This window comes from Aquimarina agarilytica ZC1 (genome assembly GCF_000255455.1).
GTDB lineage: Bacteria > Bacteroidota > Bacteroidia > Flavobacteriales > Flavobacteriaceae > Aquimarina > Aquimarina agarilytica.
The window spans coordinates 6,767-64,437 of sequence record NZ_JH621265.1 but is presented as its reverse complement, the minus strand read 5'-3'; the positions used below and the strand labels follow the sequence as shown (position 1 = coordinate 64,437).

Annotated in this window: 40 protein-coding genes and 1 riboswitch; of the genes, 18 read left to right on the top strand and 22 right to left on the bottom strand. The window is 32.0% G+C overall.

Annotated elements, in window-relative coordinates:
• Positions 1-7 precede the first annotated feature (7 nt).
• The 4 genes from KQA_RS0211670 to KQA_RS0211655 form a co-directional block, all read right to left on the bottom strand.
• Positions 8-316: a hypothetical protein gene (locus KQA_RS0211670; RefSeq protein ID WP_010181336.1), complete on the bottom strand. Its 309-nt coding sequence runs from the start codon at positions 314-316 to the stop codon at positions 8-10.
• Positions 317-388: 72 nt separating this feature from the next.
• Positions 389-673, bottom strand: a complete 285-nt coding sequence (locus KQA_RS0211665; RefSeq protein WP_010181334.1) for a Sec-independent protein translocase subunit TatA/TatB — start codon at positions 671-673, stop codon at positions 389-391.
• 149 nt (positions 674-822) lie between these two features.
• Positions 823-3,078, bottom strand: a complete 2,256-nt coding sequence (locus KQA_RS0211660; protein ID WP_010181332.1) for a M1 family metallopeptidase — start codon at positions 3,076-3,078, stop codon at positions 823-825.
• A 12-nt stretch (positions 3,079-3,090) separates the two neighbouring features.
• Complete coding sequence (locus tag KQA_RS0211655) at positions 3,091-3,609, bottom strand: DUF6702 family protein (protein WP_010181330.1); 519 nt, start codon at positions 3,607-3,609, stop codon at positions 3,091-3,093.
• Between the two features lie 19 nt (positions 3,610-3,628).
• On the opposite strand from KQA_RS0211655, the gene KQA_RS0211650 reads away from it, so the two are divergent.
• The 6 genes from KQA_RS0211650 to KQA_RS0211625 all read left to right on the top strand — a co-directional run bounded on the left by KQA_RS0211650 (position 3,629) and on the right by KQA_RS0211625 (position 15,117).
• Positions 3,629-4,963 (top strand): sialidase family protein, encoded by a 1,335-nt coding sequence (locus tag KQA_RS0211650; RefSeq protein WP_010181329.1) that lies wholly within the window; start codon positions 3,629-3,631, stop codon positions 4,961-4,963.
• A gap of 192 nt (positions 4,964-5,155) precedes the next feature.
• The gene (locus KQA_RS0211645; RefSeq protein WP_010181328.1) at positions 5,156-6,247 is read left to right on the top strand and encodes a glycosyltransferase family 4 protein; all 1,092 of its coding nucleotides are present in this window, start codon (positions 5,156-5,158) and stop codon (positions 6,245-6,247) included.
• Between the two features lie 468 nt (positions 6,248-6,715).
• Positions 6,716-7,615: an AEC family transporter gene (locus KQA_RS0211640; protein ID WP_010181327.1), complete on the top strand. Its 900-nt coding sequence runs from the start codon at positions 6,716-6,718 to the stop codon at positions 7,613-7,615.
• Between the two features lie 816 nt (positions 7,616-8,431).
• Entirely contained in the window at positions 8,432-12,097 is a 3,666-nt protein-coding gene (locus tag KQA_RS0211635) for a T9SS C-terminal target domain-containing protein (protein WP_010181321.1), read from the top strand.
• A gap of 50 nt (positions 12,098-12,147) precedes the next feature.
• Complete coding sequence (locus tag KQA_RS0211630) at positions 12,148-13,119, top strand: PorP/SprF family type IX secretion system membrane protein (protein ID WP_010181320.1); 972 nt, start codon at positions 12,148-12,150, stop codon at positions 13,117-13,119.
• Between the two features lie 3 nt (positions 13,120-13,122).
• Complete coding sequence (locus KQA_RS0211625; RefSeq protein WP_010181318.1) at positions 13,123-15,117, top strand: OmpA family protein; 1,995 nt, start codon at positions 13,123-13,125, stop codon at positions 15,115-15,117.
• An 82-nt stretch (positions 15,118-15,199) separates the two neighbouring features.
• On the opposite strand, the gene KQA_RS0211620 is transcribed toward KQA_RS0211625, so the two are convergent.
• The 4 genes from KQA_RS0211620 to pta all read right to left on the bottom strand — a co-directional run bounded on the left by KQA_RS0211620 (position 15,200) and on the right by pta (position 21,077).
• The gene (locus KQA_RS0211620) at positions 15,200-16,027 is read right to left on the bottom strand and encodes a type IV pili methyl-accepting chemotaxis transducer N-terminal domain-containing protein (protein WP_157366670.1); all 828 of its coding nucleotides are present in this window, start codon (positions 16,025-16,027) and stop codon (positions 15,200-15,202) included.
• Between the two features lie 285 nt (positions 16,028-16,312).
• Complete coding sequence (locus tag KQA_RS0211615) at positions 16,313-17,137, bottom strand: hypothetical protein (RefSeq protein ID WP_010181314.1); 825 nt, start codon at positions 17,135-17,137, stop codon at positions 16,313-16,315.
• 575 nt (positions 17,138-17,712) lie between these two features.
• On the bottom strand, positions 17,713-18,900 hold the full coding sequence (locus KQA_RS0211610) for an acetate/propionate family kinase (RefSeq protein WP_010181311.1): 1,188 nt from the start codon (positions 18,898-18,900) through the stop codon (positions 17,713-17,715).
• Positions 18,901-18,983: 83 nt separating this feature from the next.
• Entirely contained in the window at positions 18,984-21,077 is a 2,094-nt protein-coding gene (pta, locus tag KQA_RS0211605) for a phosphate acetyltransferase (protein WP_010181310.1), read from the bottom strand.
• Positions 21,078-21,264: 187 nt separating this feature from the next.
• On the opposite strand from pta, the gene pheT reads away from it, so the two are divergent.
• The 3 genes from pheT (at position 21,265) to KQA_RS0211590 (ending at position 25,602) form a co-directional block, all read left to right on the top strand.
• On the top strand, positions 21,265-23,691 hold the full coding sequence (gene pheT / locus KQA_RS0211600; protein ID WP_010181308.1) for a phenylalanine--tRNA ligase subunit beta: 2,427 nt from the start codon (positions 21,265-21,267) through the stop codon (positions 23,689-23,691).
• Between the two features lie 163 nt (positions 23,692-23,854).
• Positions 23,855-24,574 carry a hypothetical protein gene (locus tag KQA_RS0211595; RefSeq protein ID WP_010181306.1) on the top strand — a complete coding sequence of 240 codons (720 nt, stop codon included), beginning with the start codon at positions 23,855-23,857 and terminating at the stop codon, positions 24,572-24,574.
• A 260-nt stretch (positions 24,575-24,834) separates the two neighbouring features.
• On the top strand, positions 24,835-25,602 hold the full coding sequence (locus KQA_RS0211590; protein ID WP_040396319.1) for a DUF547 domain-containing protein: 768 nt from the start codon (positions 24,835-24,837) through the stop codon (positions 25,600-25,602).
• Between the two features lie 100 nt (positions 25,603-25,702).
• Here the strand turns inward: KQA_RS0211590 and KQA_RS0211585 are convergent, their stop codons facing one another.
• The 3 genes from KQA_RS0211585 to KQA_RS0211575 form a co-directional block, all read right to left on the bottom strand.
• Positions 25,703-26,650, bottom strand: coding sequence for a fasciclin domain-containing protein (locus KQA_RS0211585; RefSeq protein WP_010181303.1), 948 nt, complete (start codon positions 26,648-26,650; stop codon positions 25,703-25,705).
• 298 nt (positions 26,651-26,948) lie between these two features.
• Positions 26,949-29,396, bottom strand: a complete 2,448-nt coding sequence (gene priA, locus KQA_RS0211580; RefSeq protein ID WP_010181301.1) for a replication restart helicase PriA — start codon at positions 29,394-29,396, stop codon at positions 26,949-26,951.
• A 126-nt stretch (positions 29,397-29,522) separates the two neighbouring features.
• On the bottom strand, positions 29,523-31,565 hold the full coding sequence (locus tag KQA_RS0211575) for a putative porin (RefSeq protein WP_010181299.1): 2,043 nt from the start codon (positions 31,563-31,565) through the stop codon (positions 29,523-29,525).
• A gap of 87 nt (positions 31,566-31,652) precedes the next feature.
• Here KQA_RS0211575 and KQA_RS0211570 point away from each other — a divergent pair, with 87 nt between their 5' ends.
• Positions 31,653-32,252, top strand: coding sequence for a ribonuclease HII (locus KQA_RS0211570; protein ID WP_010181297.1), 600 nt, complete (start codon positions 31,653-31,655; stop codon positions 32,250-32,252).
• Between the two features lie 136 nt (positions 32,253-32,388).
• Entirely contained in the window at positions 32,389-34,941 is a 2,553-nt protein-coding gene (locus KQA_RS0211565) for a hypothetical protein (RefSeq protein ID WP_010181295.1), read from the top strand.
• Between the two features lie 412 nt (positions 34,942-35,353).
• Here KQA_RS0211565 and KQA_RS0211560 read toward each other — a convergent pair whose 3' ends face one another.
• From KQA_RS0211560 to KQA_RS0211535, 6 genes are all read right to left on the bottom strand, one after another.
• Positions 35,354-37,621: an aconitate hydratase gene (locus KQA_RS0211560; RefSeq protein ID WP_010181293.1), complete on the bottom strand. Its 2,268-nt coding sequence runs from the start codon at positions 37,619-37,621 to the stop codon at positions 35,354-35,356.
• Positions 37,622-37,836: 215 nt separating this feature from the next.
• Positions 37,837-40,614, bottom strand: coding sequence for a bifunctional aconitate hydratase 2/2-methylisocitrate dehydratase (locus KQA_RS0211555; RefSeq protein ID WP_010181292.1), 2,778 nt, complete (start codon positions 40,612-40,614; stop codon positions 37,837-37,839).
• Between the two features lie 639 nt (positions 40,615-41,253).
• The gene (locus KQA_RS0211550; RefSeq protein ID WP_010181290.1) at positions 41,254-42,294 is read right to left on the bottom strand and encodes a hypothetical protein; all 1,041 of its coding nucleotides are present in this window, start codon (positions 42,292-42,294) and stop codon (positions 41,254-41,256) included.
• 129 nt (positions 42,295-42,423) lie between these two features.
• Positions 42,424-43,599, bottom strand: coding sequence for a trans-sulfuration enzyme family protein (locus KQA_RS0211545; RefSeq protein WP_010181289.1), 1,176 nt, complete (start codon positions 43,597-43,599; stop codon positions 42,424-42,426).
• On the bottom strand, positions 43,586-44,029 hold the full coding sequence (locus KQA_RS0211540) for an OsmC family protein (protein WP_010181288.1): 444 nt from the start codon (positions 44,027-44,029) through the stop codon (positions 43,586-43,588). Before KQA_RS0211540 ends, KQA_RS0211545 begins: the two co-directional genes overlap by 14 nt.
• Positions 44,030-44,101: 72 nt before the next feature.
• Positions 44,102-45,085, bottom strand: coding sequence for an alpha/beta fold hydrolase (locus tag KQA_RS0211535; protein ID WP_029209570.1), 984 nt, complete (start codon positions 45,083-45,085; stop codon positions 44,102-44,104).
• A 63-nt stretch (positions 45,086-45,148) separates the two neighbouring features.
• Positions 45,149-45,255, bottom strand: a riboswitch (SAM riboswitch).
• A gap of 247 nt (positions 45,256-45,502) precedes the next feature.
• Between KQA_RS0211535 and KQA_RS0211525 the strand changes: the two genes are divergently transcribed.
• Together KQA_RS0211525 and KQA_RS0211520 are read left to right on the top strand one after the other, a co-directional pair.
• Positions 45,503-46,189, top strand: coding sequence for a TlpA family protein disulfide reductase (locus KQA_RS0211525; protein ID WP_029209569.1), 687 nt, complete (start codon positions 45,503-45,505; stop codon positions 46,187-46,189).
• Between the two features lie 6 nt (positions 46,190-46,195).
• A complete protein-coding gene (locus KQA_RS0211520; RefSeq protein ID WP_010181281.1) occupies positions 46,196-46,804 on the top strand; it encodes a hypothetical protein in 609 nt (202 codons plus the stop codon).
• An 18-nt stretch (positions 46,805-46,822) separates the two neighbouring features.
• On the opposite strand, the gene KQA_RS0211515 is transcribed toward KQA_RS0211520, so the two are convergent.
• The gene (locus KQA_RS0211515) at positions 46,823-48,130 is read right to left on the bottom strand and encodes an NAD(P)/FAD-dependent oxidoreductase (RefSeq protein ID WP_010181279.1); all 1,308 of its coding nucleotides are present in this window, start codon (positions 48,128-48,130) and stop codon (positions 46,823-46,825) included.
• A gap of 509 nt (positions 48,131-48,639) precedes the next feature.
• On the opposite strand from KQA_RS0211515, the gene metK reads away from it, so the two are divergent.
• The 3 genes from metK (at position 48,640) to KQA_RS20285 (ending at position 50,830) form a co-directional block, all read left to right on the top strand.
• Positions 48,640-49,893: a methionine adenosyltransferase gene (metK, locus tag KQA_RS0211510; protein ID WP_010181277.1), complete on the top strand. Its 1,254-nt coding sequence runs from the start codon at positions 48,640-48,642 to the stop codon at positions 49,891-49,893.
• 292 nt (positions 49,894-50,185) lie between these two features.
• Positions 50,186-50,344 carry a hypothetical protein gene (locus KQA_RS20290; protein WP_157366669.1) on the top strand — a complete coding sequence of 53 codons (159 nt, stop codon included), beginning with the start codon at positions 50,186-50,188 and terminating at the stop codon, positions 50,342-50,344.
• A 315-nt stretch (positions 50,345-50,659) separates the two neighbouring features.
• Positions 50,660-50,830: a hypothetical protein gene (locus KQA_RS20285; protein ID WP_157366668.1), complete on the top strand. Its 171-nt coding sequence runs from the start codon at positions 50,660-50,662 to the stop codon at positions 50,828-50,830.
• A gap of 352 nt (positions 50,831-51,182) precedes the next feature.
• Here KQA_RS20285 and KQA_RS0211495 read toward each other — a convergent pair whose 3' ends face one another.
• From KQA_RS0211495 to trkA, 4 genes are all read right to left on the bottom strand, one after another.
• Positions 51,183-51,875, bottom strand: a complete 693-nt coding sequence (locus tag KQA_RS0211495; protein ID WP_010181275.1) for a hypothetical protein — start codon at positions 51,873-51,875, stop codon at positions 51,183-51,185.
• Between the two features lie 299 nt (positions 51,876-52,174).
• The gene (locus KQA_RS0211490) at positions 52,175-53,152 is read right to left on the bottom strand and encodes a YpdA family putative bacillithiol disulfide reductase (RefSeq protein WP_010181273.1); all 978 of its coding nucleotides are present in this window, start codon (positions 53,150-53,152) and stop codon (positions 52,175-52,177) included.
• Positions 53,153-53,158: 6 nt separating this feature from the next.
• Complete coding sequence (locus KQA_RS0211485) at positions 53,159-54,655, bottom strand: TrkH family potassium uptake protein (RefSeq protein WP_010181271.1); 1,497 nt, start codon at positions 54,653-54,655, stop codon at positions 53,159-53,161.
• A complete protein-coding gene (gene trkA, locus KQA_RS0211480) occupies positions 54,656-56,005 on the bottom strand; it encodes a Trk system potassium transporter TrkA (protein ID WP_010181268.1) in 1,350 nt (449 codons plus the stop codon). It abuts the gene before it with no gap.
• A 189-nt stretch (positions 56,006-56,194) separates the two neighbouring features.
• Here trkA and ubiE point away from each other — a divergent pair, with 189 nt between their 5' ends.
• Both ubiE and porT read left to right on the top strand, forming a co-directional pair.
• The gene (gene ubiE, locus KQA_RS0211470) at positions 56,195-56,923 is read left to right on the top strand and encodes a bifunctional demethylmenaquinone methyltransferase/2-methoxy-6-polyprenyl-1,4-benzoquinol methylase UbiE (RefSeq protein WP_010181266.1); all 729 of its coding nucleotides are present in this window, start codon (positions 56,195-56,197) and stop codon (positions 56,921-56,923) included.
• Positions 56,924-56,925: 2 nt separating this feature from the next.
• Positions 56,926-57,671 (top strand): type IX secretion/gliding motility protein PorT/SprT (gene porT, locus KQA_RS18915; RefSeq protein WP_010181264.1); only part of this gene is annotated, 746 nt, incomplete at its 3' end.

Sequence of the window (57,671 nt, the reverse complement as noted above, 5' to 3'; positions counted from 1 at the left end):
TTAGACACTAAAATAATTTTGATACAAATGGAATCCCTGGAACTGTAATTTGTGCCGGTGTAGCTCCAGTAATCTGAAATACACCTAAATAAGTGTTATTTGATGTTAAAATCTCTAACCAACCTGTAGCCGTGTATTCGAAAAGTCTATTGATATCAGTATCATAAACCATATTCCCTTCAGTAATTCCTGTAATGGCTAATCTTTCGGCTGTGGTAGCCATTGGTATTCCCATAAGTGAATTAGCATCTATTTGAGCTACCATTTCATGTAAAGAAAGTATAACTATTGAAAAGTGTAATAATATTTTAACCACTTAATATTTTTTGTATAATTCTCATATACAATATATTAAAAAATACCAATAAGGTGAAATTAAAACACTATTTTAAAATGTTCTTTTAATTGGTCCCGTTAAATCATCAATGTCTTTTTGTACATCTTTAACTGTTTCGGTTATATCCTTTGTAATAGGATTATTTTGAAGGTCAATATCTTGAGCACTATCGGTAATTTCACGTTTGATTTCGTTAGTCGCATCTTTTATCTGACGCATCCCTTTTCCTAAGCCTCGAGCTATTTCAGGAATTTTATCCGCACCAAAAACCATTACTAATATAAATACAATAAAAGCAATTTCGGCTCCACTAATAAATAAAGGAATATGCATCATACTGCAAATATACTATAGAGTTTTAAAAAACTTGCAATATAAAAGAGAATGTTCATCACAAATTATGGCGACTTTTTTGAATAACTCAAAAAAATCGCCAATAGGAAATACCTTCTAAAATTTATACGCTGTACCTTTAAAATAAAAAACTATTGCTTCTTTTTGAACTGGTCAAAAACACTAGTCGTTTCTTGCTTAGGCCAAGTATTATTCGAAGTATCAATATCAGCCGTTTCTGCTTTAGGATCCACTTCGATTTTAACTATTTTTTTAACAGCAGGAATAATTTTACTTATTTCATTATCATTTTTACGCCAAACCTGTGCTGGATAAGTTATAGTTTCACTTGTACCATCATCATAGGTATATTTTACAATTAAAGGCATTACTAAACCTCCCGGCTTATTGAAAATAACCTGATAAAAGAAATTAGGATTTTTCATCGCTTTTCTTTCTTCTGCAGTAAAATTATCAAATAAGAAATCTGATAATTTTTGAGAATTTTCAATTATAGATTTATTTGTGTCTACGTTTTTAAAATCCTCACTATCTTCTGCAACAGCGTATACCAAAGGAACTAAATCTTTTTCTTGCATATTCCTTTCCTTTAATATATCTCTCATTTTTTTGTTTGGCTTATTAGATATATAATATTTTTTTACTTCTTTGATTCCAATATCTGTAACATCTGTAGTGTAAAACCAACCTCGCCAAAACCAATCTAAGTCCATTGCAGAAGCCTCCTCCATAGTTCTGAAAAAGTCCTCGGGTGTTGGATGCTTAAACATCCAACGGTTTGCATATACTTTAAATGCATGATCAAACATTTCACGCCCCATAACTGTTTCTCGTAATATATTTAATGCCGTAGCTGGTTTACCGTAGGCATTATTTCCTAATTGAATTACATTATCTGCCTGAGTCATAATTGGTGATATTTCACTTTGATCACCGCTCATATAGGGTATAATATTTGTTACTGGCCCTCTCCTACTTGGATAGCCTTCTTCAAAATCTTGCTCAGTAATGTACTGTAAAAAAGTATTCAAACCTTCGTCCATCCAACCCCATTGACGCTCATCACTATTTACTATCATAGGAAAATAATTATGTCCCACCTCATGGATAATAACACTGATCATTCCATTACGAGTACGCTGACTATAGGTCCCATCTGGCTTTGGTCTTCCATAATTCCAGCAAATCATAGGATATTCCATTCCTTGGTTTTTTGAATGTACCGAAATAGCTTTATGGTAAGGATATTTAAATGTCATTCGACTGTAGGTCTGTAATGCTGCTTTAACTGATTTTGTACTGTATTCTTCCCACAAAGGATTCCCTTCTTTAGGATACATTGATACGGCCATTACCTTTTTTCCTTGAACATCAACAGCCATCATTTCGTAAATAAATTTACGTGAGGATGCAAAAGCAAAATCACGCACATTTTCTGCTTTAAATTTCCATGTTTTTGTCGCTGTCTCTTTTGTTTTTTCTGCTAGCTCTGCCTCTTCTTGACTAACTATTATTACTGGCTTCACATAATTCTCCAAAGCTTCATTATACCTCGTAAGCATTTTTTTAGTAAATACCTCTTTTCTGTTTTGAAGTACCCCTGTGGCATCTAATATATGATCCTTCGGCACGGTAATCTCTACTTCATAATCCCCAAAATTCAATGCAAACTCACCATCTCCCCAAAATTGTTCATTTTGCCAACCTTCTTTATCATTATACACACACATACGTGGATAAAACTGTGCTATTACATACAAACGATTATCATCTTCTTTAAAATACTCATAACCAGAACGCCCTCGCTTAGCGACATGATCATTAATTGTATACCACCAATTAATTTTAAAGCTTATTTTTTTACCCGAAGCTAAAGGCTTTGGTAAATCAATACGCATCATGGTTTGATTTATCGTGTATTTTAATGCTTTACCTTCGGCACTTTGTACAGATGTTATGTTAAATCCTCCGTCAAACGGCTCTGTTAAGTAAGTAGCTGCAAACCTTGCTGGTGGTAAATAAGGTTTCATTTTATCACCATCTCTTAAAAGTGTTTTGGAATCTTTGCTACGTTTATTTTGGTCTAACTGTACCCACAAAAAATCCAATTGATCTGGCGAATTGTTGGTATAGGTAATGGTCTCTTCACCTGTTAACTTTGTTTTTTCATCATCTAATACTACTTGTATTTTATAATCTGCTTGTTGTTGGTAATATTCATGACCTGGAGCACCTGAAGCATTTCTGTATACATTAGGTGTAGCAAATTCATCATACAATTGCCTAAATTTATTTTGATTGGTGTGTCCTTTGTGTGAATTAGAATCCTGTTGTGCTACACTACTAAATGTGATTAGTAAAATGCATAAATAACTTAATTGCTTCATATATAAGTTCTGTTAATAATAAACTGTCCCCGAAGGGTTTTCTGCATGTAAATGCATACTTTTTTTTCTGTTATTGTTGGTTATATCTATCGTATTCTGTTGTTCTGAAAATAAATCTTGTAACATCCTATTTTCAACATCAAATCGTTTTACTTTTTCCTTGATACTAGCTTCTACAAATAGATACAATAGTTCATTTTTTGCTTCACATCCTAAAAATCGAAGCTCCAATGGCTGCCGATTTACTTTCAGTTGGATTTTTTTTGTGACGTAATCTTTAATAAACTCCTCTTCTATTTTATTCAAGTTTTCAAAGTCAATACTACTTAATTGGTAGCGCGCTTCCAATACATCTTCAAAATCATCCACAAAAACTTGCGTATATACTTTTATCAATTGCTCCTGTTGACTAATTTCAATTTTTGTGATGCTCGCATAATATTTATGCGCCGAAAACGATAGAAATACTGTTAATCCTATTAAAAAAGTAATAGTAAAAAAACGTCCTGTAAAATTGCCTATTTTTAACATAAATTATGATTTCTATCCTATGAACCAAAAACTGCTTTACATTCTATTAACGAGTATTTGCTTAGGATGTGTCTCTAAAAAAAAATTAGAAAAAAATAAAAATACAATTTATACTAAGGTTACACCAAAAAATGTAAAAATATACGCACAGACTAATAAAAAATCTTTAGGACCATGCGAACCTAGTATTTGTATTGACCCTACAAACCCTAATAATATTGTTGCAGCAAGTGTATTGGATTATATACATACATCAAAGGATGGCGGACTTACTTGGACTACTAAAAAACAAAGTTCGTCACATGGCATCTGGGGAGATCCTGCAATTGTTGCTGATACAAAAGGTGATTTTTATTATTTCCACTTAAGTGATCCTGAAGGTACTAATTGGAAAAGTAAAAAAATATTAGATCGTATTGTGATACAAAAAAGCAATGATAAGGGAATTACCTGGACCTCTGGAAAAGGAATAGGATTAAACCCTCCCAAACAACAAGACAAACAATGGGCATGTGTTAATCCAAAGAACAATCATTTGTATACTACCTGGACTGAATTTGACAACTACAATAGTAAAGATCCTAATGACAAATCCCGTATCCTTTTTTCCAAATCAAATGATTATGGAAACACTTGGAGTTATCCAAAAAACATAAGTATACATGAAGGTGATTGTATGGATGATGATTATACTACCGAAGGAGCTGTCCCATCCACCGATGGTGAAAATATTTATATTGCTTGGGCTTTTGATCACCATATATGGTTTACTAAAAGCAGTGATGGTGGGAATACTTGGTTAACTAAACCTACAAAAATTGCTCCTCAAAAGTCGGGTTGGCGTTTTACTATTCCGGGAGTTAAAAGGAGTAATGGTTTCCCCGTTACAGGTGTTGATACTTCAAATTCCCAACACAAAGGAACTATTTATATAAATTGGTCCGACCAAACTGCCCCCAATAATACAGATATTGTTATAAGTAAATCCGAGGATCAAGGTAAAACTTGGAGCGCTCCACAAATAATACACAAAAACAACAACCCAAAACACCATTTTTTTAATTGGATGTCTATCGATCCTTCAACTGGATTTATTTATATTGTTTATTATGAAGAAGATGCTGTAAACAAAAGCCTAGTTAGTGTTCAGCTTGCGGTATCAAAAAATGGTGCAAAAAGCTTTAAAAATTATACCATTTCCGAACAATCATTTGACCCAAAAGGAGCAAACTTTTTTGGCGATTATAATAATATTGATGCCTTAAACGGTATGATTAGGCCGATTTGGACACAAGTTGAAAATGGTTTAGTAAGTGTTTGGACTGCTTTGGTTAAAGATAACGAGTTAAAATAAGATGGGCTCAGATTTTAATACTTTAATTCAAAATGTTAAAAAAACTAAACAACCTATAGCTTTTTAAGATATAAACAACTTAAACAAAATATAAATCATAAATTTAAAGTTATACTATAATAAAACTTTAATTAACAATTTTAAAACTGTAATTTCGCAATTCTCTATGAGAGGTACACCAATACTTTTTCGATGAAAAAAATATTTCTTGAAACTCACAATATCAACAATTTAAAGTCTGGATTTGGCCAATTTAATTTAAATTTAGTCAAAGCTTTAGCTGAAGAAACTGACTTCCTGAAAGATCATAAAATCATTTGTAATTACAATAAAAATAAAGTAAAAAAAGAACTTGGCGACTCTATTTTTTATAAAAAATATAGGCAGATTACTCGCTATCCTCTTTTTAGGGTGAAAACAAAATTTGATTTATGGCATTCTGTAAATCAAAACACTAAAATTGAACCTTTTTTAAAATCAACTCCATACCTACTGACAATACATGATGTTAATTTTATGGAAGAAGATTCGGGTGAACGATTAGATTTTAGAATAAAACAATTCAAAGGTAAAATTGCAAGAAGCAATGCTATTGTGTATATATCCGAATTTGCAAAAAGAAGTACACACCAACACTTTAAAATACCAAATATACCTGAATATGTGATATACAACGGTAATACTTTCAACAATGTTAATAATTCAAATAAAGATTTAAAAACATCGCCTTTTAGTCCTCCATCCAATAAACCTTTTATTTTTTCTATAGGACAAATGGTCGAAAAAAAGAACTTTCACACACTTATAGAAATGGTCAAATTTTTACCTGACCTTAATTTAATACTTGCTGGTGATATTAGAACAGAATATACCGAAAGACTAAAAAAAATAATCATTGATGAAAAATTAAGTAATAGAGTTCACATTGTGGGGCGTATTAATGATGACGAAAAAATTTATTACTACAAAAACTGCTTAGCTTTTACTTTCCCTTCCTTAAGAGAAGGTTTTGGATTACCTGTCTTAGAAGCTATGACTTTTGGGAAACCTGTTTTTTTAGCTAATAAATCATCGCTGCCTGAAATTGGAGGAAAACACTCCTTTTACTGGGATCATTTTGATCCAGAATATATGGCTGATATATTCACAAAAGGAATGCATGATTTTAACACAAATGAAAACTTCTATATAAATGAATACATTAAACATTCTAAAAAATTTACATGGGAAAATGCAGCTAAACAATATATTGAAGTTTACAAAAGTATTTTAGAAAATGCCTAAAAACCTTTAAATTATCATTCTAAAATTCAATTAATATAAAGACACCTTCAAAAAAAGATTAAAACTTTAAAAAATCTATTCCATATCCAAATCTCTGAAAAATCAAAACACTTCGCTGCGTTTTTTGTTCTAACCCTAAAGGACTATGTTGAAATCTAAAAAATACTTTACTTTATGGAGCTTTCAATACTCATAACGATCTGATAATGTGGAACACAGGTTTAAATCGTATAATTATATTATTTCATTTAAACCATAAATTTTATCGAAATAACAAATAAACTACAAAATAAAACTAGTTTCTGTATCATATAATGCTTTAATTGAATAATTCGGCAAATATAATTTTAACTCACTTACATGCACTACTTTTCTAATAATAAAAACACTTATTACTTATAAATATTCAAAATAGTACCATCTGTTTTAAATAGAATGTATTTTTGAGCAATTTATATGTTTATTTGAATGTCAAACTTTATCATTATTGCTATTTCAATACTTTCGGGTGTATTGTTGAATAGGTTCAAAGCACTTCCTAAGGATAGTTATAAAATAATAAATCTTTGGATTATATATGTAGCGCTTCCTGCAATTGCTTTGCGCTATATTCCAAAAATGAAATGGGATTCCGATCTATTGCTACCTATTTTAGTGCCCTTAGTCGTTTTTTTGGCTTCCTTTTTATTTATAGAAATCTTAGGAAAGTTTAGCCCTTTAAATAAAGAAACTAGAGGAGCGCTTGTACTTACAGTAGGATTTTCTAATTTATCATTTTTAGGTTTCCCTTTAACCGAGGCTTATTATGGTACAAAAGGCTTGCAATTAGCTATTTTATGTGACCAAGTCGGGTTTATTACTTTATCCAGTCTAGGACTTATTACCGCAACTTATGCTTCTACTGGAAATACTGCTAACTTTAGTTTTTCTTTACTTATAAAAAAGCTTTTAAGTTTTCCGCCAACATTAGCATTTATAGCTGCCTTTATACTTCCTAAATTTATAAACTTTAATCACATTGATGTCATTTTAGAAAACCTGGGAGCTACCATGGTACCCATGGCTTTATTTTCGGTTGGACTCCAACTACAATTTAAACATTGGAAAGCAGACAAGTTTTTACTCACTTCAGCTTTATGCTATAAACTCTTACTCGCTCCTTTATTGGTTTTAATAATTAGCTGGCTTTTTACTATTGATAAATTAGTAGCTCAAGTTAGTGTGTTAGAAGCTGCTATGGCGCCAATGGTTACTGGAGTAATTATTGCTACTGAGTTTGGCTTAAGACCCAAATTATGTAATATGATTCTTAGTTTTGGTATTCCGATTTCATTCTTCACTACCTACATATGGTATTATTTTTTATAATATTATGATTATCTCTTCTTTTTTATTTACTCATTATTTTTTTTAATAAAATCTGTAACCATCTATATTTTTATTGATGCACATATCATAGATATAACACTTTTTTATGCCCCCATTATTTCCAAATTGTTAATGTCGCTACAAAATCATTTTTTTAATTAACTAAATGATTTCTAATTTAATTTCCATTTTACGTTTTCATTTTTCAAAAAAATAAATAGAAATCAAACAAATTGACTCTTTTGGTCTTTACTACAGTGAATTTTGAACAACTTAAGCTTTAAAATCATTAAAATTAACAGTACTTTAACGACTTTTTTAAATCTGTTATCTATTTCTTTAAAATTATTCTTTTTTTTTAATACCTAATTTTAAGCGCAATACTTAAACAACAAATTATTACACTTAACATATCAATAGTAAATACAATAATGTTTTACCTTATGGTTTTTTTAAAATATTTTTAAAAAAACAAATCACTCAAAACCAATATATTAAATACAAAAAATCAAAGTATTAGTATACATTTTAAAAAAAAGAATACATAAATCATATTCAATATAATTCTTACAATAATCCTTATTACCTCCTACAAAACATCATTTTTCACTCTTTATTTTGTAGGAAAAAACCTTCATTTTAAATATCTAGATTGTGTAAAACATCATTTGTGTATACATTTGAATTTCGTATTTGTTCCTGTTTTGGTTTAATGAATCTTATTTCTAAGATCATTGCAAATAGAAATAATTAACGGTTACACAACATAAAATAAGGGGCTTACTTATAATAGTTGAATATCAAAAGTAACTAAGTATGAAGAAGTTTTTTTTTATATATCTTCAGTTCCAGTCCATTTTATTATTTTCAAATAATTTAATAACAAATAACTTTTGTTTTCAAGCTCCAAGAGATGCTGTTGAGGATACTGATAAAGTGTGTTTTGACAGTAAAAACAATGTTATTGAAATCCTTAGTAACGATGAATTTGGACCTGCTGGTCCAAATTTAATGAATCACATACAAATAACAGGAAGTACCAATCAAGGAGGAATAATTCAAATTTCGGACAATGGAACTCCTAGTAATCTGTTAGATGATGTTCTTTTATATGACACGCCTACAGGTTTTTCAGGTATTGATAACTTTTCATATACTATTATTGATGGTGATGGTAATACTGACACAGCAACAGTTGAAATAGAAGTTATTAATACTCCAGGCTGTACCACCATTAAAGCAAATAATGACGAACTTACCATAGATGAGGACTCCAATAACAGAACGATTATTGTGTTAAACAATGATACTTTTGGCGTACGTGGTCCTAGTGAGAGTCCTATAACCATTACTGCTCCTCCAACCAATGGAACCGCTTCTGTTAATGATAACGGAACACCCAATGATCCAACTGATGACACCCTAATATACAAACCTAACGCAGATTACTTTGGCTCAGATGAAATTACTTATCAAATTTGTGATTCAAAAAATAACTGTGACACAGCCATAGTAGAAATTGAGGTAACAAATCTCAATGACACTCCTAATGCTTTATTTGACACCTACGACACCATTAAAAAAAATGCAAATGAAGCTCCATTAAGCGTATTAACAAATGATACTTTTGGAGGTGATGGCCCCAGTAATTCGCCAATTACTATAAAAAACGCTCCTACCAATGGAATAGCAACTGTAAATGTAAACGGCACACCTAGTGACCCCACTGATGATCAAATTTTATATACTCCAAATATTGATTATGTTGGAAATGATACATTTACTTATGAAATTTGTGATGTAGACGGCGATTGCCGTAGTGCCAACGTGCTAATTATAATATCTAATAGTTTACCTAAAGCTTTTGACGATACCTTTACTGTTAATGAAGATGATATTGATATCAACTTCGATGTATTAATGCTTGGAGCTACTACTAATCCAGATACTTTTGGAGGAGATGGACCAGGCACTACACCTATTGCAATTACTATTGCTCCAACTAATGGAACAGCTAGTGTTGATGATAATGGCACTCCTAATGATCCTACAGATGATCAAATTGTATATACGCCAAACCCTGATTTCTTTGGGAATGATACCTTGACCTATCAAATTTGTGATCTTAATAATGACTGTACTACTGCTGAAGTTACTATTACCGTAAATAGTGATACTAGTGACACACCGACAGCAATTAATGACCCCGCTAGTGTTAATGAAGATTCTACTGATAACCCAATTGATGTATTAGACAATGATACTTTTGGGGGAGATGGACCAGGCACTACCGCAATTGCAATTACTATTGCTCCAACTAATGGAACAGCAAATGTTGACACTAATGGCACTCCTAATGATCCTACAGATGATCAAATTGTATATACACCAAATCCTGATTTCTTTGGGAATGATACCTTGACCTATCAAATTTGTGATCTTAATAATGACTGTACTACTGCTGAAGTTACTATTACCGTAAATAGTGATACTAGTGACACACCGACAGCAATTAATGACCCAGCTAATATTAATGAAGATTCTACTGATAACCCAATTGATGTATTAAACAATGATACTTTTGGGGGAGATGGACCAGGCACTACCGCCATTGCAATTACTATTGCTCCAACTAATGGAACAGCTAGTGTTGATGATAATGGCACTCCTAATGACCCTACCGATGATCAAATTGTATATACACCAAACCCTGATTTCTTTGGGAATGATACCTTGACCTATCAAATTTGTGATTTAAATGGGGATTGTGACACCGCTATAATCAATATTACTATTGACAACGACACATTTGACACTCCTGTAGCTGTTGATGACACAGCAACTTTTGACGAAGATACTTCTGACAATATCATTGATGTATTAGACAATGATACTTTTGGGGGAGATGGACCAAGCACAACCGCTATTGCAATTACTATTGCTCCAACTAACGGAACAGCAAATGTTGACACTAACGGTACTCCCAATGATCCTACCGATGATCAAATTGTATATACACCAAATCCTAATTTCTTTGGGAATGATATCTTGACGTATCAAATTTGTGATTTAAATGGAGATTGTGACACCGCAGTTGTTACTATTTCTGTTGCTAATAACACCTTCGACACTCCTGTAGCTGTTGACGACACAGCAACTTTTGACGAAGATACTTCTGACAACATCATTGATGTATTAGACAATGATACTTTTGGGGGAGACGGACCAAGTACAACCGTTATTGCAATTACTATTGCTCCAACTAACGGAACAGCAAATGTTGATACTAATGCTACTCCCAATGATCCTACAGATGATCAAATTGTATATACACCAAACCCTGATTTCTTTGGGAATGATACCTTGACGTATCAAATTTGTGATTTAAATGGAGATTGTGACACCGCTATTGTTACTATTTCTGTTGCTAATAACACCTTCGACACTCCTGCAGCTGTTGATGACACAGCAACTTTTGATGAAGATACTTCTAACAACATCATTGATGTATTAGACAATGATACTTTTGGGGGAGACGGACCAAGCACAACCGCTATCGCAATTACTATAGCTCCAACTAATGGAATAGCAAATGTTGATACTAATGCTACTCCCAATGATCCTACAGATGATCAAATTGTATATACACCAAACCCTGATTTCTTTGGGAATGATACCTTGACCTATCAAATTTGTGATTTAAATGGGGATTGTGATACCGCTGTAGTTTCAATTACTATTAATAACACAACCGATAGTACACCTAAAATAAGCTTATTAAAAACAGGTATTTACGTAGATGCCAATAATGATTCCTTTATGAATGCTGGTGATATTATAGAATACACTTTTAGCATTCGCAATGCAGGAAACGAAACCTTAACTGATATTACTGTTACCGATTTATTAGCTGGTGTTAATTTAACAGGAACTACTTTCTCATTAGCTCCTGGTGAAGAAAATGACACTAATTTTTCCGCTACCTATACAATAACAGCTACTGATATTTCTAATGGCCAGGTAACTAATCAGGCTATAGTTATTGCAACTACACCTACTGGTAATTCGATTTCTGATGATTCTGATGACCCTAACAATCCAAACGATATTGATCTAAATAATGATGGCGATCCCGATGACCCAACTATTATTGAATTAGAAGGTCAATCGGAAGCCGATATTATAGTTTATGAGACGTTTACTCCTAATGGAGATTCAGTTAACGATGAATTTGTTATAAAAAATATAGAAAATTACCCTATAAATACATTGAAAATTTTTAACAGGTGGGGATTGAAAGTTTTTGAAAAAAATGGATATGGCCAGCCTAATTCTCCTGGGTTTTCTGGACATAGTCAAGGTAGAGCTACTATTAAAAATAGTGATCAATTGCCTGCTGGAACTTATTTCTATACGCTAAACTATCAAAATTCAAACGGAGATCCTAAAACTAAAGCTGGTTCATTTTACTTAGTTAACTAAATTATAAATATATTATTTCTTAAAAGAAATTAATTGATAGGAAAAGGAATATGAAGCAACTTACAACTACAATAGTAACTTTAGTTATACTAACATTTTTTTCGGTTACTGCTCAACAAGATGCTCAGTATACTCAATACATGTATAACACAGCGGTTATAAACCCCGCTTACACCGGCAGTAGAGATAAAACAAGTGTTTCTGGTTTAACCCGAAAGCAATGGGTCGGCTTTGAAGGAAGTCCTGCTACTCATACCATAGCCTTTGAAACACCTTTTGATCGTTTTAGTAATTTTTCATACGGTTTTTCGGTTTTTAGTGATATCATTAGACCTACTACGGAGACTAATTTTAATATTGACTTTGCCTATAGAATACGAGTTAACAATAAAAACACCGCATTCTTACGTTTAGGATCAAAAATTGGAGGAAATTTATTAAACGTTAATTTGACACGTCTTTCCAGAGAAGAAGCGATGGACAATGCACTATTAAGTGATATAAATAATAAGTTTAGTCCTAATTTTGGATTAGGTGCCTATTACCATAACGAAAAGTTTTATGCAGGTTTAAGTATCCCTAACTTACTGCAAACAAGTTTTTTTGACGAACAAAGTGCTTTTTCTAGTTCGGGAACCACATCGCTTTTAGCAAAACAGAAAATTAACTATTATTTTATTACTGGCCATACTTTTGACCTAAGTTATAACGTTAAGTTTAAACCAGCATTACTTACTAAAATGGTTATTGGAGCTCCGTTACAGGTCGATATTTCTGCTAATTTTTTAATTTTTCAAAAAATTACACTAGGAACTGCATACCGTTGGAGTGCAGCTGTAAGTGGTCTATTTGGGTATCAATTATCAAAATCACTAATGCTTGGGCTATCATATGATGTTGAAACTACAGAATTAACTAGTACAGACACCAATTATGGTAGTTTTGAATTTGTTTTGAGATATGATTTAAAAAATAAATTAAACCTGACTTCGAAAAGAATGTTAACCCCCCGTTTTTTCTAGCTTATGAAAAAAATATACATTTTTACGTTACTAATTAGTCTTAGCTTTTGCTCACTAATTATTGCTCAAAATAGTAATGATTTAATTACTAATGCTAATTCTGAGTTTGATCGTTTTGCATATATTGATGCTCGAGAAATTTATATTCAAGTAGCAAACAAAGGCTATAAATCAGCCGATTTATATCAAAAAATTGCCGATTCTTATTATTTTAATGCCGAATTTAGAGAAGCGCATACATGGTACGATAAACTTGTAAAACAATTTTCTGCATCCATTAGTCCCGAATACTTATACCGTTATGCCCAATGCTTAAAAAGTGTTCAAAAATTTAAAAAAGCAGATAAAGTAATGGAAAGGTTTGCTTCAATTACTAAGGAATATGACTCCCGTGCTTTTAATTTCAAAACAAATCGCTACTATTTAGATTTAATAGAAAAAAGGTCTGGAAAATTTCAATTTAATCCTTTTGATTTCAATAGTGAATTTTCGGATCATTCCCCTAGTTTTTCTACCAATGGAGATTTAATTTTTGCTTCATCTAGAGGTGGTGGTGAAATTTCTGTTTGGGATAAAATGCCTTTTCTTGATTTATACAATATAAACTTAGAACAAGGCACACTTAACAACGATATTCATATAAAACCATTAAAAGGAGATATAAATACTCCTGTACATGAATCATCTGCTGCCATTACCAAAGATGGTAAAACAATGTATTTCACCCGAAATAATTATTTAAAAAAACAACTTAATTCCAGTGGCTCTGGAACCGTAATGCTAAAACTTTATCAAGCAGAGTTAGTTAATAAAAAATGGACCAATATAAAAGAACTCCCTTTTAACAGTGATGATTATTCTACAGCCCATCCTGCACTAAGTCCCAATGAAGACAAATTATATTTTGCCAGTGATATGCCTGGCTCATATGGTAATTCGGATTTATATGTAGTCACAATTAATGAAGACAAAAGTTTTGGAAAACCTAAAAATTTAGGATACAATATTAATACCGAAGGACGAGAAACCTTTCCTTTTGTTAGTAACGATGGAAATTTATATTTTTCTAGTGATGGACATTTAGGCTTAGGTGGCTTAGATGTATTTATTTCAAAAGTAGCCCGAAACACTTATGCCAATCCATACAATATTGGAAAACCAATAAATGGACCTTCCGATGATTTTTCATTTATTATTGACAAAAAAACCGATATTGGTTTTTTTGCCAGTAATCGAGTTGATGGACAAGGTAGCGATGATATTTATAGTTTTAAACAGATGGCGCCTTTGGATATCAATTGTCAGTTATTTATTGAAGGAATTGTAACTAATCAAAAAACAAATGAAGTGATTCCAGATGCCTTGGTTAAATTATATGATAAAGACATGAATTTGACAAATCAAGTCACTACTGATAAAAATGGGTATTATACCTTTGCGGCCGACTGTAATTCTTCATTTAACCTAAACGTTTATAAAGTTGGTTATCGTTCGCAACGTACCCCCTTAAAAACATCTAAATATAAAGGAGATGTAGTAAAACAAAATTTTGACTTATCAAACGATAGCTTTAAATCTAGAATAGCTAGAATTGGTGATGATTTAGCTAAAATACTACAATTAAACACGATCTACTTTAATTACAATGACTATGAAATTAGAAAGGATGCCGAATTAGAGTTACAAAAAATCATTGCAGTATTACAAAGTAATGACCATATAAAAATTGAAATTAGATCGCATACAGACAGTAGAGCTAATGATGAATACAATTATGATTTAAGTAAATTAAGAGCCAAAGCAACTAAGGAATACTTAGTGAATAGTGGTGATATTAATCGAAATAGAATTTTTTATAAAGGCTACGGCGAAACCCAGTTAGTAAACAATTGTGCTAATGATGTTGATTGTAGCGATTTTGAGCACGCAAAAAATAGACGTTCCGAATTTATTATTTTGAATTCTGGAATTATTAACACCGCAGCTTCCGATAACTAAAAACCCAATAAATCAGTACTTAATTATAATATGCATTATCTAATTTAGATTACTATAATTAAGTACTGATTAAATAATTCTTTTAAAGCAAACTGTATTGACTAGTTATTTTATTAAAAATAGATAGCAAACTACTACTTATCGAAATCATTTTTTGTACCGGCATTTTATTATCTGTAAAATTTTTCTTGTTTGTTTCAATACTTTCAATAGCACTCATAGCTAAAGCTATATTTTGATCAATTTCCGAAGTATTTAATTCACTTACTAACAAATCATTTATCGCTGTATTAATTTGATTATATACAGCAACATAACGGTTACAAGCTATTTTTGATTTTTCTCCTTTTTTAAAAAATTTACAAGCCGCATAGTATAAACACATTTTTTGCGAAAGCATACGTTGTTTCCCTGCTTTGTTAATAGTTTCAATTTTTAATTGCTCACCATTACTTTCAAAATTTAACTGCTTGTTAAATTTTGAATCTTCTTCAATAGCCAATACCAATGAATGACACTTACTCAACAAAGCCTCGGATTTACTAAGTAATTTTTCTACGTCTATCTGTGACTTACTAACTAAATCTTTGTATTGCACCCAATCCGCATTTTGTTGTCTAATTAAAGCCTTTACCTTTGAACTTTGTTCTCTTGAATTACTTTCTAATATTTTTAAATTTCGTTCAAAAAGTTTCATACTAGCCACAAATTCATTCGAAAGCTCATTTGTTGCTTCTCCAATAGACTTTAGCATTCTTACTTTAGCTATTTTTTGTGAAAGCATTCGTTGTTTTCCCGAAAGGTTAATCGCTTTCTCATAACTTATAGTTCCATAAGTCGTATTTTGTCCATTTGAAAAATAAAAGGCTAAATAAAAAAATAACCCCATAACAATTTTTATGCACTTCATATCCTCTATTTTTATTGTTGTTTTTTCTTACTTTTAAAAGTAAGAAATTAAAATTACAATCACTGCAAAAACAAATACAAACACTTAATAATTAGTGTTTTATAATAAATCAACCCCTATTTTTATCAATTTAGAATCCCATTAAAAATAACATAAAGTGACAAAATAAAATGACAAAATAAAAAAAGCCTCGATATTCGATAATTAATAACGAGACTTTTAAAATTGGGGACAAAAAAGTATATATAAAAAGTACTAAATCAAACGTAGGTATTGAGATTATTTTTACAGCAAACTATAATGTTCTGTAACTTCACTTAGTAAAGACTCTAAATTTTCTGTTGTTGAAATTACTTTTTCTAAAGGCACTTTGGCACCAATAAAGTTTTTTCTTTTCTTATATAAATTATCTATCGACTGTTTAATATCTGCCAAGGTATTGTATACTTCCGATGTGTTTAATTCACTTCCTTCTAAACCAGATGTGGCTCCTATTAACTCGTCATATAATTCCAAGTAAGTTTTTGAAATTATACCATCTTCATCCTTTTTTCCAACCACTTTGCTTGCTGCATAATACAAACACATTTGTTGTAATCTCATTTTTTGATTTTCAATAAAACTATTTGCTTTTGCTTTCACTTTATCCTTCTTTCTAAAATAAGTCAACTGCTTTTTTCTTTCTGCATCATTTTTTATCACAACCAATACCTTTTCACTTATTTCTAATAAAGACTTAGATTTTTTTAGGAGCAGGTTAGCATCCATTTTTGGTTGGCTCAATAATTTTTTATAACGAAACCAAGATAAACTTTGTTCTCCCAAAGCAGTTTTAACATTTAAACTTAGTTCTTTAGAATTGAATTGTAATTTCCTGAAATTTTTATCAAATAGTTTTATTGTATTTTCAAGCTCTTTTTTATAAACCGCTTCAGGCATTTCTGCAATTTGTAACATCCTCGCCTTAGCAATTTGCTGTGTAAGCACCATCTGTTTTTCAGAAAGTGCAATAGCTTCCTTATAACTCATATTCCCAAAGTCTGCGTTTTGAGAAAATGTGTTCATACTAAATAAGAGACTAACTAACAGTACATTTAAAATAGTTTTCATTTTAGTTTAGATTTGGGTCATTTAAATTAGATAATTCAAAAGTAAGAAAACAAATAGGTTAAAACCAAATAAAAACGCATATAGTCCTAATTTTCTTGCATTTAATCGATTAAATGTCAGTTTTTTAACTTATTTTTTAGATTACAACACTAAAAACCCACATTAAAATCTTAATTCAAAAATACAAAGCATCTGATTAACAATACTTTAAGTTAGTAAAAAACTATAAAAATAATGTCACTAACCTTTTAAATGCATAAAAATTCGTTTAAAAGACATTAAAATGATTTATATGTATGATTTTGTTTAACGATAAGAATAATATTATACACAACGAATAAATTCAATTAACGAAATTAAGTGCCTTTAATCGTTTAACAATGTTTAATTCTTACAAATAACACACAAAACCTACATTACTTACATAAAAACAATAAATAGCGATTTCCCCCATTTATTTTTACTTCCAAAATACTTAAGTAGAATACTACGATTTACAAATCGTACAACTTTTTACAAAAAAAGGCTACCCTATGAGGTAACCTTTATATACTTACTTTCAAATAAAAAAAACATTAACTAAGCAATTCAAAAGCTTGTTTTGCTATTTCGGCTTCTTCATTTGTTGGTATAACTAATATTTTAACTCTTGAATCTGCCGCTTGTATTTCTCTAATTTCATCGGAACGAATCGCGTTTTTTGTTTCGTCTAATTTGATCCCAAAAAAGTCCATGGATTCACAAGCGGTACTTCTGGTTTCCGAAGAGTTCTCCCCAATTCCAGCAGTAAAAATTATAGCATCTACTCCATTTAAAGCACTTACATAGGCTCCAATAAACTTTTTAATACGATAGGCATTCATCAACAAAGCTTCCTGACTTGATTTATCACCACTGTTTGCCGCTGCTTGAATATCTCTATTGTCACTATAGCCTGTTAAACCATACATTCCACTCTTTTTATTTAACAAATCATTAGCCTCTTCTAAGGAATACCCTAAACTCTTTATTAAATAAAAAACCACCGATGGATCAATATCCCCACAGCGGGTTCCCATAATTAACCCGTTCATAGGTGCAAAACCTAACGAATGATCAATACTCTTACCTTCTTTTACAGCTGTCATACTACATCCATTCCCTAAATGGATACTTATGATCCTTTTTGAATTTTCTGCTCCTAAATAAGCACGAGCTTGCTCAGTTACATACTTATGACTTGTTCCGTGAAAACCATACAAACGAATTTTATGATCTTTTAAAAACTCATTAGGAATTGCATATTTATAAGCCTCAACAGGTATGGTTTGATGAAAAGCGGTATCAAAAACGGCTACTTGTTTTGCCGTTTTAAAAATTTCTTCAGCGACAAGTATCCCCTCCAAATTTGCTGGATTATGCAAGGGAGCCAAATCAAATAATTCTTTAATTTCCTGCTTTACTTGATCATTCACCTCTACGGTTTTCGAAAACTTACTCCCTCCATGAACTACCCTATGTCCAACTGCTTTTATATCACTAGTACTTGAAATTACTCCAATTTCTGAATCTAATAAGTAATTTGCAATTAACTCTAAACCAACTTTATGATTTGGTATTCCAGTTGTTTTTTCATGTTTTTTTTCAGCTACTTTATAAACTATTCTAGCATTATCTAACCCAATTCGTTCAACCAAACCAGAACAAACTACATTACTCGATGGCATTTGAATTACTTGAAATTTTATCGACGAACTCCCAGAATTAATAACCAGTACTTGCATATTATTTTTAACTTTTAAAATGGATGATTTTGTTGAAGTTTATTTTTTCTATTTTTTACCTAAGTCTACCTTTATAACTGAACTTAAAAATCTTGAGCTTGTATCGCTGTGATAATTACCGTATTGTAAATATCAGCAACCGTGCAGCCTCTACTCAAATCATTAACAGGTTTATTTAAACCTTGAAGCATTGGGCCTATTGCCAAAGCTCCTGTTTCTCTCTGTACCGCTTTATAAGTATTATTCCCTGTATTTAAATCTGGAAAAATTAATACACTTGCCTGCCCCGCTACCTCAGAGTTCGGCAATTTACTTTTTCCTACTGCATAATCAACTGCAGCATCATACTGTATCGGTCCTTCGATTTTTAAATCGGTACGTTTTTCTTTGACAATTTTTGTGGCTTCACGTACTTTATCCACATCCACTCCTTTACCAGAATCCCCCGATGAATAAGACAACATAGCTATCTTAGCTTCAATACCAAAATTGACTGCCGTATCGGCAGAGGCTATAGCAATTTCTGCTAATTGAGCTGCATTTGGATTTGGGTTAATGGCACAGTCACCAAAAATGGATACCCTACCTTCTAAACACATAAAAAACACCGAAGATACCACAGATGCTGTAGGTTTAGTTTTTATAAATTGTAAGGCCGGTCTAATGGTATGCTGCGTGGTGTTTACTGCCCCTGAAACCATTCCATCTGCATGACCTTTATAAATCATCATAGTTCCAAAATAAGATACATCCGCCATTAAATCACGGGCCATATCCATATTCACATTTTTGTGCTTACGCAACTCATACAACGTTTGTACATAATCATCAAAATGAGGGGAATTCACAGGATCAATAATAGTCATTCTTTTTAAATCAAAAGGAACTCCTAATTTTACTGCTTTATTTTTAATTTTTACTTCATTCCCTAATAGAATCACATCCACAACTCCCGAAGCCAAAAGCCTTGAAGTGGCTCTAATAATCCTTTCATCATACCCCTCTGGTAATACGATTCGCTTTCTTTGCGTTTGCGCACGCTTCAATAAATTGTATTGAAACATTCGAGGAGTAACTACGGTACTTTCAAAAGTAATTAGCTTATCGGCTAAGCTATCTATATTTACAAATTTTTCAAAAGTAGCTATTGATGTTATAATTTTTTGAGTATTATCGGCATAAATACCCGATTTAATATTACCAACTTTATTGGTTACTTCAAAAGTACCTTCTTTAACAGAAATAATAGGTAAAGAAAGTTTTAAACCTTCAATGAGTTTTAAAATACTTTCTTCTGGTATAATTCCTCCTGTTAAAATAATTCCAGATATTTTTGGATAATTACTCGAAACACTAGCTTGTAATGCTCCTAAAATAATATCGGCGCGATCCCCCGGAGTAATTACTAAACTGTTCTCTTTAAAATGGGTTAAGTAATTATGTAGTTGCATAGCTCCCACTCCAAAACTACCTGCTTGGTTATTTAAAAATTCTTCACCAAATAAGACTTTACCTTTTAAATGATCAACTACTTCTTTTATGGTAGGATCAACTAATGATTTGATGACTGGGATAACAATTTGATCAATTTCAGGCGACATCCGTTGATTTAATTTATCAGTAATATCCTGTATTAAATCTTCGGGAACTTTATTCGCTATTACGCCTAGTACCTTTACATTTTTTACTTTAAAAGTATCACAAGCTAGTTTTAAATTCCCAACGGTTTCAGACACTTTTTTATGTGCTCCACTAGCTACTATTATTGCAGGAATGCCTAAATTTTTACAAATAAGAACATTAATATCAAACTCAATAATACTTCCAGTATCCGAAAAATCTGTTCCTTCTACAATAACTACATCATAATGATCTTGTAACTTTCGGTATTTTTCAATAATCAGATCAAATACCTCTCCTTCTTTCCCTTCATTATATTTTTCTAATACTTCGGAACGTTTATAAGCATAAGTATCTTCAATAGCGATATCTAAATCAAAATGAGATACTACAGTTTGGATGTGATTATCAACATGATTTTCAACACTATCATCAATTATAGGTCTAAAATAACCCACTCTTGGAGTTCTTCCTAAAAAGGTTCTCATTAACCCCAAGGTTACTATTGATTTTCCACTATGTCGCTCACTTGTAGCAATGTAAAGTCCTTTCCCCATTTTTTTAAAATTATGCTCAAAGATACATATTATGCTTTCAGAGGTTTAAAAACCTCCATAAAAAATATGCTAATTTTTAAACCCATTAAGTTTAAATAAAGTAATATTTTTAAATAGAAACAACTAAATTCACAATATTATATTCGTTCGGTGTTTGTTATATTTGCGCTCTATAATTATTGTATACATGAAAATTTCATATAACTGGCTAAAACAATTTATCAAAATTGATTGGGATGCTGAAAAAACAGGAGAATTATTAACCGATTTAGGTCTTGAAGTAGAAGGGATTGATACTTTTGAAAGTATTAAAGGTGGACTAAATGGAATTGTTGTTGGCCATGTTTTGGAATGTACACAACATGAAAATGCAGACAAACTTAGCGTAACTAAAGTTGATTTGGGTAATGATCAGCCGGTGCAAATTGTTTGTGGTGCGCCTAATGTAGCCAAAGGACAAAAAGTTGCTGTAGCTACCATTGGGACTAAATTATATACTGCCGAAGGAGAAACTTTTACCATAAAAAAAGGAAAAATACGAGGCGAAGAAAGCTTTGGAATGATCTGTGCCGAAGATGAACTTGGTCTTGGCCAAAGTCATGATGGTATTATTGTTCTTGATTCGAATTTAAAACCCGGTACTCCTTTAGCCGAAGTATATGAAATTGAAAATGACCAAGTATTTGAAATTGGTTTAACGCCAAACCGAGCAGATGCCATGAGTCATTGGGGAACTGCTCGTGATTTAAAAGCTGGATTACAACAAAAGGGAATTACTTTAGAACTTATTAGCCCTTCGGTAAGTAGCTTTAATATTGAAAATCGATTACACAAAATTGATATTAAAGTTCAAAAACATGAACTTGCACCTAGGTATTGTGGAGTATCTATTACTGGTGTAGAAGTAAAAGAATCACCCGAATGGTTAAAAAATCGATTACAATCCATTGGACTAACTCCAAAAAATAATATTGTCGACATTACAAATTATGTAATGCATGAACTAGGTCAGCCCCTACATGCTTTTGATGCGGCTACAATTTCGACCGGGAAAATTAATGTTAAAACCTTAGCTGAGGGAACTAAATTCACCACTCTTGATGCTGTTGAACGTAAGCTTAGCGCAGAAGACTTAATGATTTGTGATGGTGACACCCCTATATGTATAGCTGGTGTTCTTGGAGGTGCAAATTCTGGTGTGAATGAAACCACTACACAATTATTCCTAGAAAGTGCTTATTTTAATCCTGTAAGTATTCGTAAAACGGCTAAAAGACATGGTTTAAACACCGATGCTTCCTTCCGTTTTGAACGTGGTATTGATCCAAATACAACAGAATATGCTTTAAAACGTGCTACCTTATTAATACAAGAATTAGCCGGTGGCTCAATTACAAGTGATATCACGGATTTATATCCTAAAAAAATTGAAGATTTTCAGGTATTCCTATCTTTTGAGAATACTGCAAAACTTATTGGAGAAGAAATTCCTAAGGAGACTATAAAAAGTATATTATCCTCACTTGATATAAAAATTAACAATGTAACCGAAGCTGGTCTAGGTTTAACCATACCTGCTTACCGTAATGACGTACAGCGTGAAGCTGATGTTATTGAAGAAATTTTACGTGTATACGGCTACAATAATATTGGCTTTACTACTAAATTAAATGCATCCATAGCCGGTGTAAACAAAATTGAAGACTATAAAGTTCAAAATACAATTGCCGAACAATTAGTAGGACAAGGTTTTTCCGAAATTATGGCCAACTCATTGACTACTCCTAAATATATTGAGTTGGTTAGTGAATTGAATGAAACCGAAAATGTCAACATCTTAAACCCATTAAGCGCAGACCTTTCGGTAATGAGACAATCATTACTTTTTTCTGGTTTAGAAGCTATTAGCTATAATATTAACCGAAAAAACGCCGACCTAAAACTTTTTGAATTTGGAAAAACTTATCATAAAGCAGCGGAAGAAAATATTGAAAACAAACATTTAAGTTTGTTTGTAACAGGTAACCAACATGATGAAAGCTGGTTAAGCCCACAACAAAAGAGTAGTTTCTTTTTCTTAAAAGCTATTGTCGAACGTATTTTTGAACGTATGGGTGTTCAAAATTTACAGACAGTTCCAACAACCTCTTCGGTATTTTCTGAAGGAATTAGTTTAAACCAAGGAAACAATGTACTAGTTGATTTAGGGGTTGTTAACCCAAAAATAACTAAATCTTTTAGTGTATCGCAACCTGTTTTATTTGCTGACTTTAATTGGGGTACAATAATTGGCAACCTTAAAAGTAAAAACATTAAAGTAAGTGAAATTTCTAAATTTCAGGCTGCACGTAGGGATTTTGCGTTATTACTTAATGACACCATTACCTACAAGCAAATTCATGATTTAGCTTTAAAACAAGAAAAGAAATTACTTAAAGAGGTGAGCCTTTTTGATGTATACCAAGGTAAAAACCTTCCCGAAGGAAAAAAATCATATGCAGTAAGCTTTAAATTACACGATAAAAACAAAACACTTACCGATAAACAAATTGATAAAATAATGAATAAGCTACAGCAAAGTTTTGAAAAAGAACTTGGTGCCGAATTACGCTAACTAATTTTTTCTATAAAAACTTTAGCTTGAACTGCTTTTTTTTAGCTTTTCAACACTTAATAAAAACCTATAGTAAGCTTTTACTGTAGGTTTTTTATTATCAATACAATTTTAACTTTTGTGTCATACGCGTTTTAAGTAACTTTATGTAAAACTAATGATCATGAAGTTTCGCGTTGATTTAGCTCAAGAATTAAAAAAACAAAAAGACATTCCTGCCCACAATGCTTTTTTACAAGAACTTGAAAATATATGGAAAAAAAGTCATGAGACTGATATTTCAATTCTAGATAGACTTCAACAAAAAGTAACAGACAACACACCTGGTAACCACTTTGACGTAAATGCACTCAATCCTGATCATATTTATCATATAAATGACATAAAAAAAATATGTATCACTTACAGACTTCGTTTTTTAAGTACCCATTATTTTAAAGGAGATTATCCAGTTGAAGCTATTTCAAAAATAAAAGATTTAGAACGCAAGCACGAAACTGCCTTTTTCAACTTTAAGGTAATCGCACCTTCAAGTTTATTCAAATTAAAAAATGCAGATGACCCATTGTTGTTTATTCCTATAGAAAATGATTACTACTATTTTGTTCATAAATGGGGAAATGATGTGCATCCATTACGTAAAATTTGGGCTTGGTTTTTCAAAAGTTTTGAGAACACCTTGTTACTTTGTTTTTTTACCAGCCTTGTAATTACCTTACTCATTCCGGAAGGAATGTTTTCTCCTGCTCAAAACCCAAGTATCGGTTTTTTTATTGAATTACTTTTTATGTTTAAATCTGTGGTTGCTGTGGTATTATATTATGGCTTTGCCAAAGGAAAAAACTTTAATACAGCTATTTGGAATAGCAAATACTACAATTAAACCTTCTTAACACGATTCTGCTATAGTTATATGCTACATGCTCATGTATGTAGCAAATCTTCTTTTTTATCACCACTCCACTATTTTCTAAATTGAACCAATATAAAATACGGTACTTTCATATTTTAAAAAGCATTTAAACGTTAAAAAAAAGTGTTTTGTCGATTAAAAATATCTTTATAACGAATAAAAGCAATTCAAATATTCAAAATAAAGATATTAGCAAACCAAACAAACACACATTAAACCATTCTTTTAAAATGAAAAAAACTACCCTATTACCTATTTTACTCTTAATTAACTTTTTAGCATTTTCTCAACCTTCCATAAACAAAATTGAGACATCAAATTATAGTTATAGATCTGTTGAAGTCAAAGAAAAGGTGGACTACTCCATATGGAATTCTTTATTGAGTATGTATGTTAAACCAGATGGATTTGTTGACTATAAAAGTTTAAAAAATAAAGAGGCTAAACTTGACGAATTTTTGGCAATCCTTTCTAATACAAAAATTAATAATGACTGGACAACAAATGACAAAATAGCCTACTGGATTAATGTATATAATGCATTTACATTTAAGCTTATTGTTAAAAATTATCCTGTAAGCAGTATAAAAGATATAGACAATCCATGGAAAACCGAATTTTTTAAAATTGATGGTGAGTCAATGAGTTTAGGACATGTGGAACATAAAATTTTACGAAAATTTAATGAACCTAGAATTCATTTTGCTATTAACTGCGCTTCTTATTCATGCCCTAGAGTAATACAAATTCCCTATAAAGGAAAAAACCTTGATCGTCTATTAAAAAGACAAACAACCGAATATATTAATGACAGAAAAAATAATGAAATTACGGGATATACTTACAAACTGTCTAAATTATTCTCATGGTTCGGTGGTGATTTTAAAGAAGAAAATCAAAGTATTACCGATTTTATAAATAAATACAGTAAAACAAAAATTCGAAATCAAAAAAGCAAAGGTTATGTTCAGTATGATTGGAGACTTAATTCTATCTAATTACTTTATATACAAATAAGGGACAACAAAAAAGAGTGTTTCAAAAATCTATATTGAAACACTCTTTTTTGTTATTACAGAACTTAGGGGAATCGCTCTATTATTTCTGTAAAGGTAAAATTACTTTGTCAATAATATGGATCACACCATTTTTTGCAGCCACATCCACTGCTGTGATTGCTGATTCTCTACTGTTAGGATCTGTTATTTTGTTTGGAGATAAATTAATGGTAATCATTTCTCCTTGAAGTGTCATTGGAGTTACACCATCAGTTAAATCTTTAGACTCCACCACTGATGTCAACACATGCATTTTTAGAACAGCTTCTAAAGTTTCTTTTGTTAAATCTGAATAAGCTACACCTAATTCTGTCAATAATGCTTGAAATGCGGCATCAGTAGGTGCAAATACTGTAAATGTTCCATCACCTTCAAAAGTAGTAAACAAGTCTGCATCCTTTAAAGCCATTTCCAATAAAGTAAAATCAGCACTTTCTTCAACAATTGCTGCTATTGTTTTAGGGTCTTGTTTTGGCAAAATTACCTTATCAATAACATGGATGATTCCATTTGTAGCTTCCAAATCAGCTAGACCAACCGTAGAAACTCGCATATTTGGATCTGTAATAGCGACTGGATTTAAGCTTACTGTAATTTTTTCACCTTGCAGTGTTGTTGGTGCTGCTCCTTCTTCCAAATCTGTTGATGCAACTACGGATGTTAATACGTGCATTTTCAAAACAGCCTCTAAAGTTTCCTTAGTTAAATCGGCATACTCCACGCCTAATTCCGTTAATAATGCTTGGAATGCTGTATCTGTTGGTGCGAATACCGTAAAGGTTCCTTCCCCCTCAAAGGTACTCAACAAGCCCGTATCCTTAAGTGCCATTTCTAATAGTGTGAAATTTTCACCTGACTCCACTATGGCAGCTATGCTTTGCTTTTCATCTTTCATATCAGAATTATCATCATCATCACTACAGGAAAAAGTAGCCATAACTATAATTGATAAAAGAGCAAATTTTAAAAATTCTGAGATCGTTTTCATAATTAATGATTTTTTGTTTCTGCTAAGATGTAAAATTATACTTTTATTTTGTTTAACATTTTGTTAAAAAACATAAACAAAATAGCAATACGTTGTTTTACAAAACAATAGAAACAAAAAAAAAGACAACTTGTCCAAAACTTTGGCTGCTTCTTTTAGTGTATCTGATTTTTACAATTTATACGATTTACTGAAGTGCTTAATTTTAGGTAGCTTTCAAAACTCATAACAAAATTCTGATACCAAATTAATTATGGATAAGAGTCTAACTGGGTATTAAGAGCAAAGTTGTATCAAACTAGGCAGCATCTACATTAACAATAACTCGAACACCACTATAATTTTTTATACTCTCGAATGTTTTTAACAACTTTAAAAGATAAGATTTAGTTTTAGCTACACTTTGTCCAGGTGGTATTTTTAGTAAAATATTTTTATTGTATTGATTCCGAACACGAGACACAGCTGGAAACTCGGGGCCAAAAACATTTTTTTGAAAAGAATTCCTTAAAGCTTTGGCTAACCAATCTGCTGCTTCATTTGTTTTATTAAAATCTCGGTGACGCAAAGTAAGCTTAATCAATTTACAAAAAGGAGGGTATTGATATTGCTTTCGTTCATTCATTTGATCCTTCCACATACTCGAGTAATCATTTACAGATACTTGCTGTAGAATCTGATGTAATGGATTGAAGGATTGAATGATCACTTTCCCTCTTTTTTCTGACCTCCCCGATCGTCCAGCCACTTGACTTAACAATTGATAGGTACGTTCATGTGCTCTGTAATCAGGAAAATTAAGTAAACCATCTGCATTCATAACGCCAACCAAATTAACCCGTTTAAAATCCAAACCTTTAGCTAACATTTGAGTTCCTACTAGAATATCAATTTCTTGGGCTTCAAATTTTGTTATAATCTTTTGATGTCCATATTTCCCTCTAGTGGTATCTTGATCCATACGCGATACTACATGCTTTGGAAACAAGCCTTTTAGCTCTTCTTCAACTTGCTCGGTACCTAAGCCTTTCGTAGTTAACTGTGTGCTACCACATGCACGACAAGCCAATTGTTCTGCTATTTGATATCCGCAATAATGACAACGTAATTTTTTAGTATGCTTATGGTAAGTTAGACTTACATCACACTGTGTACATTGGGGTACATACCCACAAGTATTACAACTTTGTATGGATGAAAAACCACGTCTGTTTTGAAACAAAATTACTTGCTCCTTTGCATCTAACGATTCTTGAATTTCTTCCAACAAGCGATCACTAAAATGCCCTTTCATTAAACGCTTATTGTATTTTTTTTGTAGATCAACAAGTTCTATATCCGGCATTAAAATATTTTTATGCCTTTTTATTAAAGTAACTAATCCATATTTTCCGCTTTGAGCATTGGCATAAGTTTCTACACTTGGTGTAGCAGAACCTAACAGTACTTTTGCTTTAAAACTATGCGCTAATACTATAGCTGCATCTCGCGCATGATAACGCGGGGCCGGATCAAATTGTTTGTACGTTTGCTCGTGTTCCTCGTCAATTACTATAAAATCTAATTCCTGAAAAGGTAAAAATAAGGCTGATCGGACTCCTACAACTAAAAGTGGTTTTCCCTTTGAAGCTAAAACCCTATGCCATGCCTCAACACGTTCATTTGCCGAAAAACGTGAATGATATACAACTAAATAGGCTCCAAAAACTACTTTTAATCGTTCAATAAGCTGAGTGGTTAAGGCTATTTCGGGTAGTAAAAATAAGACTTGCTTATTTTTATCTAATGAAGTTTTTATAAACTTGCTATAAATCTCAGTTTTACCAGATGAAGTTACTCCATGAAGTAAACATACATTCTTAGTTTCAAAAGCCATTTGTAACGATCCATAAGCTATTTTTTGATGCTCATTTAACTCATTTGAAGTACTTGTTTGATTTTCGGCGTAATTAATTCGGTCTATTTGTTCTTCAAAAACAACTAGTATTTCTTTTTTTACTAAACTATTTAAACTGGCAGTTGTCGCTTTTGCTAAACCTAATACTTCTTTACTACTTATTTTTTCTTTTTTCCCACTTAGCGTGAAATAATGTAACAAGACTTCGCGCTGTTTAGGCGCATTAGATAACTCTTCTAACACCTGTGGTAACTTTTCTGGAGTTATACTCGAATGTAATTTTACCCATTTCTGCAGCTTAGGGGTATATTTTTCAACTACATATTCCTCTAACGTAATTATCTTTTTATCGAGTAACGAATAAGCTACAGGTAATACCGTTTTTTTACCTAAAATTTTTACTAGCTCTTGAATTTTAAGACTGCTCGAAAATTGTAAGGCTTCATAAACTAAAAATTCATCATCCTTTAAAGTACTAACATCTACCTCAACATCTTTGTTTTTCACTAAAACAGTCTCTCCTTCCAATAACAAAGCCGAAGGCAATGCTGCTTTTAACATATCACCCAGAGTGCACATATAATACGCGGACATCCAATTCCACAAGGCTAATTGACTTTCTAAAACCAGGGGATGCTCATCTAAAATACAATCAATTTCCTTGGCTTCATATATTTCGGGATCATCATTATGAATACCCACAACAATTGCTGCATAAAGCTTTCGCTTCCCAAATGGAACCGAAACACGCATACCAATTTGTAAAAAATTTGCCTCAGCTTCATTTACTTGATATGTAAATGTTTGTTTAATAGGTATAGGCAATAAAACATCGATAAAATAAGTCATAAGTAAACTTAAAGGTACTAATACTACTTTATAGATGTTTGTTTAATAACAAATCACCTATTAAATGCAGTTCATTTTAGTAAAGACTATTCAACTTTAAAAATTAATATTACTTCAATTTTACTTTTACAAAAAGAAATTCCAAACTAAACCAAAACGAATTAAAAAATCTCGCGAAGGAAAACCTGGAGCTACCAGCTCTGTATTTTTTTTCAATAAATGCTGTGCATTTTCTAATTTAAAAAATATACGAGTTTGACGTACTTTGGCATTTAAAAAAACGTCTACCATTGGATGATCACCAAATTTTTGAGTGCTTTGCACATAATTTTCGGCAATTAATGGATCATAACCATCGGTAAAGTAACTCGTAAAGTATTTAAAATTTAAGCCTATTTGTACAAACATCGCACGCTTAAATATTTTATTTTGGTAATACAAAGAATTACGCGTTACAAACTGAGGTACATTGTAAATTTGTTCAATATCATTACCAATAGCTTGCTGAAATAATATAGTATTAGCCAATCGGAAATTTTTAAATTTAAACTCACGAAAAGCTTTTAATTTAAACAAATTAATTACGGTACTTGTCTGTATGGGAGTAGAAACACTTGTAGTCTCTTCAACTAGACTCCCACCTATACTGGTTGAAGGAAAAGGAACCTCCCTCCTTCCAAAATAAGTATAATCACTTATTATGCTATATGAACCTTCTAAATTTGCTATTTTTTTAGCATCAATGTTTGCCGAAAAAGTATTTGTTATTACATTTTTAAAATCATTTTGCCAATTGTATTCAATAAAATTACTTTGATTTAATAAGTAATTGTAATTGGGCGCTTCAGAAGCTAAACGGTATCCAAATTTTACACTAATATCATCCTTGTATTGATAGCCCGCTTGCCCAAAAAAGTATTGATTTTCATACTCTCCAGAAATAGTAGATTGCGCATCCCCTTCTAACAAAAAACCTTTATACTTGTTTTTATAATGTGCCACAAATGAAAGTACATCTCCGGATAATCTATCCTCAATAACTCCCGTATTGATAACTATTGGATTGGTATCCTCATTTTCCAACCTACTCTGAATAATCACTTTATCATATCCATAATTATAGCTACTGTACTTAACAAAAAAACTTAACTCACCTAAATAATCATTTGAATATTGTAAGCCTAATTGATTTGTTAAATATTCCAGTTCGGTTTTATCCCTAAAACTACCTGTATTTTCGGCTTCACCAAAAATAGCTTCAGTCGCATTCTCTTGTGTAAACGTATATTGCTTTGTTGTGTATTCTAGTTTATGTCTAACGGATAATTCATTAGTTTGTAACGTATCTTTCATAAAAATTCGATACTCGTGATCTAAATACAAACGTTTTCCTTCCAATTCATTTCCACCCGATATAAATGAAGGATCAAATGAACTACGATTATCAAAATTCTCATTTGCTTCTAAAAACTGTAGTAAATCTTGACCGCTAAGTCCTCCATTTTCTTCATTAAAAATGCTTTGATCTGCAAAATGAAAATTTGTTGTATAACGTTTATTAGGCATAGTATAGCTCAAAGTACTCCGAAAAGCACGCGTACTAGTTAATGAATTTATATAATCCCCTAATGAACGAATCCCTTTGTAGGCTATTGAAAAATTAACATTTGGTGATGTATTTACGGTTAAAAAAGCATCCAACTGCTGTCCTTGATCTACCGCTGTTTTATAGTATAAATCTGTAAGCGGCGTGGGTACACTGTAATAATTAATATCCTTTGCTTCTAAATAAGCTAAATGCCTTGTTCGCGCCCCAAAATGTGGCATTACCTCAAAATATTTTTCTTGCTTTGCTAATTGAACATAAGGACTTCCGACATTAGGAAATGGAACAAATTCAAAGTCGTCTTTCCTTAAATAATTGAACTTATAATCTTTTTGTATACTCAAAGTAGTATCTAAATAAGTCGTATCTCGCTCTGCAGAAATAATTTTATACAATTCAATAGGAGGCTTTTTTTTCTTCTCCTTAGGTCCAGAAAATTTTCGTTTGGAACTACTATCCTCTTCATTTACAGAATTTGGATCAGCTGTCCCTCCCGAATTTACTTGTGCTTTTCCCGCTAAGGAAAATACTATTATAAAAAATAATAAACTGAATTGTTTCATACTACTAACTATAGATACTGAAACCTGTCCAGCATAGTGACAAAAATATGTTTTTTATACATATATTAGGCCCTTCAATTTTGTATTTTGCTTATACTAAAAAAACATCCCGATTTACTTGAATGTGGAACAGACGAAGCTGGTCGAGGCTGCTTAGCTGGTCCAGTAACTGCCGCCGCTGTATTACTCCCTGATGATTTTAAAAATCCTTTGCTCAATGATTCCAAAAAATTGACCGAAAAAAACAGAAATATATTACGTAAAATCATTGAAAAAGAAGCTATCTCATTTCAAGTTACTCATGTTTTTATGGATGAAATTCAAAAATTAAATATCCTCCATGCCTCAATAGCTGCTATGCAGCGCTCAATTTTACAACTCCGCCCTACTCCCGAATTTATATTAGTAGACGGTAATAAATTTACTCCTGTTACAAACATTCCGCATGAGTGTATTGTTAAAGGTGATGGTAAGTATGTAAATATTGCAGCCGCATCTGTACTAGCAAAAACCTACCGAGATGAGTATATGCAAAAAATTGATATGGAATTCCCCATGTATGGCTGGAAAAAAAACAAAGGATACCCAACCAAAACCCACAGGGATGCTATACGCACTCATGGAGCAACAAAATATCATAGAATGGGATTTAAACTATTACCAGAACAATATACTTTACCGCTTTAGAGCATAAAAATTCATATAGAACGAATAAAAACGAACTGTTTTACGTTTCAATTAAAAAAGTTTAAATCACTTCTGTATTTTTGTAAGGAATTACATATGTTTTTTAGTTAAAGAATAAAGCTACAGCAACACCTATATGTCAGCACAAAATAGTATCCCTAAATACAAATCGACGTTTTTAAAAACACTCTTTTTTACTAGTTTAATCATCTTTATAGTTGGATGTACCCAAAAAACTACTAAATCAAACTCCCCTATTCCTTTTATTCCTGCAAATACTAGTTTTGTTATTAAAGGAAATAACTTAAAACAAATACAATCACATTTTAGCAATAACTCACTTATAGCTGAAAACAAAAAAAATGTATTAGTTAATTACTTTAAAAACATCGGAGGATTTAAACTTTTAACTCCCAAAAAACATGACTTTTATTTATGTTATTCTCCTATTGGAAAAACAGACTTAGGCTATACTCTAATAACTCCATTAAAGCATAATTTGCTTAGCGCTGAAAAAATAAAAAAATATACTACTGGTAATTTTACTTATAACAATACAGAGTATAATGAAGTAACTATAAATGAAAAAACATTTTATACCACTACATTGGATAGTACTTGGATTGCTTCGGACAATAAATTGCTAGTTGAAAATAGTATTAGACAATATCAAAACAAGCCCAAAAACAAAAGCACTAACCCTTACACTGAAAGTTTTAAAGTATTGGAAGCCAATAACAACTCCTTTTCGGTTGTGGTTAACAATAAAAATAATTTGGACATTATTCAACGATTATTTCCAAATTATGATACCAGTACTTTTGAAACAAAAAATTGGAGTGGTTGGACTGCTGGTGATTTTAAAGTAGATAGTAATACCATTACTTTTGATGGGGTATATAGAGCTAAAGATTCTATTTATGATTTTATGAATCTTTTTAATAACACTAGAGCTCAAAGTAATCAGTTAGCAAAAATTACACCTGCAAATTTTAAAAGTTTTACTTCGTATACTTATGACAACTATTCACAATTAAACACTAATATTACCCAATATAATCATAAAGATGCTGATTTAAAAAATGATGTACTGGATGATTTTTTAACGGAAACAGATGAATTTGGTGTCATACGATTATCCAATGAAAAAGCACTGGCTTTTTCGTTAATTGACGAAACACTCGATGTGCCATCATACCTGCCAACTGAAGAGAATAATGAAGCCTTTAGAGACTTTACCATTTCGAAATTAGAAGAATCTATCAATTTTAATGAAAAGTTAGCCCCACTTATTCAAAATTTTAATGATGCCAATTATTATATACAAATTACAAATTTTGTTGTTTTTGCCAATGATAAAAATGTATTAAAAGATATTATAACAGCTTCAAAAAATGAAGATGTCCTACCTAGCAAAAATTGGTATACTAATTTTTCAGATCAAATTGCAAACCAGAGTAGCATACTTCACCTCCAAAACACAAAAAGCTTAATTCCTAAATTAGCTTTAAATGTAGCTGAAACATATACTGAAAGCTGGAAAAAAACTAACAATGCCGATTATAAACTTGCTGCTATCCAATGTACAACTGATAATAATTTCACACATATACATCAAGTAATTTCGAAATCAGAATCGAAACGTTCTGATTTTATTAAAGTAGGTCAAACAGCCAGTACCGTATTGGAAAATAACATTAGTGGTACTCCACAATTTGTAAAAAATCATTTGACCAAAGGCATGGATGTTATTGCACAAGATCAAAACAATGAATTAACACTCATTAATAATACTGGGAAAATTTTATGGCAAAAGGAAATAGGAGCTCCTATTTTAGGTAAAATTCAACAAATAGACATGTACCGTAATGGACGTTTACAACTAATTTTTACTACCCCCAATAAATTACATGTACTTGATAGAAATGGAAATAATGTAGCACCTTTCCCATTAACGTTTACCTCCACCATTACCCAACCTGTGGCAGTTTTTGATTATGATAAGAAAAGAAAATACCGCATTGCAGTTGTTTTAAATGATAAAATTAAAATGTTTGACAACAAAGGCCAATCCGTGAAAGGCTTTCGTTTTAAAAACAATGCAAAAGGTCGTATTACTCATCCTCCAAAACACATAAAAGTTGGATCCAAAGATTATATTGTAGTAAATGAAAGTAATACGGGAGTCCATTTTTTAAGCCGAACGGGTAAAAAGCGTATTAAAATAAAATCAGGAGGTACTACCGAAACCACTAATGAGTGGTATTGGTATAATAACTCATTTGCCTCCCTTACTGCTGATTTAAAATTAACTCAAATTACTACTTCGGGTAAGCTTAGTAAAACAAACCCTCCTATTGGTATTGAAAACACACAAATTGATGCGACATTAAAAACTTGGGTTTCCTTTGCTGAGAATACACTAAGTATAAAAAACAAAAAAATAGATTTAGAATTCGGAGTATATTCTAAACCTAAAATATTTTACCTGAATAATAAAGTTTACGTGAGTATTACTGATACACAAACAAGTAAAATTTATTTATTTGATAGCAATGCTAAACCTATTAATGGTTTTCCCATTTATGGTAATAGTTTAATTGACATGAAAAATGCCGATAAAGACAATGCTTTAGAAATCATAACTATTGGAGAAAAAAATAGTCTGCTATTTTATGAAATGAATTAAGGTTATTTAGTTAACTATTAATAGTATTTACCATTGAAATACAGTTATATTCTGTTTTGTAAAAAAAGACCCCGAAAATAGCTATTAAGAGCTAAAAACGGGGTTTGAATTTTCTAATATTTATGAAAATACAGCAATTAGTGACTTTCAGCATAAATTTTCATTTTATGTGTTCACAAAATTTCTTTCTTAACATTCAACATTTTTAAAGATTAATTGTGTCATTCAAAATGCACTAATCAAAATATTAATATGCAATAGAAAATTTATTCTATATCGAAATCGCTGCTAAACTATACGTTTCACTGTACTTTTAATTTAATCATAGAGATGCAATGCTAAAATTAAAAAGGAGTTTGATGTGTATAAAACATTCAATACACATTGCGAAGCTCCATCTCACAATCCACTATTAAGCATTTTGTTTTTTAATTAAATTCAAGGCAGAGCCTTCGTTGTACCAATCAATTTGTGATTGATTATATGTATGATTCAACATAATGCTATCACTACTTCCATCGGCATGAAGCACTTCTAACCTAAGTTGTTTTCCAGGTGCAAATTCATTTAAATCACTAAAATTGAAGGTATCATCTTCTAATATTAAATCATAATCAGCTTCATTTGCAAAAGTAAGTCCTAACATCCCTTGTTTTTTCAAATTGGTTTCATGAATACGCGCAAAAGACTTTACAATTACTGCTGCTACACCTAAATGACGTGGTTCCATAGCCGCATGCTCTCTTGATGAACCTTCTCCATAATTATGATCACCAACCACAATACTTTTTACACCAGCAGCTTTATAGGCACGAGCAGTATCTGGTACAGCACCCAAATCACCTGTCAATTGATTTTTAACCAAATTCGTTTTTTTACCAAAGGCATTTACCGCTCCAATTAAACAATTATTTGAAATATTATCTAAATGCCCACGAAAACGTAGCCAAGGACCTGCCATAGAAATATGATCTGTAGTACATTTTCCAAAGGCTTTGATTAATAATTTGGCTCCAGCAATCGTATTTCCAATGGGTTCAAATGGTGTTAATAATTGTAATCTTTCAGATGTTGGACTCACATTAACTTCCACACCACTTCCATCCGAGACAGGTGCTAAATATCCATTGTCCTTCACTTCAAAACCTTTTGGAGGTAATTCCCATCCAGTGGGTTCATCAAACATTACTTCATCTCCATTTTCGGTAAGTAACTTATCTGTTAATGGATTAAAATCTAATCGCCCAGAGATCGCAATTGCCGCAGTTAATTCTGGCGAGGCAACAAAGGCATGCGTATTAGGATTCCCATCTGCACGTTTGGCAAAATTTCTGTTAAATGAATGTACTATACTGTTTTTTGGTGCATTTTTAGGATCACTATACCTCGCCCATTGACCTATACAAGGCCCACAGGCATTTGTAAATATTTTGGCATCTAATTTTTCAAAAATACCAAGTATTCCATCTCGATCAGCCGTATACCTTACTTGCTCCGAGCCTGGATTAATTCCCAATTCTGCTTTCATTTTAATTCCTTTATCAATGGCTTGCTGTGCGATTGATGAAGCTCTAGACAAATCCTCGTAAGAAGAATTGGTACACGAACCAATTAACCCCCATTCTACTTGCAAAGGCCACTCATTTTTGGTTGCCTTCTCTGTCATTGTCTTACCAACTGCTGTGGACAAATCTGGCGTAAAGGGTCCGTTTAATAAGGGACCTAGCTCCGATAAATCAATTTCAATCACTTCATCAAAATATTGTTCAGGATTAGCATATACTTCACTATCCCCTGTTAAATGCTCTTTTACTGCATTTGCAGCATCCGCAACATCGGCACGATCGGTTGAACGTAAATAACGCTCCATAGACTCATCATAACCAAAGGTTGAAGTGGTTGCTCCAATTTCGGCTCCCATATTACAAATAGTACCTTTACCTGTACATGACATAGATACTGCCCCAGGTCCAAAATATTCAACAATAGCTCCCGTTCCTCCTTTTACAGTAAGAATTTCAGCCACTTTTAAAATAACATCTTTGGGTGCCGTCCAACCAGATAATTTCCCAGTTAACTTTACACCAATCAATTTTGGAAATTTTAATTCCCAAGCCATTCCTGCCATAACATCAACAGCATCTGCACCACCAACACCTATAGCAATCATTCCTAATCCACCTGCATTTACTGTATGTGAATCTGTACCAATCATCATTCCTCCAGGAAAAGCATAATTTTCCAATACTACTTGATGAATAATCCCTGCTCCTGGTTTCCAAAAACCGATTCCGTATTTATTGGAAACTGATTCTAAAAAATTAAATACTTCACTACTTACACTATTCGCGTTTTTTAAATCGGCAATAGCACCTTCTTTAGCTTGGATTAAGTGATCACAATGTACAGTTGTAGGTACGGCGACTTTATTTTTTCCAGCCTGCATAAATTGCAATAATGCCATTTGCGCAGTAGCATCCTGACAAGCAATACGATCAGGAGCAAAATCCACATAATCTTTCCCTCTAGTAAATGTCTTAGTAACTTTAGCTTCCCACAAATGAGAATAGAGAATCTTTTCTGCTAATGTCAAAGGTTTTCCTGTCAGTTTACGCGCTGCATTAACACGCTCCGCAACTTGGCTATACACCTTTTTAATCATGTCTATATCAAATGCCATTTTAAGTATATTTTTTGTTCATTAAGATACGAATTAAAAATAAATTTTGTCGTCACATTTTAATTATTCCTACTGCTTTGTATCATATCCTAATGAACATATAAACACCTATGAATGATTCACATATTACATTTTTAATTACTTCATAACTTACACAAACACAAAAAGGGCCAAGCTATTCACTTGACCCTTTTCTATTTTATTGAATTAGTTAGTTATCCTACTAATTGCTTTTGCGATGGTTTAAATTTAGTTAAAACAATTCCCTCAACAGCAGCTTCATACTCTTCCATGGTTGGCGTTCTACCTAAAATTGTAGATAACACTACTACTGGAGTTGATGATAATAAAGATTCTCCTTTTTTACCATCAGCATCTCTAACCACTCTTCCTTGAAATAAACGTGTAGAAGTAGCCATTACTGTATCTCCTGGTTCTGCTTTTTCTTGGTTACCCATACATAAGTTACACCCTGGACGTTCTAAATACAACATATTTTCATACTTGGTACGTGCTAAACCTTTTGGGGCACTATCATCAAACTCAAAACCAGAATATTTAACCAAAACATCCCAATCTCCTTCTGCTTTTAGCTCATCAACGATATTATATGTTGGAGGCGCAACAACTAAAGGTGCATTGAATACAACCTTACCTTGTTGTTTCTCAATATTCTTTAACATTTGAGCTAAAATTTGCATATCTCCTTTATGAATCATACAAGATCCAATAAATCCTAAATCTACTTTTTTAGTTCCTCCGTAAAAAGATAATGGATTTATACAATCGTGTGTGTATCGTTTAGATACATCTTCATTATATACATCTGGATCAGCAATCATTGGCTCAACAATCTTATCTAGATCAATAACAACTTCTTGATAATATTTAGCATCTGCATCTGGCTTTAATGCCGATTTAGTTCCTGTTTTAATTTCGTTGATACGGTTATTTGCTTTATCAACCAATCCTTTAAGATCTTGTTTAGGGTTATCCATACCCTTATCAATCATAATTTGAATACGATCTCTAGAAATTTCTAATGATTCAATTAAAGTATCATCTTCAGAAATACAGATAGATGCTTTTGCTTTCATTTCTGCAGTCCAATCTGTAAATGTAAATGCTTGATCAGAAGTCAACGTTCCAATATGCACTTCAATGATTTTTCCTTGAAAAACATTTTCTCCTTCAAACTGATTTAGCATCTGCTCTTGAGTAGCATGAACAACATCACGGAAATCCATATAAGGCTTCATCTCCCCTTTAAAGGTAACCTTTACCGACTCTGGAATTGGCATAGTAGCCTCCCCTGTAGCTAATGCTAAAGCAACTGTTCCCGAATCTGCACCAAAAGCTACTCCTTTTGCCATACGTGTATGGGAATCTCCACCAATAATTACATCCCAATCATCAACAGCAATGTCATTTAACACTTTATGAATTACATCAGTCATCGCGTGATATTTCCCTTTGGGGTCACGGGCAGTAACTAATCCAAAATCATTCATAAAATTCATTAGTCTTGGAATGTTAGCTTTTGACTTATCATCCCACACTGAAGCTGTATGACACCCTGATTGGTAACCACAATCAACAATTGGAGAAATAACTGTAGCAGCCATCATTTCTAACTCTTGAGAAGTCATTAAACCTGTAGTATCTTGAGAACCTACAATGTTTACTTCAACCCTAACATTTGAACCTGCGTACAATGTTTTACCTGGAGTAGTTCCTACTGCATTTCTGTTGAATATTTTTTCAACTGCTGTTAAACCTTGCCCTTCTATAGATACTTCTTTTGAAGGAGCGTATACTTGAGGGACGTCTATTCCTAAAACTTTACAAGCAAATGTTTGCAATTTTTTACCGAAAACCACTGCGTAAGAACCTCCTGCTTTAATAAACTCCATTTTTGGTGGTGTTAAAGCTGTAGAAATATCTTTTAACTCTTTGTCTCCTTTATATAATTTTTTCTCTTTTGTGTTAATTGTAAGCACTGTACCTGTAGCTACAGAATATGCTTCTTTTAAGATTGGCTCTCCATCTTCATCAACAATGGTATTCCCTTCTGCATCTTTCTGCTTTACCCAGTTCTTTAAATCGATACCAATACCACCAGTTACGCCAACCGTTGTTAAAAAGATTGGTGCAATACCATTAGTACCAGCAATTACTGGTGCAATATTAATAAAAGGTACATAAGGACTTGAAGGAATTCCTGTCCATAATGCCACATTATTTACTCCTGACATTCTTGAAGATCCTACTCCCATCGTTCCTTTGTCAGCAATTAACATCACACGCTTATTAGGGTGTTGCTTCTTTAAAGCTAACAATTCTTGTTGCATTTCTTTATTATGCTCAAACATACACTGTCCGTGCAATTCACGATCTGATCTTGAATGCGCATCAGCTCCTGGTGATAATAAATCTGTAGATATATCACCTACACCAGCAATATAAGTTACTACTTCAATCTCCTCTTCTATTTCTGGTAATTTTGTAAAAAATTCTGCTTGAGCATAACTCTCTATCAACTCTTTAGCAATAACATTACCTCCTTTATAAGCTTTTTCTAATTGCTCTGTATCTGATTCATATAAAAATACTTGAGTCTTTAATACCTTAGCTGCTTCATTAGCAATAGCAGCATCGCTACCTAGAGCTAAATCCAACAATACTTCAACAGAAGGCCCACCCTTCATATGTGATAATTGTTCAAAAGCAAAAGCAGGTGTAATTTCTTTTACAATAGCTTCTCCAAGGATTATTTCCTTTAAAAATTTAGCTTTTACAACAGCTGCACTTGTTGTACCTGGTAAAACATTATATATAAAGAAGTTAATAGAATCTTCTCTATGTGCATTATCAGCATCCTTGATTTTAGCTATAATTTCAGTAAGTAACTCACCTCCGTCAATTGGCTTAGGATGTAGGTTTAACCCCTTTCTCTCTTCAATTTCCTTGATGTAATCTTTGTAAGTATTCATATAAATAGAAGTCTTTTCAATATCAAAGGCTTGGTTTAAAACAAAAACACATATAATCAAATAGAAGACTACATAAATTTTTGATTATTTTAAATATCAAACACCTTTTTCTATGTTGTTTTACTTTTTAAAATTTAATAAAACTATCGGTTATTAAAGTCGATTTTTTACCCAAACATTACGTGGTATATTTAAATAAAAAACGTTTGCAAATATGCTGATAAAAACAAGTATATAACAAATGATTTCTGTTATTTAGAATGATTCCAAAAACAAAGTCATGCTCCATGATTAGCTTAACTATTTTTATTTATCAACTCATTAATTTAATGATCAAAAAAGACACTCAATTAATGATTTAACAAATAAAGCCAATCAAATAAAGAAATTGATAAAAATGATAATTTTTAACCTATTTTAACATCTTGTTACTTTTTCAAAAGTAATACCTCAAATAGCATCTGTAACTACATAAGCTAATGATTTGCTCTATTTTTTATAATAACACTAAATCAACAACTCTGGAATAAGATTACAAAACACACACTAAATATATGTAAGATTACGGAAAAAGACAGCCCAAAATTAATCAGGCTGCCTTAATAAAATTTTCAAATATGTATTAACTCTAGAGGAGTACTAATTGTTACCGGCTTCCTGCATTAACTCTTCATCTGTTTTTATTTCGTAGTTGGCACAAAAACTATTTATTACACCACAATTTTTAGGAGTAATTAAAACACATACATCATAATTTTTTTCTTGCCCTTTGAATGTATGTAAAAATTGAAATAAGTTTCTACCTGCTTCTACTGCTTCTCCATTAACAAACCATTCATAAATTACTCCCTCGTAATAAGTAGCAATCAAAGTTACTTCTTTACCTTCTGTTCCTCCACTTACGTCAAAAGTAACTTCCCCATCAACTTCACATAACTCTTCCTTGTCATTTTCCTCTTCTATAATTTCTTCTTCATTTTCTGTCTCCGAAGTATAGGTTTTGCACACTTCCTTAGCGGAAGGACATTCTTGAGTTTCCATCATTAAACAATACTGATCTCCATCTTGAGCATCATTATAGACGAATATACTTTCTGATGAATCAATTGTCTGACCATTGATTACCCATACAAATCCAAAAGGGTCTTCATTCTCTGTTTTTGTCAGCTTCACTTCATGGTCTCCAATTTTTTCAATTGTAAAATTTAAAGCAAAATCACAAGCTTTATTTTCATTTCCATTATCTTGATCTTCTTCATTTCCATTTTCATTAGCCTCATCTTCTTCGTTTTCATTTCCGTTTTCGTCATCCCCTTTATCTTCAGTTGGCTCCTGTTCTTCATTGTTTTCAATTTCATATACCTCACAAACTTTAGTTCCTTCTTCGCAACCATCTTTGGTTACTAATACACAAACATCAAACTTTTCTTCCTGTCCTTGAAAAGTGTATAGAATTTGAGACGCTGTTTCATTTGTAGTTACTTTTTGATCATTTACAAACCATTGGTAAGTGGCATCTTCAATAAAAGGAGCTACTAATGTCACTTCTCTTCCTTCAGTTCCTCCGCTTACATCAAATAGCAAATCTACTTCCAAAGTACAATCTACTTCTTTTTCACAAGCAATAAATGACATACAAGCTGCCAATACAAATACAATTTTTAATACGTAATTTTTCATAATTAGTGTTTTATTAATTTGATATGTATTAGTAACAGGCTTATGAATAATTACCCTACCCTAGAAAATAAAAAAAGCTCAAAAAAAAAATTTTTTGAGCTTTTTACTTAAAGTATACCTTATTTAAAATCAAACAGTTGACAATGCCTGTTCAATATCCTTAATAATATCATCAATATGTTCTAAACCTAGTGAACAACGTACCATCCCCGCGGTAATACCACAAGCCAGCTTATCCTCTTCTGCCAACTTAGCATGAGTTGTTGAAGCTGGATGCGTAACAATAGTTCGAGAATCTCCTAAATTTGCAGATAGTGAGCACATTTTTATACTATCAAAAAAAGTTTTCCCTCCAGCTACACCACCTTCCACTTCAAAGGCAACAATGGTACCTCCTAATTTCATTTGCTTTATAGCAATGTCATAATTAGGGTGAGATTTTAAAAATGGGTATTTTACCCACTTTACTTTTGGATGTTTTTCTAAATATTCGGCTAATTTTAATGCATTATCACATTGCCTATCGGCACGCACCGCTAAGGTCTCCAAACTTTTGGATAACACCCATGCATTAAAAGGAGACATTGAAGGCCCTGTTAGACGAGAAAACAAATAAATTTCTCTTATTAACTCTGCATTCCCCACAGTAACTCCACCTAATACTCGTCCCTGTCCATCAATTAATTTTGTGGCCGAGTGAATCACTAAATCGGCCCCAAACTTTATGGGATTTTGTAAGTAAGGAGTAGCAAAACAATTATCGACTATTAAAAGAATATTATGCTTTTTAGCTATTTTACTCAAGTATTCCATATCCAACACATCCACTCCCGGATTAGTTGGTGTTTCGCAATAAATGAACTTCGTATTAGGCTGAATTAAGCTCTCAACCTTAGTTACTTCATTTACTCCAAAATAACTTGTTTCAATATTCCATTTAGGAAAGTATTTAGTAAACAATCCATGGGTTGCTCCAAATACCGAACGTGCAGAAACTATATGGTCCCCAGAACTTAATAAAGCTGCAAATGTAGAATAGACCGCTGCCATTCCTGAAGCAAAAGCAAAACCTGCTTCGGCTCCTTCCATTTGACATATTTTATCAATAAATTCTGAAGTATTTGGATTACTATACCTGCTATATAAATCTCGTTGTTTTTCTTCAGCAAAGGAGGCTCTCATCTCTTCGGCATCATCAAAAACAAAACCTGATGTTAAATACAAGGGTACTGAATGTTCCTTATTTTCAGTACGCGCTACCTGACTTCGTACTGCTATAGTTTCAAAATGTTTATGCTTCTCCATTTTTTTCAACTTTTTCGCCGTTAACTACTACACTATAAGTTACCGTAGCTGTTGGTTCTAATGTTTTAGAAACCGAACAATATTTTTCAAATGATAATTCTGCTGCTTTTAAGGCTTTTTTTGGCGATACTTTACCTTCTATAAAAATGGTTGCATGTATCTCTGTAAACGGCTTAGCTTCTCCCATTGGAGTCCGCTCACCTGCTACTTCCATTTGATAGCTTGTAATTTCTTGTCGTTGTTTTTGTAAAATGCCTATCAAATCAATGCCACTACAACCAGCTACCCCCATTAGTAACAATTCCATAGGGCTTGCTCCTAAATCATCTCCCCCTTGTACTTTTCGTTTATCTAAATCAACTACATATCCACGATCATTTTTAACTTGAAAATGGAATTTTTCGTTTACTCTGTTTAATGTTACTTTCATAAATTTGGCTTTAGGCTTTTCAGTTATCTGTTATCAGCTTTATTTATTCTAAAAATCTTCTATCTATAGTTTTTACTTAAATATCGGTTCTAAAAAACCATCTAATTGATCATATTCTATTAAAAAGGCATCATGCCCATGGATGGATCGAATTACTTGATGGGTCACTTTTTGACCAGTTCGTTGTCTAATTTCGCGTAATTGGCTTACAGTAACTTTATCCTCTTTTAATGTAAATAACGCATCACTATCCACAGTTACTACATGGATATCGGCAGTTATGGCATACACGGCTTCCTTAAAGTTATTATATCCAGATGAAACATCAATGGTACTTAGTATATAATTTAATTGTTTGTAAGCACTTAATTGAAAACGTTCTTCTAATTTTTTACCATGATATTGTAACCAGCTTTCAATATTAAACATTCCCAAACTTTCGTTTTTGGTTCTATTGAATTTCATAGTAAATGATTCCGGTGTTCGATACATTAACATGGCATGCATACGAGCATCTTGCAATGGATTACATGAGTTTAATAAAATAGCATCTTGTATTTTAGTATTCGCAATTACCCAATCAGTAGCTTTCCAATCCGTTGCTACTACTACTAAATTTTTAGCTAAGTTTGGTTTTAACACCGAAAGCTCCCAAGCAATTCCTCCCCCTAGTGAGCCTCCTACATTAGCAAATAAACGTGTTATGTTTAATTCTTCTAGCGCAAGCGAAAACAAACGAGCAATATCCTTGGCTGTAAAAATTTTATAGTTATCATATAAATTTTCTGGTTTCCCATCATATCCATTTCCTGGTATATTAAATGCTACTACAGTGTATTTATTAGTGTCTACCACTTTTTCTGCCCCTACCAAACTATTCCACCAACCACGGGCACCACTTACTTGCGAGTTTCCCGTTAATGCATGCGTAACCAATACTATTGGAGCTGTTCCTAATTTGGGTCCAAACAGTTGATATGATAAATCGACATTAACTGTTTCACCTGCATAGGTGATATAATTTTCAATGGGTATGTAAGTAAGTTCTGAGTTCAATCCTTGCTTATTTTTACTAATAAGATGATGTTCAAGCAAGGTGAGATTATAAAAAATAATCTGTTGTTATCTATCCAAATAATTTAGGTAGAATTTAGCACCTTCTTTAATTACTCAAAGGGTTGCTAAGGTTTCACAGGGTCTAATCCCTCAACCTTTCTTGATAACATGCATCATGTAAATGAAACTTAGCTGCAAAGATACGTATTAATTTGAGTTGTAGAAATTTTTTTATTTCTAGTTTATTTAAATAAATGATAACAAACTTAGCCTTAACTTCTTTTAATTTATTTAAGAAAAAATTATCAACTAAGCTATTCGTTAAAACCAAAAACTTAGTTACATTCAACTAATAGTTACTGCTTTACAAAAAAGAAATTAACTAACCTCAAAATACTCTAAATACAAAACTCTTTTATGATAAAAACACTTATCCTAATGCTACTCATTTCGAATCTTTTTAACATAAATGCTCAAGGTATTGTGCTTGACCATTATACTCCGTTAAAGGATATTAATGGAAACACCATTGATCTGCATGAATTTGATCGATTAATGGATACCAATAAGTATACATTTAAAACTCATATCACTAATGATAAAGTACTGAAATACATTCAGCTGTTAGAAAAAACTGAAGCAGACATTTTACTTGAAAAAAAAGTTTTCGTAAAAACAGATAAAACCCAAGATACTATAGCGCCTAATTTTATAACTAAATCATTAAAGGGAAACACCTATGCTTTAGAAAAATTGAAAGGCAAAGTAGTTTTATTACATTTTTGGAACACCCAATTTAAACAATCCATAAAAAGTATATCAGTAATCGACTCTTTGTACGAAAAATATCAAGAAAATTCTGATATAGTACTATTATCTATTGACTTTGGAGCTCTCAATTCATTAAATAAATACTTAAATGAATACCCTCACAATTTTGAAATAATTAGTAATGGCGCTCAACACTTTAAAAAATACCCTGTTGCTTTTCCTAAGTTCATTTTAATTGATAAAAATGGAAATTACTTATTTCAATCTAAAGATTTAAAAAATATAGCGCATTCATTAATTGAACTTATCGACATAGAAACTAATAAAATATAACTCTAAATGAAATTTTTCTTAACCTTAATTCTCATAGTATTTACAAGATTAATTAGTACGGCACAAAATTTATATGTTCAAGAAAATCATCCTATAACTGCATCTGATTTTTATACTAAAACCAAAGTTGATAGTTCCTTTATTTCAAAAATTAACAGAAAATATGCCAATACTTGGATGTATATCGATTACAACACTGGAGATGATAACTATTGTAAAGGGCATGATACCTATCATAAAAAAAATAAAAACAGTTTTACTATCATTAATAACGACATAACGAAAACTGATATTTGGGTAGAACTTTTAATTATAAATGGTCAAAACTCTCACTCTATCGGCAGAAAGTGTTTTGTAAAATATAACGAGTCCTTTACCCTTAAAAATTTAAAAGAAGGCTTATATAATATTGAAGTCATTCATGGAAATAACTGGAAACAACCTTTAAATAATTCTGGCTGTTTAGGTCGTTTTGCAATAAATGAGTCCGTTACCTCATGGGTGTGTTCAAAAACCTATAACATTGAACGATTCAGCCACCATAAATATATTAGCTTAAATGAAAAGCACAACACACATTATGATAAAAAATTCAAAAAACTGGTTTGTGATTGATAAAAAAATCAAAAATAACTACACCACATTAGTATCTTCCTTTGCTTTAAAGGGAGTAATGATTAATCGAGATGCCTTGTCAAAATTAATATAGTTATATACCCAGTTAAATAACGTAACTACTTTATTACGAAATCCAACTAAAAAGATAAGATGTATAAACATCCAGATAAACCAAGCAAAAAAACCTCCAAAACGTAACTTATTAATATCGACTACGGCTTTATTACGCCCAATAGTTGCCATAGAGCCTTTATCAAAATACTTAAATACTTGTAAAGGCTTTCCATTATGCAAAGCCAATAAATTTTTAGCCAAATGCTTACCTTGCTGAATAGCAGGTTGTGCCACCATTGGATGACCACGTTCATAGCCATCAGTTTGCATTAAAGCAATATCTCCAATAGCAAACACCTCCTTGAAACCTTCAACCTGATTAAATTCATTTACCTTATAACGATTCGCTCTTTCAATTAATGCTTCACCATTAATACCTTCAATCGGAGCTCCTGTAACACCTGCTGACCATACAAAAGTAGCTGTCCTAAGTTTTAAATCCGTATTGGTTTCTACTAAATGATTTTCATAATTAGTCACAAAAGTATTTAAATGTAAGTGCACCCCTAATTTTCGTAAAAACTTTTCAGCATTTTTACTTGCTGCAGGACTCATTGGGGGTAAAATTCTATTGGCACTTTCAATTACATGAATTTCCATTTCAGAAAAATCCATATCTGGATAATCCCTTGGCAACACATTTGCCTTTAATTCCGCGAGTCCCCCTGCAAGCTCAACACCAGTAGGCCCTGCTCCAACAATAACAAAATTTAGTAATTCTTTTCTTAATTCAGGATCAGGAGTTATAACCGCCTGCTCCAAATTTTCGAGCATTAAACTTCGTAATTTGAGCGCTTGTGGTACACTTTTCATACGCATTGCATTACGCTCAATAGTTTTGTTTCCAAAAAAATTGGTTCGTGCTCCAGTTGCAATAACTAAATAGTCATAATTTATAGATCCTATATTTGTAGCCACTTCTTTTTTTGAGGTATCCACATGAGAAACTTCGGCCATTCGAAAAAAAGTGTTTTTCCCTTTTTTTACAATCTTACGTAAAGGATAGGCAATAGATTCTGGCTCTAACGAAGATGTAGACACCTGATATAATAAAGGTTGGAACGTATGATAATTTTGTCTATCCAATAAAACAATCTGAAAATCTTTACGAGTCACCAACTCTTTTGCTATGGAAACCCCGCCAAAGCCTCCTCCTATTATAACTACTCTTGGTTTGGTAGTATCGGGTATATTTAGTGTTAATGCCATAGTATAATATACAAAATTTACAGTACTAAACTCGTTTAAAAATAAGTTTAATACTACTGCAAGTAGCTAATTTATATACAAGAAAACAATAAAAAACACTTAATTATTTGCGATAACATTATAGCTAACAATTAGACTAACTGATCTGAAATAAAAAACTAGTAACACAAAAGATATTTATTGAAGTATTGATCACTTATCGGGAGGTTATACAAGTTATTAAGTAATATTTAAAAGTCTAAAAAAACATAAAAAGAAGTGCTAGTTTAAAGTTTATCTTTTAAATTTGCACTTTAATTTAAGGGATAGATTTGACTGATTGCAACCCTTGGTGATTATCACTAAAAATATGCTAAAGCCAGTGTAAACTTCTTTTGTATATTTCGTCTTATCTACTTTTTAAATCATTGTCTCGAAGAAAATCTACGAGTCATTTTTTAGCTAAATTTTATATTTCGGGAATTCCTGAAAAATATAACTCCACAATGTGGATAAAACAGTAAAATTAGATGTCATATTTATTTACCTCTGAAAGTGTATCGGAAGGACACCCAGACAAGATTGCTGATCAAATTAGTGATGCTTTAATTGATAATTTTTTGGCTTTTGATCCCGAATCAAAAGTTGCTTGTGAAACTTTAGTTACTACAGGTCAAGTGGTTTTAGCTGGTGAAGTAAAATCGAGCACCTATTTAGATGTTCAAAAAATAGCTCGTGAAACTATTAATAAAATTGGCTATACCAAGGGTGAATATATGTTTGACGGTAACTCTTGTGGAGTACTTTCTGCTATTCATGAACAAAGTGAAGATATTAATAGAGGAGTTGATCGTGCAACCAAAGAAGAACAAGGCGCTGGTGATCAAGGTATGATGTTTGGTTACGCTACGCGTGAAACAGAAAACTTTATGCCCTTAGCACTTGATCTTTCCCATAAACTACTTATTGAGCTAGGGAATTTACGTAGAGAAGCTGATGCTATTCCTTACTTAAGACCTGATGCTAAGGCACAAGTTACTATTGAATATAGTGATGACAATATACCACAACGTATTGAGGCTATTGTTGTATCCACTCAACATGATGATTTTGATGAAGATGATGCAATGTTAGCTAAAATTAGAAAAGATATTGTTGAAATTCTTATTCCTAGAGTTCAAGCTACACTTCCTGCTAATTTAGCAGCGTTGTTTAATAGCGATATTAAGTATCATATTAATCCAACAGGGAAATTTGTTATTGGAGGTCCCCACGGAGATGCTGGTTTAACTGGTCGTAAAATTATTGTTGATACTTACGGTGGAAAAGGAGCTCATGGTGGTGGGGCATTTTCAGGAAAAGATCCTAGTAAGGTAGATCGTTCTGCTGCATATGCAACGCGCCATATTGCTAAAAATTTAGTTGCAGCAGGGGTTGCTGATGAAGTTTTAGTACAAGTTTCATACGCTATTGGAGTTGTAGAGCCTATGGGTATATTTGTTGATACCTATGGTACAGCAAAAGTAAATTTAACTGACGGAGAAATTGCTAAACTAGTTTCCAAAATATTTGATATGCGTCCAGCTGCTATTGAAAGTCGTCTTAAATTGCGAAATCCAATTTATAGTGAAACAGCTGCTTATGGACATATGGGACGTAAAAACGAAGTAGTTACCAAAACTTTTTCGCAACCTGACGGTAACACAGTTACTACTGATGTTGAATTATTTACTTGGGAAAAACTTGATTATGTAGATAAAGTAAAAATAACTTTTGATATCTAGTATCACCTATACATATTAAAAAAACACTTTAAATTAAGTTTTATTTTCATTCAACTTTTATAAATACACTGAAATAAAACAACTTAATTCATTTAATCTCTAAAGGAGTAATTCTTTTAGAGATTTTTTTATGCCATAAAAATTTTAGCAATATCATTATACATACACATAAGTAAACTCATTTTTTCAACTATTAAATCATTTAATCTATTTTTTAAGTATTAAAACGATAAAAAAAGATCATTATTTAAAATATAAACATTATTTTTGAGGTCTAATTCCTACTTTATTTATGAACTTAAAAGATCTCATTTTTTATTACCAAAATCGATTTTTTGGAAAAAAAGAAAATTCAGAATATTTAAAAGAAATTGACCAAATTAGAAAAGAGGCTAGTTTAGATGACATAGAAGATTTAGACATAGAGGATAATGAAAAGTTAGCATCCTAGACAAGAACAATACAATCAATTTCCTTTAATAAACTACCACAATCATAACAATAGGATTATTAGAGGTTATCTTAACACTAAGTATAAGTCTATTATTTAGCAAGCGATAACTCTTCTTTAATTAAAATTTAAAAACTAAGACTTACCACTTCCAATTTTAATATAATCATAGTCCTACTCCAAGAAAACGATATAGTATTTTTAACTGAAAAAAACTTAGAAAAATATGTATTTTAACCTATTTTTTTGTCATTAATGGATTTTATGAGTATTTTTTTGTAAATTTATAACTACATTGAAATAAAAATAAGAATTATGGATTTTTCAAACTTACATTTTTACTATTTGAATCGTTTTTCAACAGATAAGAATACTTCTGAGATTCTTAATAAAACATTAATTAAAGAATTAAAAGATATTGTTACTGCTAATAATATAGCTTCGACCAAGGAAGAAGATTCAATCAATAACAAGATTGCTTCGTAGATATAAAATTGTTTTAATAATTCCTACAAACTACTTTACCAACGTATTACCCCTTACTATGTATTTATTTTTCTCCTTATAATATCCGATACTGATACTATTTTCTAGGTTAGGAATTTAAATATTAGGCCATTTAAGTTGATCGTTGAAAATTATTGACGAATAATACATCGGTTTGCCTTAGTATATTTTTTATTTCGTCTCATAAGACCAATATCAGATATACAACTAAAACTTAGCAATATCCACTTTACATAAGGATATGACTTATCTCAGTTATTATAAAAAAGTTCATCCTACTCTTATAGCAAAATGAACTTTTCCAAAAAAATCTTATTCTTGGACTTAAAAATTAGCGTCCATGCACAGCAATTTGAAATCTAGAAACTTTAACATATGGAAATCCATTAGCTACTCTATTATTCCAAGAGTCTAAAGATACACCTCGGAAATTTGGCCGACGACCTGCAACTACAGTAAGTCGAGATAAACGACTTGTACTAGATCTAAATCGCATTCTGGAAATTCTAGTATTAACGAAAACATTGACAGGTGTTCCTACTCTATTAGAATAGTAAAATACTTTTCGATAACTTCGCACTCTTTCACTATTGAATCTAAAAAATTCAACAACTGCTCTGATACGTCCATTTTTTTCAATACTTTCATTTTCTAAAATTTCTTGTTTTTCAAATGACAAATCCAATTGTTCATTATGCATCAATTGTTCCGCTTCAGTATCATATAAATAATAATCTGTTTTTTTAGGAGTACTATTGACAAAGAAAAATTCGGGTTGTTTTATTAAACTACTTAATTTTTCGTTATTCATAACCTCTGCTTTGGTATAGGTTTTTCCTTTGTAAATAAGGTTGTCAAAATCTGACTTATCAATATCACCTATTGTTATCTCTTCATTTGCAGAAACATTAGATTGAACTTGTTCATCTGGGATATTAAATGACCCAGAGTCATTCTCCTTTTCACAGGATACTAACATCAATATAGCACTAAAGGCAACTAATAAAATTTTAAAATTTTTCATTGTTAATGATTTTTAAATTAATGATTTATGTTATACTATATATACGTTTACCCTCCTATTTCACCCCACCCCCTTATTCATAAAAAATTAATTCATTATTAAAAAGCAAAAGTTGCTTTTGAAACCACAGTTTATATGAAGATCATCTAATTTTAAACTAGAATTATATCAAATCACCTAAGAGCATATTGAGTTTTATAACACCAAAAGAAGTGATAAAGAAATAAGGAAGTGCCCCTCTAATTTAATATTTAATCAAAAAAATAGATTTAGCAATAATTAAACGTAAACTTAGCTCGCTAAGGATTAGGAGTCAAAATAGCATCAATAATTTTTAATGCATCATCTCTAGAGTTTTCAATAAAATAAGCACTGGTTTTCATTCCAGATTTTATTACACCCGCAACAAATACATTAGGCAAACTTGTTTCCAACGTAATCTCATTATGCAATGGTATTTTTTGAGCATCTGCCGAAATTGGAATACCTAATTTCCTAAACAAAGAATAATCTGGCTGATAGCCTGTCATTGCTAATACAAAATCATTTTTTAATATAACTTCTCCTTTAGGAGTTTCCAATACCACTGAGGTAGTCTTAATTTCTTTAATATTGGTTCCAAAATAAGCTTTAATACTTCCTTCTTTAATTCTATTTTCAATATTTGGCTTTATCCAATATTTAACTCTTGTATTAATTTCTCTCCCCCTAATAACCATGGTTACCTCAGCATTCTTATGATATAATTCCAATGCAATGTCACATGCAGAGTTAGCTGCACCTACTACTAATACTTTTTTACCTACATAAGGATGAGCATCATCATAAAAGTGTTTTACCTTAGGTAATGATTCCCCTGCAACATTCATTAATCTAGCGGTATCATAAAAACCTGTACTTACAACTACATGTTTAGTTTTCAAAACACCTTTAGGAGTTTCAATTATATAATTATCATTAGCTAACCTATCCAAAGACATAGCTTCACAAAAGGTAATCACATTTAAATCCCAGGTATCTACTACCCTGCGATAATACTCCAAAGCCTCTGCTCTTGTAGGCTTATCATTGTGCGAAATAAATGGTACATCTCCAATTTCCAACAATTTAGAAGTGGAGAAAAAAGTCATATTAGTCGGAAAATTATATATCGAATTAACCAACACTCCTTTTTCCAAAATTAGTGCTGACAATCCTTTTTTTTGGGCTTCAATAGCACAGCATAAACCTATGGGACCAGCACCAATTATAATGATATCATATACAGAATTCTCCATAACTAATTATCTATTTCTCCAAAAAAACGGGGTAAATAAAATCAGTACTGTAAAAAGCTCTAAACGACCTATTAACATTAAAAATGAACACCACCATTTACCAACATCTGGTAATGAATTAAAGTTATTCACTGGACTTAATTGTCCTAAACCAGGCCCTACATTTCCTAAAGATGTGGCCGCTCCACCTATAGCCGTCTGAAAATCAAGTCCCATTAATCCAAAAACTAGTGCACCTATTATAAACGATAACATATATAAAATAAAGAAACCTAATATGGTAAATACAATTTCACGAGTTACCGCTCTAGTATTATACCTTACCGGTAATACCGCATTGGGATGTAAGGTTCTTTTGAATTCTAAAAAACCATTTTTAATAGTAATTATATGTCTCACTACCTTGATTCCTCCCGATGTTGACCCTGCGGATCCCCCTGAAAACATGAGCCCAAAAAACAATACCGTTAAAAATGGAGTCCACATGGTATAGTCCGCACTAACAAATCCAGTAGTAGTTACCACTGCTAATACTTGAAAAATAGCATGCCTAAATGAGCTTTCCGCTTTACCCCACACCATTGGATGATCAATTGTCGAATTGGCTGGATCTGCCTGAAAATAGATAAATAATGCTACGATAATAGAAAATCCTAAAACATACGTAGCATAATATCGAAACTCCTCATCCTGTAATACTTTTTGAACTTTTCCCTTAAAAGCAAAATAACTTAGTACGAAATTTGCCCCTGCCAAAAACATAAATACAATGATAATCCATTGTATTAACGGATTATCATTCCAATGTGCTGCACTTGCATTTTTTGTTGAAAAACCTCCTGTTGACAACGTACTCATCGCATGATTAATCGCATCAAAAAAGTTCATCCCTGCTAACTTGAGTAATATCGTTTCTGCCACAGTATAGCCTACATAAATTAGCCATAATCGTTTTGCTGTATCCGTTATTCTAGGATGCAGTTTATCGGCACTAGGTCCTGGGGCTTCTGCAGAAAATAATTGCATCCCACCTATACCCAATAAAGGCAAAATAGCAATAGCCAATACTATAATCCCCATACCGCCTATCCAATGCGTTAAGCTTCGCCAAAATAAAATTCCTTTTGGTATAATTTCAATATCATCTAAAATAGATGCACCGGTCGTAGTATAGCCCGACATGGTTTCAAAAAAAGCATTCGTAAAATAAGGAATAGCTTCCGAAAACAAATAAGGCAATGTCCCACTAAATGACATAAAGACCCATCCAAAAGTTACCACAATATACCCTTCTCTTTTTCCTAAATCCTTTTGATGTTCACGAGTAAAAAACATGAAACTTAACCCCGTAAAAATCGTAAGCATTGAAGCTAAAGCAATTTTTATGGTTACTCCGTCATGATACAAGAAACTAACCAATGTAGCCAACAACATAAACCCACCATTACAAACTAATAGCAGCCCCATGATATAAAATATAATTTTGTAATTTAATCTTGGCATTTACACAAAAAGTTTTTCTACTTGAACAATGGCTTTGGGCAGGCAACAAACCACTACTTTATCGGCAGGTTTAATTTTAAAATCTCCTAAAGGTATTAAGCCTTCATCTCCCCTAACTACTCCTGCGATAATTGCCGAACGTGGAAAATCAATTTCTTTAATAATAGTATTAGCTACTTTCGAGGTATATTTCACTTCAAACTCTAATAATTCGGCATTCATATTATTCAATTTGGTCATGGCCAACACCTCACCTCTACGGACGTATCTAAAAATTGAATTCGCTGCTAGGAGCTTTTTATTGATTAACGTATCCACACCAATGGAGTGTGATAATTGAAAATAATCCATATTTTCGACCAAAGCAATTGTTTTAGCTACTCCTTTTGATTTTGCAATTAAGCATGACATAATATTTGTTTCCGAATTCCCTGTTACCGCTACAAAAGCATCCATGTCATGTAAATTTTCTTCTTCAAGTAACTCTACATTACGGCCATCCCCATTTATTACCAATGCTTTAGGAAGGTTATCTGCTAAATCAAAGGCTTTATCTGCTGATTTTTCAACCAACTTAATATTAAATTTATTCGCACATAAATCTTTTGTAGCCTTAGCCCCAATTTTACTTCCTCCTAAAATCATGACATCCTTGATTTTAGTTTTTTCCTTTCCAGTTAATTTATATAATTCATCAACTCCCTCTCGCGAGGTTATAAAATACACCTGATCCCCTTCTCTAAACTCAGTAGATCCCCTAGGGATGATGGTAAATTGTGTTCCTGAACGCTGAATAGCAATAGGAATAAAATGTAGTTCTGGAAATATTTTTGCAGCTTCCTGAACTGTTTTTCCAACAAAAGGAGCTTCAACCGAAAGGGTCGTTCCTACCATTATTAATGCGCCATTATCAAATTGATACGTATCATCAAATGCAGATTGATTTAATAATAGACTAATTTCATTAGCCGCTAATGTTTCTGGCGAAATCAACTCATCAATTCCAAATTTTTTAAAACCAATATCTTCATCATTGTCAATAAACTCAGTATTTGATATGTTAGCTATGGATTGACCAACTCCTAACTCATTGGCAAGCACACCAATGGTAATATTTGCTGTTTCAACACCTGTAACCGCAATAATTAAATCTGCTTTACCTACATTGGCATTTTTTAATACACTAATTGATGTTGCATCACCTTTTACAGCACGAATATCTAAATGATTTTCGGCATATGCGAGTGCATCTTTATCTAAATCAATAAGTGTAATATCTTGAGATTCAAACGAAAGTAATTTTGCTAAGTGAAAACCTACTTCACCAGCTCCTGCAATAATAATTTTCATGCAATGCTAATTTTTAAAAGTGCTCGATAAGAAACAAATACACTTTTAACTCTCAACAAATATAATGCAATTACCAAAAACCAAAACATATTAAATTCATATTATATTTAAACTATATCAGATTAAAAAAATCAAATCCTCTTTATCTCATACGTTTCCAAAATCCTATATTTGCTTAAATTTTCAATTATGCCCAAAAATGTTACCCCATATAAAAATTCATCAGCAAGCAAAAAAGAGCAAGTAGCCTCTATGTTTGATACTATTTCTGGTCATTATGATGGATTAAATCGTGTCATTTCTTTTGGTATTGATATTAAATGGCGTAACAAAGTGGTTGCATTAGTTAAAGAAACCAAACCTCAACGTATTTTAGATGTAGCTACAGGTACTGGGGATTTAGCAATCAATTTAGTCCGCACGGGTGCTTCTGAAATTATTGGCCTTGATATTTCTTCGGGCATGCTTGAAGTTGGAAAGGAAAAAATTTCTCAAAAAAAATTAGATTCCACCATTACAATGGTATTGGGTGATGGCGAAAAAATAGAGTACCCAGATAATTACTTTGACGCTATTACTGTATCTTTTGGTGTGAGAAATTTTGAACATTTAGAACAAGGACTTTCTGAAATTTTTAGAGTACTGAAACCTGGAGGTATTTTTGTAGTCTTAGAAACCTCTGTTCCTACAAAAACACCTTTTAAACAAGGCTATGCGTTTTATACCCGACGTATTTTACCTTTAATAGGAAAGGCATTTTCTAAAGATAAAGTGGCCTATCAATACCTTTCGGAAAGTGCAGCTGTTTTTCCTTACGGAGAAGCATTCAACAATATTTTGACAAAAATTGGGTTTAAGAATACAGTAGACCACCCACAAACTTTTGGTGTGGCTACTATTTATACCGCTACCAAATAATGATGAAGAGAATTTTAGCCATATGTTTTGTATTTATTTGTGCTCAGCAAATTGGAGCTCAAGGAATGTTTACTAAGGAACGTTTATTAAACAGAGAAAACCACGATAAACAAAAATACCGATGGGGGTATTATCTTGGTTTTAACTCTCTAGATTTCAAAATTGATTATACTGCCGACAGAATTAATACACTAAAAGACGGAATTACACCTACTACACCCAGTACTCAAGATATTGTTACAAACAAAGCAATGGGTTTTAACGTAGGATTGATTGGAAACCTTAGAATAAATGATTATTTAGATTTAAGAACTGAGCCTGGTGTTATTTTCAACACACGTGAATTATACTTCCCTAATTTAGGCCCTAATGAAAGTGATAAAATAAGGGAAATTAAAACTACTGCAGTTCATTTACCGTTACTACTAAAACTATCCACTAAACGATTAAATAACTTTAAGCCTTTTGTAGTTGGCGGTGTTTCTACTTCTATTAACCTTTCTAGTAATGAAGATAACCCTGATGATAATAGCTCTGGACAGTTTAGAACAACCACTAACTTTTATTCCTATGAATTAGGCTTTGGAATCGATTTCTTTTTGCCTTATTTTAAATTCACACCATCAATAAGAGGTATTTTTTCAATGACAGACGAAACTATACCAGATATGGATCCAAATAGTAATTATACCGCGCAAATCGACAAACTAAGTACTAGAGGTATTTTTATTAATTTCACTTTTCAATA

Coding starts and splice junctions, on each gene's coding strand:
- KQA_RS0211665 (WP_010181334.1), bottom strand. CDS start 673: ATGATGCATATTCCTTTATTTATTAGTGGAGCCGAAATTGCTTTTATT.
- KQA_RS0211660 (WP_010181332.1), bottom strand. CDS start 3,078: ATGAAGCAATTAAGTTATTTATGCATTTTACTAATCACATTTAGTAGT.
- KQA_RS0211655 (WP_010181330.1), bottom strand. CDS start 3,609: ATGTTAAAAATAGGCAATTTTACAGGACGTTTTTTTACTATTACTTTT.
- KQA_RS0211650 (WP_010181329.1), top strand. CDS start 3,629: ATGAACCAAAAACTGCTTTACATTCTATTAACGAGTATTTGCTTAGGA.
- KQA_RS0211645 (WP_010181328.1), top strand. CDS start 5,156: ATGAAAAAAATATTTCTTGAAACTCACAATATCAACAATTTAAAGTCT.
- KQA_RS0211640 (WP_010181327.1), top strand. CDS start 6,716: ATGTCAAACTTTATCATTATTGCTATTTCAATACTTTCGGGTGTATTG.
- KQA_RS0211635 (WP_010181321.1), top strand. CDS start 8,432: ATGAAGAAGTTTTTTTTTATATATCTTCAGTTCCAGTCCATTTTATTA.
- KQA_RS0211630 (WP_010181320.1), top strand. CDS start 12,148: ATGAAGCAACTTACAACTACAATAGTAACTTTAGTTATACTAACATTT.
- KQA_RS0211625 (WP_010181318.1), top strand. CDS start 13,123: ATGAAAAAAATATACATTTTTACGTTACTAATTAGTCTTAGCTTTTGC.
- KQA_RS0211620 (WP_157366670.1), bottom strand. CDS start 16,027: ATGAAGTGCATAAAAATTGTTATGGGGTTATTTTTTTATTTAGCCTTT.
- KQA_RS0211615 (WP_010181314.1), bottom strand. CDS start 17,137: ATGAAAACTATTTTAAATGTACTGTTAGTTAGTCTCTTATTTAGTATG.
- KQA_RS0211610 (WP_010181311.1), bottom strand. CDS start 18,900: ATGCAAGTACTGGTTATTAATTCTGGGAGTTCGTCGATAAAATTTCAA.
- pta (WP_010181310.1), bottom strand. CDS start 21,077: ATGGGGAAAGGACTTTACATTGCTACAAGTGAGCGACATAGTGGAAAA.
- pheT (WP_010181308.1), top strand. CDS start 21,265: ATGAAAATTTCATATAACTGGCTAAAACAATTTATCAAAATTGATTGG.
- KQA_RS0211595 (WP_010181306.1), top strand. CDS start 23,855: ATGAAGTTTCGCGTTGATTTAGCTCAAGAATTAAAAAAACAAAAAGAC.
- KQA_RS0211590 (WP_040396319.1), top strand. CDS start 24,835: ATGAAAAAAACTACCCTATTACCTATTTTACTCTTAATTAACTTTTTA.
- KQA_RS0211585 (WP_010181303.1), bottom strand. CDS start 26,650: ATGAAAACGATCTCAGAATTTTTAAAATTTGCTCTTTTATCAATTATA.
- priA (WP_010181301.1), bottom strand. CDS start 29,396: ATGACTTATTTTATCGATGTTTTATTGCCTATACCTATTAAACAAACA.
- KQA_RS0211575 (WP_010181299.1), bottom strand. CDS start 31,565: ATGAAACAATTCAGTTTATTATTTTTTATAATAGTATTTTCCTTAGCG.
- KQA_RS0211565 (WP_010181295.1), top strand. CDS start 32,389: ATGTCAGCACAAAATAGTATCCCTAAATACAAATCGACGTTTTTAAAA.
- KQA_RS0211560 (WP_010181293.1), bottom strand. CDS start 37,621: ATGGCATTTGATATAGACATGATTAAAAAGGTGTATAGCCAAGTTGCG.
- KQA_RS0211555 (WP_010181292.1), bottom strand. CDS start 40,614: ATGAATACTTACAAAGATTACATCAAGGAAATTGAAGAGAGAAAGGGG.
- KQA_RS0211550 (WP_010181290.1), bottom strand. CDS start 42,294: ATGAAAAATTACGTATTAAAAATTGTATTTGTATTGGCAGCTTGTATG.
- KQA_RS0211545 (WP_010181289.1), bottom strand. CDS start 43,599: ATGGAGAAGCATAAACATTTTGAAACTATAGCAGTACGAAGTCAGGTA.
- KQA_RS0211540 (WP_010181288.1), bottom strand. CDS start 44,029: ATGAAAGTAACATTAAACAGAGTAAACGAAAAATTCCATTTTCAAGTT.
- KQA_RS0211525 (WP_029209569.1), top strand. CDS start 45,503: ATGATAAAAACACTTATCCTAATGCTACTCATTTCGAATCTTTTTAAC.
- KQA_RS0211520 (WP_010181281.1), top strand. CDS start 46,196: ATGAAATTTTTCTTAACCTTAATTCTCATAGTATTTACAAGATTAATT.
- KQA_RS0211515 (WP_010181279.1), bottom strand. CDS start 48,130: ATGGCATTAACACTAAATATACCCGATACTACCAAACCAAGAGTAGTT.
- metK (WP_010181277.1), top strand. CDS start 48,640: ATGTCATATTTATTTACCTCTGAAAGTGTATCGGAAGGACACCCAGAC.
- KQA_RS20290 (WP_157366669.1), top strand. CDS start 50,186: ATGAACTTAAAAGATCTCATTTTTTATTACCAAAATCGATTTTTTGGA.
- KQA_RS20285 (WP_157366668.1), top strand. CDS start 50,660: ATGGATTTTTCAAACTTACATTTTTACTATTTGAATCGTTTTTCAACA.
- KQA_RS0211495 (WP_010181275.1), bottom strand. CDS start 51,875: ATGAAAAATTTTAAAATTTTATTAGTTGCCTTTAGTGCTATATTGATG.
- KQA_RS0211490 (WP_010181273.1), bottom strand. CDS start 53,152: ATGGAGAATTCTGTATATGATATCATTATAATTGGTGCTGGTCCCATA.
- KQA_RS0211485 (WP_010181271.1), bottom strand. CDS start 54,655: ATGCCAAGATTAAATTACAAAATTATATTTTATATCATGGGGCTGCTA.
- trkA (WP_010181268.1), bottom strand. CDS start 56,005: ATGAAAATTATTATTGCAGGAGCTGGTGAAGTAGGTTTTCACTTAGCA.
- ubiE (WP_010181266.1), top strand. CDS start 56,195: ATGCCCAAAAATGTTACCCCATATAAAAATTCATCAGCAAGCAAAAAA.